Raw genomic sequence first — 57,671 nt, 5'->3', positions numbered from 1 at the left:
AATTAATCGATTAAAAAAAGTTGCTGAGGCTGAGTTTGGAATTAATGCTTTAAAAGCCAAAATTGCGATGATGACAGCTCATGACCAATCACAACAAAATGTTGCTATTGCCGATCCCTACTATGGTGAAGGTAGGGGTTTTGAGCATGTCTTAGATCAGTGTGAATCGGCTAGCCATGCTTGGGTTAACTATTTTCAGAAGCATCATATTGGGTAGAGTGTCTAAGTGTTAAATATTAAAGAGCAATTTCAACTTAAGTCATTAAATACATTAAACTTAAGTGCAATAGCTGCCTATTTTATAGATGTAAGTACAGAAGATGACTTAATTGAGGCTTTGGCATTTGCTGAAACAAAAAAGTTGCCAGTGATGGTACTCTCTGGCGGAAGTAATGTATTGCTCTCAGATTATTTGAATGCCTGTGTAATTCATATAAATATGAAAGGTATTTCGTGTATTGATGAAACAGCGGATTATAGTTTTATACAAGTTGGTGCAGGAGAAATTTGGCACGATTTTGTATTATATACTACGCAAAAACAGTGGTATGGGTTACAAAACTTAGCTTTAATTCCTGGCAAGGTAGGTGCATCACCTGTGCAAAACATAGGTGCTTATGGTGTTGAAGTTGGAGAATTTATTTCTTCTGTTTCAGTATATGATCGTCTTTGTCAGACTTTTAGCACCTTATCTCAAGAGGATTGTCAGTTTTCTTATCGGGATAGTATTTTTAAAAAACATGTTCAACGCTATATTATTACTTCGGTAACGTTTCGTTTAAATAAACATATCGATTTAAAACTTGCCTATGGCGATTTATTAAAAGCTGTTGGTGAAGAAAAGACACCTTTTAACTTACAGCAACAAGTTATTGCGATTCGTCGCTCTAAGCTACCTGATCCTAAAATGTATCCAAATGTGGGTAGCTTTTTTAAAAACCCGATCATAAGTTACGAACAATACACGCAATTGAGCCAACAATATCCTCAAATGCCTTATTATTTACAACCCAATGATCAAGTAAAAATAGCGGCAGGTTGGTTAATTGATCAGGTGGGATGGAAAGGAAAACGTTTAGGTGCTGTGGGAATGTTTGATAGACAAGCACTTGTCCTTGTAAATTATGCAGAAGCAACATTAAGAGATGTTAGAGCAACTTGCTCTGCTGTACAGCATGATGTACAACATAAATTTAATATATTACTTGAGCCTGAGCCTGTAGTATTTGGGGAAGACGGGTTAATCTGTTTGTAGATGGACGAAGAATATGGCAGAAAAACAACCTTTTATGGTAAGGTTTGTAAAAATGATCGCAGTACTTTTAGTACTCTTGACCGCGCTCATTGTTTTTATTTATACGCCATTTTATTCAAAAAGCATTTTATTCTTACTGAATCATTTTGTTCCAATTGAAGTAAATATGGTCGCTGCACAGAGTCAGCAAATTGCTGCATTGAGTGAGCATGATGATTTAGAGCCCGGTTCAAATTTATGGATTGCACGTCAGGCATATTTAAAAGTCTTACAAGAAGCCGCGCAAAGAGAAGATGCAGTTGGTTTAAATTTAATTGAAGCACGATATAAAATTTTAGAAAAACAGCTACAAAATAAAGAGGATGAAGAAGAGGCTGATGACACAGCATCTTCTGACCCGAATATAAGTGATCAGCATATTGATGAAGTAGCTTCTGAGCCAGAAGCACTTCAAGAAGTGGCACGTTTAAATGATGCAGATACACAGCTTCTTATGCAGAAATACACACAGTTTTTGACGACGTATCCTGTTAAAGTGAATGATAAAGATCCAGTCAGTCAGCAAGTTTCTCAAGATTTAAGACAAGCAAATACGGTCAGAGATGAGCAAAAAGCAGATGCATCTAAGCCCTCTGCAATTGTTGTCTTAGGAGGAGGATTAACGTTTGATCGCACAACGAAACGTATTATTGTTAATAGCTATACACGATTGCGCTTAGAGAAAACTCTAGAGATTGAGCAACAAAACAGCCTACCTATTGTGTTAAGTGGTGTAGAAGCACCATATATGCAGATCTGGTTAAAAGATCATGGTGTAGATGCGAAGCTTCTTGAAAATAGAAGCATGAATACATGTGAAAATTCAAGATTTAGCTCACTATTACTTCAGAAAAAAGGTGGCGCGCCAAAAATTATATTGGTAACAGACGAGTATCATATGCCAAGAACACGCCGTCTGTTTGCCCAAAATGGTATAGCCACTGTTCCTGTAGATGCACCTATGCCAACGCAATTGACACGTTGGAAGCCTGCGCTTACCAATTATGATCATAGTCGACGTGCAAATTACGAATTATTGGCAACCATTCGCGATGTAGTGTTTGGAACCAATGATTGTCGTGAGGTTCCTTAATGCCTGAAACACCTTTTTTAACACCAACGACACTTAAACAGTTAGATTTACCTGTACCAAGTCGTGAAACGACATCGGATCAGTTGCAACCGCTCAATTTATATAAGCCTTATATGCCTAAAGATGAGTTGCTGTCTTATCAGAAACTTTATGGCTTAGATGTGTTAGATTGTGATTACTGGCAAGGTTATATACAAACAGAACAATTTAAGTTGCATACACAAGTCTTTCAACCTCAACAAAATGATATTTGTGGTACGGTCTTTTTATTGCATGGTTATTTAGAACATAGTGGTATTTATCAACCTATTATTGAAGAAATATTATCACAAGGATTTAGTGTTTTAACTTTTGATTTACCAGGACATGGTTTGAGTAGTGGCTCACCTGCAAATATCGAAAATTTTGACCATTATCAAGATGTTCTGCATGCAATTTATCGCTATACCAAAAATGCACCACAGCTGCAAAAACCGTGGTTAGGTGTGGGTCAAAGTACAGGTGGTGCAATTTTAATGCATCATATTTTAGCCTATGCAGAGCAAAGGAAGAATCCTATTGTTGAACGGATTTTATTGTTGTCACCTTTATTGCGTCCTGCAAAATCTGCATGGTGGCATAATCCAGTTGGTTTAGGCATTATTAGACGAATTAAAAAACAGGTGCCTCGTCATTTCCGAAGAAATAATCATAACCCTGAGTTTCTTCGTTTTGTACGTTTGAAAGACCCACTACAACCTAAAATGATGGGAATGAACTGGATTCTAGCAATGTCCAAATGGATGGCTGTTATGGAAGAGAGACCATCATGTAGAATTCCTGTCTGGATGGCACAAGGCGCATTAGATCAGACTGTCGATTGGCGTTACAATATCGAATTTGTAAGGAAGAAATTTAGACTACAAACCTTGCTAATTTTAGAAGAAGGTTCACATCAACTCATTAATGAACGTGAAGATATTCGTGCGGCATTAACAGGTTTAATTCCTGCATTTTTACATGCAAAATCTAACAGTTATTATTATTAATATTTTATTGTGGCTTACCGGCGCTATGTCAGTAAGCCTGATTTTTATGCTTCATTTTCCTCAGGTTAGGTAAGCATGAGAATGGAATCATTGATCAGTGGGAAAAGATCATTTAATAAACTATGATGATTAAATCGAGCATCAAAGTTGAGTGCTTGGCCATCAGCGATGTCTTTTAAAATCACTGCTGTCTCTGATTGAATATTTAGACGCTCTCCATTGGCCCAAAACATCAATTTCTCGTCTTCTTGTGTATATAGAAGTCTTGATGCAGGTTCAAGCTGAATGGTATAGGTTGAACCAATGAGGTCTAGAAGATCTTCTAATTCAAGTTCATCTGGCTCAGGAATATTGTCTGGATATTTTGGTTCGGACATGAGTGATAAAATTGCATGATCGAAATGATCAGAGTGCATTAATGTTTCAATCAGTTGATGTTTTAAAGTTTGGAGTTCTTTGGCGGTTATTTCACCGATTGCATGGTTAGGTGAGCGCTCATTATCTTTTACAGGATTTTTAAAAAGTTGTTCATCGGCAAAATGATCACTCACTCTATCAATAATACCCGCTAAGTTTGGCATTCTGAAACCAAATGAATAGGTGAGGCATTCATTTTCAGCAACCCCATAATGAGACAAACCAGGAGGTACATACAAAAGATCTCCTGGTTCAAGAACTTCATCAAAAGTAATATCCATCTCTGAAAGAAGTTTAAGTGGTTGCCCTTCAATAAATTTCGTATTTTCATCGCAGTATTGGCCTAACTGCCAGCGACGTGCTCCAAAACCTTGAACCAAGAATACATCGTAAAAGTCAAAGTGTTTGCCTACGGATCCACCTTTAGGAGCATAGGACACCATAATGTCATCTCTACGCCACTGAGGAATAAAATGAAACTTTTTCCATAATTCAGAAAGATCCATAGAGTAATGATCTATTGCTTGAACAAGCAATGTCCAATATGGTGGTAAGTTCTTAAAGGCCTTTTTAGAAAGTGGAGATGATTGAACTTTCCACTGATCGTGAAGCGAACCAGTTTGTTGAATGAGACGAGCAGTAACATTCTCTTCTAACGCGAGAGATTTAATATCATCAGGTTCGAGTAGATCGATGACCTCAGGAACGGCTTGTCGTACAAGTAATGGTTTTTTTTGCCAGTACTCATTTAAAAATTGTTCTGCAGTAATATTGCCTAAAACGCTAAGTGGTTGGGACATGTATAGCCTTGTCATTTAAGGAATTTGAAGATTAAATTCGCGTAATATTTGAGTAAGTTGAATAAGTGGTAAGCCCATGAGAGCCGTTTGGTCACGCCCTGTCATACTTTCAAATAAAGAAATACCTAGACTCTCGCATTTGAAGCTACCAGCACAATGAAAGGGTTGGTCTTTTTCAATATAACGTTCTATTTCTACACGAGAAAGTTCTCTAAATTTGACCTCATAATGTGCGACAACTGTACAATTTTGTTTTGTAGCTAAGCATTGCACACTTAGACCTGTACTAAAGCAAAGCGTTTTTCCAGAGTGTTGTTCTAGTTGCTTGATTGCATCATCTTTATCTCTAGGCTTGCCGATGAATGTATTAGGTTCATTGGTATACCATGCGACTTGATCAGAGCCAATAATAATTGCTTCAGGGTGTTGTTTTGCAATCACCAGTGCTTTTTCCGAGGCAAGACGCATTGCTAATGTATCTGCATGGATTTCGCCGTGCGGTGTTTCATCAATGTCAGGTGCTATACTTTCATAAGGAATATGTAAGCGATCCATCAGTATTTTTCGAGTTTGACTACTCGAAGCAAGAATAATTAAACGGTTCATGCAACTGAGTATTCCATGAGTACATGTAACGGCACGTAGCTTAAAATAGATTGATGGCATGAGTGTAATTTGAGTTTAGGTGCTTGACCAAGCTCATAAGCTTCAACCCAACGTTCAACACAAATGCACCAGAAGTCACCAGGCTTTAATCCAGGAAAGTCTAGTTCTGGTAATGGTGTAATTAAATCATTACCCAGTTTTTGAGAAAAGTTAAGAAAATCTGAACTCATTTGCGCACAAACGGTGTGCTGTCCAAGATCTGTTGTAGATGTATGGCAGAAACCATTACGAAAGTAGCCCGTAATTGGGTCAAAACAGCAACTCGCGAGTGGTTCACCAAATATATTAAGGCGATTAATTTTAGGATCTGGATGAATAGACATAAATATTCTGATTTAATAAGTGAGTGTGGTAAGTAAACGAAAGCGGTTTTTCTACATCTCTTATACTAAAGAAGCTAACGCTTTTAAATATCTTCGTCTAAGATATTGTTATTGAAAATAGTGAATAACACAAGGGAGCAATAAAATGACGTTTCAACGTATGACTGATCTTGATTTACAAGGAAAGCGTGTCCTTATTCGTGAAGATTTAAATGTACCTGTAAAAAATGGGGAAATTACAAGCGATGCTCGTCTAAGAGCAGCATTGCCAACAATTAAACTTGCATTAGATAAAGGCGCCGCAGTTATCGTCTGTTCACATTTAGGTCGTCCTGTAGAGGGTGAGCCAAAATCTGAGCAATCTCTAGCACCTGTTGCAAAGTATTTATCTGATGCATTGGGTCAGACGGTTGAACTTGAAACTGATTATTTAAACGGCGTAGACGTAAAAGCAGGACAGGTCGTACTTCTTGAAAATGTGCGTTTTAATCATGGCGAGAAGAAAAATGCACCTGAGCTTGCAGAAAAATACGCAGCACTGTGTGATGTATTTGTGATGGATGCTTTTGGAACGGCTCACCGTGCTGAAGCATCGACTGAAGGAGTTGCACGTAAAGCACCGCTTGCTGTTGCGGGACCATTACTTGCAACAGAATTAGACGCGTTAGGTCGTGCCTTAAAAACACCTGCAAAACCAATGGTTGCAATTGTGGCAGGTTCAAAAGTTTCAACAAAGTTAGATGTACTTAACTCGTTGTCGACAGTGTGTGATCAATTAATTGTGGGTGGTGGTATTGCCAACACATTCTTGGCTGCTGCTGGATTTAATGTTGGAAAATCGTTATATGAAGCAGATTTAGTCGATACGGCAAAACAAATTGCTGCAAAGGTTGATGTTCCTTTACCAACCGATGTTGTGGTTGCAGATGCATCAAATATTGGCGATGACTTTATGAGTTTTGTAAGTAATAGCCATGCTGTTGTCAAAAAAGTTGCTGATGTACAAGATACTGATATGATCTTAGACGTAGGGCCTGAAACAGCCGCAACATTTGCTCAGTTGTTGCAAGAAGCAAAAACGATTCTGTGGAATGGTCCTGTTGGTGTTTTTGAAGTCGATCAGTTTGGAGAAGGCACAAAAGCATTGTCATTGGCAGTTGCTCAAAGTGATGCTTTCTCAATTGCAGGTGGTGGTGATACTTTAGCTGCGATTGATAAATACAATGTTGCTTCTCACATTAGCTATATTTCTACAGGTGGTGGTGCTTTTCTAGAATTTGTAGAGGGTAAAACATTACCAGCTGTTGCTGCACTCATTGATCGTGCTTAATGATTAAATAAAAGGAGTATTTTTTTGAAACAGTTACTTATAATCGCACTAGGATTTGTCGCATTAGGTACATTGACTGCATGTGGTAAAAATGAAAGTCATACAGAAGCACAAAACAGTGCGCCTGCATCTTCTGCTTCAACGACATCTTCGGAAACAAGTCCAGAACAGCAAGCAAAAATAGATGCGATAGATAAACCTGTATTAGATTCAAAAAATACAGATACTCCTGCAAAATCACACTAAATAAGCATTTTTTTAAGAAAACCCTGCAATTGCAGGGTTTTTTTATGGCTTGATGATTTTAAATACAGTTTTGTTGGCAATGCCCATGTAGAATACCGCACGCAAATTGGGGAGAGAGTTATGGCTTTAGTATCATTACGTCAGTTATTAGATCATGCAGCAGAGCATAGCTATGGTGTACCAGCATTTAATGTAAATAATTTAGAGCAAATGCGTGCAATCATGCTTGCTGCAGATGCAACAAATTCACCTGTTATTGTTCAAGTGTCTGCAGGTGCAAGAAAATATGCAGGGTCAGCATTTCTACGTCATTTAATTGCGGCAGCAATTGAAGAGTGGCCACATATTCCAATCGTAATGCATCAAGATCATGGTGTAAGCCCTGCGGTGTGCCAACGCTCAATTCAGTTGGGTTTTAGCTCAGTCATGATGGACGGTTCTTTAAATACAGATGGGAAAACGCCAACGAGTTACGACTACAATGTGCAGGTAACACGTCAAGTGGTTGAAATGGCACATGCATGTGGTGTTTCAGTAGAAGGGGAAATTGGCTGTCTTGGAAGTTTAGAAAAACAAGCCGCAGATCATGGCCAACTTTTAACATCTGTCGATGAAGCTAAAAGATTCGTTGCAGATACCCATGTCGATGCACTCGCAATTGCTGTTGGTACTTCACATGGCGCATATAAATTTACCCGTCCACCTACAGGCGATATTTTAGCGATTGAACGCATTAAAGAAATTCATGCTGCTTTACCAAATACGCATTTGGTTATGCATGGTTCTAGTTCTGTTCCTCAAGAGTGGTTACAGGTCATTAATGCACACGGTGGTGCAATTGGCGAAACTTATGGTGTGCCAGTTGAGCAGCTTGTTGATGCGATTAAACATGGTGTGCGTAAAATTAATATTGATACGGATCTACGTCTTGCATCTACCGGTGCAATCCGTCAATTTATTGCGGAAAATCCAGTAGAATTCGATCCTCGCAAGTATTTTTCAAAAACGATTGAGGCCATGAAAGAAGTATGTATCAGCCGTTATGAAGCATTCGGTACAGCTGGTAATGCAAGTAAAATTCGTCCAATTTCATTAGAAAAAATGGTTGAACGCTACTAATTACCTACTTTTTCAGATTAAGATAAAGTTCACATAGGTGGGCTTTATTTGTTCATGAGTATACGACATTGATTTTTATTCTATTTGCTGCATGCTGTAGTGTTGCTGTATCAATCCTTCTAAAGAAATTAGCAAGCGTTGGATATCATCCACTTTCTATGGTGGTATGGAATTATGCGAGTGCAAGTTTACTTTGTTTTTTATGGTTTAAGCCAAACTTATTGAATATACAGGTGGCACAAGTGCCATGGTGGCTCATTGGGTTATTAGGTATTATTTTACCCAGTATTTTTCTTGCACTTTCGCGTGCATTAAATGATGCAGGTATTGTTAAAACAGAAATCGCACAACGTTTATCGGCTGTTTTATCAATTATTGCAGCATATTTTATTTTTAATGAGCAATTTTCAGCAGTGAAACTTATTGGTGTCACTTTAGGTATTTTTGCTGTAAGTTTACTTGTTCTGAGTCGTGAAACAGGCCATCATCAGATCATCAATAAAAAAGGCGTACTTTCACTGTTATGTGTTTGGATTGGTTATGCACTTGTAGATGTTCTTTTGAAATATAATAGTAGTTTAGGGCAGGGTTTTGCGCAAAGTCTAAATCTTATTTTTGTAACTGCTTTTCTATTTTCCTTTATTTATTGCAGTCTAAAAGAAAATTGTAATTTATGGGGTAAAAAGAATATTTTCGCAGGCTTAGGTCTAGGCATTTTAAACTTTGCAAACATTGCTCTGTATATTAATGCACATATTGCTTTGAAAAGCTCACCTGCAATCGTTTTTGCGAGTATGAATATTGCTGTGGTTGTATTTGGTATTTTAGGTGGGATATTTTTCTTTAGAGAAAAGATAAATTCTCAAATGCTATTTAGTTTGGTGCTAGCAATAAGTGCAGTATTGGTTTTAATGAGTACCATGTGAAATTGAGATGACTTATTTGTTAAGTCATCTCCATAAGGTTTAGTTTAAAGATGCGTAAATACAAGCTCATGTGGTAAGCGTGATTTAGGTAACTTGGCATTAAAATCAGTTTCACTTCTATAACCTAATGAAACCACCACTAAGCTTTGTAAACCTTTTTCTTTTAAATCAAATGCTTGATCAAATGCATTGTTATCGAAACCTTCCATTGCCGTTGAGTCGATACCTTCAGCAGCCGCAGCTATTAAAAATTGTCCAAGGGCAATATACGTTTGGCGAATAAGCCAGTCGGGAATAGATTTTTTAATTACATATCCTTCACGTAGATTGGCCTGTGTTTCACGAGCCTCTTCATTCTTAAAGCGTCCTGCATGATCATCTGCTTTTAAAAGTGCTTCGAGATGTTCAGCAGGAATATTTGTCTTTGTGCAAAAGACAATGCTATGTGATGCTTGCAATACTTTCGTTGCATTGTAGCTATAGTTTCCAGGCATCGTTTCTGCAACACGTGCTTTTGCCTCATCTGTTTCAATTACAAAAAAATGCCACGGCTGAATGTTTACAGAAGATGGTGTGAGTCTAAGTGTTTCTAATAAGGTGTCGAGTGTTGCTTGAGGAATCTTTTTTTCTGAATTATATGCTTTTGTTGTGTATCGTGTTTGTGCAACTTTAAGTATATCCATGTGAACGCACCAAAGTAATATAAAGAGTAGGTCAAGTATAATTACTTAAATATGAATAAAAAGATCATTTTACAATTCATATACTTATTGTTTTTCACGATTAAACTGAAAATTTTTCTAAAGTAGAAAAAATGATTTAGTTATTCAAAAATCGTCATTAGACATACACATACGTGCTCTGATGAAGCATGCTAATATGTTTGCCTTAAAATTTCCGTTTAGCTGGGTATATTAATGACTGAGGAAAGATTAACTCACCTTAAACAGCTTGAGGCTGAAAGTATTCATATTATTCGAGAAGTGGCTGCGGAATTTGAAAATCCCGTGATGCTTTACTCTATCGGTAAAGACTCTGCGGTGATGTTACATTTAGCAATGAAAGCCTTTTACCCTGCCAAACTTCCATTTCCATTAATGCATGTTAATACCGGATGGAAATTTAAGGACATGATCAAGTTCCGTGATGACATGGTACAAAAACATGGGCTTGAACTGATCGAACATAAGAACCTTGAAGGAATGGCACAAAATATTAATCCATTCGATCATGGTAGCTCTAAATATACTGACATTATGAAAACGCAAGCCTTAAAGCAAGCTTTAGATAAATATCAGTTTGATGCTGCATTTGGTGGTGCGCGCCGTGATGAAGAAAAGTCGCGTGCGAAAGAGCGTGTTTACTCATTCCGTGACAATAAGCATCGTTGGGATCCTAAAAACCAACGCCCTGAATTATGGAACATTTATAATGGTAAAGTGAACAAAGGCGAGAGTATTCGTGTTTTTCCTTTATCGAATTGGACAGAGCTTGATATTTGGCAATACATTTATCTTGAGCAAATTCCAATTGTACCGCTTTATTTTTCTGCAAAACGTCCTGTCGTAGAACGTGATGGTACACTCATTATGATTGATGATGAACGTTTCCCGTTGCGTGCAGGTGAAGTGCCTGAAATGAGATCGGTACGTTTTCGTACATTAGGTTGCTATCCTTTAACAGGTGCAGTGCAATCTACAGCCAATACTTTGCCTGAAATTATTCAAGAGATGTTGTTGACCACAAGCTCAGAACGACAAGGCCGTATGATTGACCACGATGAAGCTGGGTCAATGGAAAAGAAAAAGCAAGAAGGTTATTTCTAATTTAGTGGAGTAAATACATGTCTCATCAATCCGAGCTCATTAGCCAGGATATTTTGGCATACTTAAAACAACATGAGCAAAAAGATCTTCTCCGCTTTTTAACATGCGGTAATGTTGATGATGGTAAAAGTACATTGATTGGTCGTCTACTGCATGATTCTAAAATGATCTATGAAGATCAATTAGAAGCAGTAAAGCGTGACAGTAAAAAATCGGGTACACAAGGCGAAAAAGTAGACCTTGCCTTACTTGTAGATGGCTTGCAAGCTGAACGTGAACAAGGTATTACGATTGACGTTGCATATCGTTATTTTTCAACAGATAAACGTAAGTTCATTATTGCTGATACGCCGGGGCATGAGCAATATACACGTAATATGGCTACGGGTGCTTCGACGTGTGATCTTGCAGTTATTTTGATTGATGCGCGTTATGGTGTACAGACACAAACACGCCGTCATACATTTATCTCTGCACTATTAGGTATTCGTAATATTGTTGTTGCCATTAACAAAATGGATTTAATTGAATTTTCTGAAGAAAAGTTTAATCAAATTCGTCAAGATTATGAAGAATTCATTACGCATTTAGGTAATCGCAAGCCGACCAATATTCATTTTGTACCAATTTCGGCACTTAATGGCGACAATGTTGTAAATCCTTCTGAGCATACACCTTGGTATCAAGGTCAAACGCTGATGAAAATTTTGGAAACGATTGAAATTGAGCGTGAAACTGAACATCAAGATTTTAGATTTCCAGTACAGTATGTAAATCGTCCAAATTTAGATTTCCGTGGTTTTGCAGGTACAATTGCACTTGGTCGTGTTGCTGTAAATGACGAGATTGTAGTATTACCTTCGGGTAAACGCAGTCGTGTCAAAGAAATTGTCACGTATGATGGCAATTTAGAAAATGCGGTGGTTGGTCAAGCAGTTACACTTACACTTCAAGACGAAATTGATGTGAGCCGTGGTGACTTAATTGCTCATCCAAGTGCATTACCTCAGCAATCACGTGCTGTAAAAGCAACCGTAGTTTGGATGGCTGAGCAGCCTCTCGTTGCGGGAAAATTGTATAATGTGAAAGTAGGTACTCAAAGTGTACCTGCAAAAGTGAGTGTGATTAATCATACAATTGATGTAAATACTTTAGAACAAGGGCATGTGGATGAAACACTTGCACTGAACGGTATTGCAGATGTAACGGTAGAGTTCGACCGTCCAATTGTATTTGATGACTATAAAGACAGTCGCTTTACAGGTAGTTTTATCTTTATTGATCGTTTAACCAATGTCACTGTTGGTGCAGCGATGATTGAAGATACTGCACAACTCAGTGATACAAAGCGCGCAGTAAGTGTAGACGAACGTGCTGCGAGACTTGGACAAAAACCTGCTGTGATTGCACTTTCTAAAGCTGCTTTTGAGTATAAAGCACAATTAGAGCGTGTATTGCTCACGGATGGCATAGTGTCTCTTGCTCAAGAGAGTCTCAGTCGCCATGAGATTGAACTGCTAAAATCAACAGGTATTCTTTTAATTATTGATGAGTCACAAAAAGAGCATGCTGATCTATTTATAGACCTAGATCAGATTGACGATCTGGTTGTCAAAATTAAGAGTTTTGTACAGCTATAAATATGATGTAGAGCCCAACAGATGTTGGGCTTTTTATTGGATAAAATATAACAAGGAAAACATATGCCAAATCTTACGTTACAATACAGTGGTAATCTTGATATAGATACGCAAGACTTATTATTAGAACTTCATGGAGTATTGTTCGATTCTGAACTATTTGAATATAAACATGACATTAAATCTAGAGCGATTCAATTTGATGAGTTTTTAATTGGTGATGGTCTAGAAAAGAATGCATTTATACATTTACAGGTCTGTGTTCTTAATGGTCGTACAACTGAACAATTACAGCAATTAAATGAACAACTGCTTCAAAAAATTAAAGATAACCAAAAACTCATACATACCGATGTAACCAAAGAAATTCATCTGTCTGTAGAAGTTGTGGAAATGAACAAAGAAATTTATAGAAAAGCAGTTATATCTCGTGTTGAAACTTAAGTTACTGATTTTCATTGACGCTTTTTCGTTTTATGATAGAGCGCTTTAACGATTAAAATTTGTTTAGGCACAATTTATGAAGCAGGTTATGCAGCAAATGCATTAACAATTACTGAGGTAAATGCACAAAGCAACGATGTCGAACAACTTTCAACAATTACTGTGAAAAGTGAACCATCTTCTGCATACCGTACTTCATTCGCTGATATCACTGGCTATAGTGGTCAGAAAATTAGCCAGATTCCTGCATCTATTTCTTCAATCACGAGTGCAGTGCTCACCGATCAACATGCAAAGCTCCTAACTGATGTTGTAAAAAATGATGCCAGTGTGGGGGATGGTTATGCCGCGATAGGATATTATCCAAACTTTATGGTACGTGGCTTTGCACTTGATACAGCCTCTAGCTATTTAATTAATGGCAATGTAGTTCGTGGTGAGCAAAACATTGCATTAGAAAATAAACAAAGTGTGGAAATTTTAAAAGGAATTTCTGCTTTACAAAGTGGTATGTCTACACCCGGTGGTGTCGTAAATTTTGTGACAAAACGTCCTGAAGATGTGCGTACATTAACCTTCGATATAGACCAATATGGTGACAAAACTGTTTCTACAGATTTAGGTGGATTTGTTGGGGAAAACCGTCAGTTTGGCTATCGTATTAACCTTGCTCATGAAGATATTAAACCATACGTCGATCATGCAAATGGTCAACGATATTTTGGTTCTGGAGCATTAGATTGGAATATGACTGACAAAGCAAAACTTGAGTTGAATTTAGAAGCTCAATCACAAAAACAACGCTCTGTACCGGGATATCAACTTCTTGATGCAAAGGCAGTACCACAAAATGTAAATTGGGATAAATTACTCGGTTATCAAAGTTGGAGTAATCCTGTAACCAATAAAAGCTTAAATACAGATATCACTTATCGTTATGCTTTTAATCCTCAGTGGAATATGAGTCTAACTGCATCGCATAGTCGTGTTGTAATTGATGATTATTCGGCATTCCCTTATGGTTGTTATTCAGATATATGCAAGTACACGGGTTTAGGTAATACATTCGACCAAAGTGGAAATTATGATATTTATGACTACCGTGATCCAAATGATGCGCGAGTCACAGATCAATTTAAACTCCACTTAAATGGTGAGTTTGAAACAGGATCATTTAAACATCAATTGCGTACGGAAGTTGCAGAAACCAATAAAAGTAGAAAGCGTGTGTCAGGGCTGAATCAAGTAATAGGTACAAGTAATATCTATAATGATACAACTGATTTTTCACCTGTAAGTAATGCCGTTTTAGGAAATAAATATACTGCGTTAAAAAGCCATCAACAAAGTATTTTCATTTCAGATCTTGTTAACTTGAATAATCAGTGGTCTGTATTATTAGGTACAAAATGGCTGCATTTAAATGAGCAAAGCTACAATAAAGATGAAATATTGGCTAGAGACACACATCTAAGTAAGTTTTTACCACAAGCTGCTTTAATGTATAGACCATTTGAAAATACAACGATTTATACAAGCTATGCCAAAGGCTTATCAGATGGTGGGGAAGCACCATGGTACGCAAAAAATGCAAGTGTTACGCTTGCACCAAAAAATTCTACGCAATATGAGATTGGTCTTAAACAGCAGATACAACAATTTTTGCTTACGGCCACAGTATTTGATTTAAAACAAGATAATCAATATGCAATTTCAATACCTTCAAACCCGCAAGAATTTGCTTTTGTGCAAGAAGGAAAACAGCATAACCAAGGTGTAGAGTTGGCATTAAATGGTGCTGTAACAGATCGTTTAGATATGCTCACAAGTTTAAGTTATATTCGGGCAAGACTAGATAATGTATCTGATGAAAGCTATGCAGGGCATCAGATTCAAAATAGCCCAACATGGCGATTTAGTGGCTATCTTTCTTATAAACCACCTGTGTTAAATGATCAGTTAAGACTATTAGCAGGTATGCAAGCGAGTTCAGGCAAATATGCAAATAGATCAGGCACTGTAAAAGTTGCAGGCTATAGTATTTTTAATGTGGGTGCTGCATATCGTTTACCAATAGCAGGTTATGATACAGACTTTCGCTTGAATATAAATAATGTGATGAATACCCAATACTGGCGAGATGTGGGTGGATTTATGGGTGATGACTACTTGTTCTTAGGGAATCCAAGAACGGCACAACTATCAGCCACGATTCATTTTTAAAAACGAGAAAAACGGCGTACATTTTAAATACGCCGTTTTTTATTAATGTATTTGAATATCTATATGTTGTTTAATTTTCTCAGCATTTAAAGTAAATAGCTCATCTATAAAAGCAACATTAAATTGACCTAAAGTAGGTGCGCTTTCATAAGCCAGTTTTCCAGCAATTGCAAAATGTACATGTGCTGCAATTGTTGCAATATGTATAGGGGCAACTGCACAATACGCAGCAATAAGTGCACCAAGAGCACATCCAGTTGCAGTAATTTTAGGTTGTAATGCAGACCCACCTTTTATTTCAATGACCTGATCTGTCTCTTGTGACAAAATAAAGTCAGATGCTCCAGAAATTGCAATACATGGACTGTACTTTAATAACGCCGTGGCTTTTGGGTATACATCTTTACTATCTAAAGTGCTGTCTACACCTTTCGATGGTATAGATTCTCCTGCTAGGGTTAAAATTTCTGAGGCATTGCCACGAATCACACTAGGCAAGAATGTGAGCAAGGTATCTACCATGTCGCTACGCCACTTTAAGATAGGACTATAGCCTACGGGGTCAAGTACCCAAGGAATATTTTTTTGATGAGCAGTGGCGGCTGAAATCTTCATTGCTTGCATTTGCTCTGAAGAAGGTGTACCTAAGTTAATATTTAAAGCATTTGTAATGCGTGTAAAACTTTCTGCTTCATAAGGATTGTCAATCATGGCAGGTGAGGCACCACAGGCCAAAAGTACGTTTGCTGAATAATTACTTGCCACTTTATTGGTAATACATTGCACCAATGGGGATTTTTGCTGTAATTGTTGCCATGCAAAAATCACTTGGTCTATTAAAGTGTTTACTTGCATCATGGTTTGATTTTATCCTAAAAGAAAATTATTGTGTAAAGTAGTGATCTTGGTGCTTACATTGTCTACAGCGTAAAGAGACATAATCTCCTGCATCGTATTCCACTTCTAAGTCATGAGAGCCACAATGCATACAACGCTTGTCTGAATAAAAACTCAATCTTGGAGAAATTTTTCTCCATAAGTGCCAAATCGGTTGGCTCAATATACGTTGATCATAATTTAGAAATTTAAAATATAAAATTTCTCCCATTTTATTAAAAGGTAAATGTTCAGGGCGAGGAAAGTTAGGTGTTTCCCATTTATTTTTTATAGCATTTTCTCGGTATTGTATAACTGTTTTTTTGAGCTTATGCGTATTAATAAAATTATCATTACGTGCTTGTAAAGCACCTTGTTCATGTAAGTAGGCGAGTGCAGTATGAATAAGATAAAAAATTTGTTCGACTGCTAAATGATCAAGTAATCTATAACAGAGTGTTTGAAACGATTTATGTCCTGCAATTTGTATATTCCAAGTGCGGCAGACAGCCATAGTAAATTGCATAATTTCTTGATATAGCATCAAATAAATCGCATGTTTCACTTCATTACTGTCTTGAAAGGGTACGCCTTGGCTTAAATCTTCATAAAACCAAAACCGCAGTTGTTGTGTAATACTAAATAGACTCGGCTCTGCATAGCCATCTAGACGTACATTAATATAATAGTTAGATATATCTTCATTTTTGGGATCGTGAAGTATAAAAATATTTTCTTTTTCTAATTGTTTAACAAGATGCTGTTGAAAATGAATATTTGGTGAAATAGGTCTATATTTTATTTTATCCCAGTCGATATATTCATTATGTTGTGCATCTTCACGTGCATAGTCATCTAAGAGTGCCAGTAAAAATAATTTTTTTATAAAAGATAATTGGTATAATGAAGGTGCTTCAATGTCTTTTTTACGAAATTTTCTTACCTCTTGCAGACGAGTTTCCTTAAGCATTTTTTTACGCTTCTGTGTACATGCTTCACAATGACAGCTAAAAGCACTGCTCTGAAAAACACGATGCTCGCAATGACTACACTGGTGAAAATTTATATCTATTTCAAACTGCTCAGCATCTACCCAATACATTGCAGCATGACAGAGTGGACATAATGTACTGCTATCTAACTGTTTCTTAATGATTTGAATAAACACACACCAACTCAATATTTTAAAAAGGCTTACTATTATACAAATGTTATGTATAGAAGCGAAAAACTTATGTTTTTAAATGTACCTAAAACAATTAAATGACTAATATTTATTAGAATTGGATCAGAATTTGCATTATTTTTACATATATCAGCAAAAAATGAATTTTTCATTTGAAAAATACAAATTATTGCCCAATATTAATTTTAAAGTGCTTTAAATGACAGATAACGTAGGGATAAAAGATGAATATAGCTGCAAATCCAGCAGTCGAAGCTGCAGATCAAACCGTATATTTAAAAGATTATAAGAAACCTACATTTTTAGTGGATTCAGTCCATTTAGATATTCAAGTATTTCAAGATCATACAATTGTAGACAGTATTTTAAATGTAAAGCGTCAAACAGAGGGTGACTTTGTATTGCTGGGGCGTGATCTCGAACTTAAAGAAATTAAAGTGAATGATGTCGTATTGACAAGTGATCAGTATCAACTTGATACAGAGCAACTTACACTGACGAATGTACCTGATATAGCTGTGATTACAACACGGGTTATTATTCATCCTGAAAAAAATACAATGCTTGAAGGGTTATATCAGGCAGGGAACTTATTTGTGACGCAAAACGAGCCAGAAGGTTTCCGAAAAATTACTTTTTACCCTGACCGTCCAGATGTACTTTCTGTATTTACAACGCGTGTAGAAGCAGACAAAAAATATCCTGTACTTCTTGCCAATGGTAATTTACTTGAAACTGGTGAAGTTAATGCGTCACGCCACTATGCAATCTGGGAAGACCCTACAAAGAAACCAAGCTATTTATTTGCATGCGTTATTGGTGATCTTGCTGTATTAAAAGATCGTTATGTCACATCTGAAGGTAGAGATATTGCATTAGAGATCTATGCAATTGAAAAAGATATTCCTAAATGTAAAATTGCAATGGAAGCTTTAAAGCATTCTATGCGTTGGGATGAAGAACATTATGGTCGTCCTTACGATTTAGACAATTATATGATTGTTGCTGTTAGTCAGTTTAATATGGGAGCTATGGAGAATAAAGGTTTAAATATCTTTAATACTTCATGTGTATTGGCAGATGAGGAATACACCACCGATGCTGCGATTATGCGTGTACAGTCAGTAATTGCACATGAATATTTTCATAACTGGACAGGAAACCGTATTACGTGCCGTGATTGGTTTCAATTGTGTTTAAAAGAAGGTTTGACTGTATTCCGCGATCAATCTTTTTCTGAAGATTTACAGTCGGCTGCTGTACAACGTATTGATGATGTGTCCATATTGAAGTCTCATCAATTCCCTGAAGATGCTGGTCCATTATCGCACCCACCACGGCCTGATCATTTTGTAGAAATTAATAATTTCTATACGGCAACCGTGTATGAAAAAGGTGCTGAAATTAACCGAATGATGGCGACTTTGTTGGGTAAAGAAAAGTATCGTCAAGGAACAGATGAATATTTTAAAAGACACGATGGCCAAGCTGTAACAGTAGAAGATTGGATTTCAGCTTTATCTGCAGGTTCAGGTGTAGATCTATCTGCATTCTTACGTTGGTATAACCAACCCGGTACACCAAAACTGCAGGTAACCCATAAATATGATGCAGTCAATCAAAGCTATACATTGGTATTTAAGCAATCATTAAGAAAAAATGATAAGTATCCTGAATTAAAACCACTTCCGATACCTGTAGCACTTGCATTATTCAATAAAGACTCAGGTGAGCAATTTACATTAGATGCAGACGATCTTGTAGAAAACCAAGTGAAAGATGGCGTATATTTGCTAAATAGTGAAGAAGCAACACTCACATTTAACAATGTAACGACTGAGCCAGTGGTCTCATTGCTACGTAATTTTTCATCACCTGTAAATCTAGATTTTGATTATACAGATGATGCGCTGGCTTTCCTTATCGAGCATGAAACAAATGGATTTAACCAGTGGCAAGCGACACAAACATTGCTTGAGCGTATTTTGCTAGAAGATCATGTGGCAGAACCATATATTGATGCGCTAAAAAATACATTGCCAAATATTGTTAAAAAAGATCCTTTATTGGCATCACGCTTATTGGACGTACCATCTGAAGGGTATTTAGCAAGTCGCATTGATGAAAACTATAAGCCCGAAGTCATTCAAGAGAAACGTAATGCACTTTTAAATGCTTTTGCAAAAGCTTTAGGCAGTTTCTTTAAAGAGACCTATTTAAGTTTAGACCCGAAATTACAGTCTGAGTTTTCTCAAGCAATGGGCGAGCGCGCGCTTAAAAATATTATGCTTAGCTATATGGCACGTCAAGGAGATGAAGCAGTATTTGAATTGGCAAAACAGCAATTTGATACTACTTCTAACATGTCTGAACGTTTAGGTGCATTAAAGGTATTGGTTTGGAATGATGCCCCACAAGCAAAAGAAGCTTTAGAAAAATTCTATACACGTTTTAAAGATGAGCCTTTGGCATTGGATCAATGGTTTATGTTGCAAGCAGCACATCCAAATGCAACACAAGAGACGATTCAATATCTGACTTCACATCCTGACTATGATTTGGGAACACCAAACCGTATTCGTGCGGTGAGTGGTGGGTTAAACAGTAATCCTGTCAATGCATGGAGTTATGGCGTAGCTCATTTTATTGAGCTTGCACAGTATTTAGATGAAAAGAACCCAATAGTAGGTTCACGCTTGCTTCAAGTACTTTCACGCTGGTATACACTGGCCGAGCCAAAGCGTACAGAGGTTAAAGAAGAATTAACCAAATTGAAAGAAACTGTAAAATCTAAGAATGTTGTTGAAACATTGAATAGTATGTTATCTGTATAATTTTTATAAATATGAGCACTATGCAATGTAGTATTGCATAGTGCTTTTTTTATGTTGAGTAAGGCTTATTATGAATCGTACAAAATTCTGTTTTGCATGCAGTCAATCAATCGATGCACGTGCTGAAATTTGCCCTAAGTGTGGTGTGCGTCAGACGAACCCACCTATTGTGGGTGAAAAAAATAAATTGGCGGCTGCATTACTGGCATTTTTTCTAGGTGGTTTTGGTATCCATAAATTTTATTTGGGACGTATTGGGCAAGGATTTTTATATTTAATTTTCTGTTGGACCTTCCTGCCTGCGTTTATTGCATTTATTGAAGGTATTATTTATTTGTGTTCTTCTGACGAGCAGTTTGCACGTAAGTATGGATAAATATTCACTCATATTGATGGTGTAGAAGCGAGTGAAGAATACTAGAAAAGTTAATAGCGGGTTGTGAGTGATGATCTGCTTTGTATGCTAATCCTAAACCAATTTTAGAAATTTTAGGATCGAGCGCTTGGTATTGAATACCTTTGATATTCAATTGCTGTGTCGACTCAGGTACAAGAGATACTCCAATATTTGCCGCAACTAAAGATAAGATAGAAACAATTTGTGGTGCACTTGGGCCGAACTTAGGTTCAAAGCCACTTTGTGCACATGCATGAACAGTTGCTTCAAAAAGTCCAGCACTTACTTCGTAGGGTGAAACAATAAACCGTTCATTTTTGAGGGCTTCTAGTGAGCTTAATTTTTCATCGGGAAGTAAATAATCCTGAGGTAAAACAGCAACTAGATGTTCATCAATCAGATGTTGAATGCAAAGATCATTAGGATATGTTTTTGGTGGTCGAATGACAGCGATATCGAGCTCATTGTGCAAAATTGCTTCAATGAGCAGAAGTGAGTTTGCTTCTGTCAAAACTAAGTTGATGGATGGGTATTGTTTTTGGAATCGTTGAATAGCTTTTGGAATGAGTGGATTTAAAATCGCTGTTCCTGTAAATCCTAAACGAAGCTCTCCAATTTCTCCATTCGCTGTAATTTGTGCTTGCTTAATCGCATGTTGAACTTGATGTTGTATGGGAAGTACAGATTTAAGAAATACTTTTCCTGAGGGTGTAAGAGATACTCCTTGTGATGTTCTATAAAATAGTTCAGTACCAATTTCTTCTTCTAGTTGTTTAATTTGCATGCTTAAGGGGGGTTGGCTCATATGAAGTCTTTGAGCCGCCTTAGAAAAACTTTGTTCTTCTGCAACAGTAATGAAATAGCGAATATGTCGTAAGTCCATATTTTTTATATATAGCGTATAGTAGTATTATATATTATACATATATACATTCACTTGATAGTCTAAAGAATAATGAAAAACTCGTGAATTTAGGTCATTTAAATGAAAACGCAAGCAGATGCGCAGGCTTTAGGACAAGAAGATTATTTAGGTATTAGTTTTGGTACTAAATCTTTTCAAAAGGCAGGAATTGCATTGTTTTTATTAGGCTTTGCCAGTTTTTCCCTCATCTATTGTGTACAGCCTTTATTACCTGCATTTACACAGGCATTTCATATTACACCTGGAACAAGTGCATTAGCATTGTCATTAACGACAGGTTTCTTAGCTTTTTCTATTGTGTTATCGAGTGCATTTTCGCAGGCACTTGGCCGAAAGGGTTTAATGTTCTGTTCGATGAGCCTTGCTGCGGTTTTAAATGTACTTTGTGCAATGTCTTCAAGTTGGCATTTATTACTTATTGAACGTGCCATAGAAGGGTTTATTTTAGGTGGTGTGCCAGCGGTCGCGATGGCATGGATTGCAGAAGAGATTAATCCTAAGCACTTAGCCAAAACAATGGGCCTATATATTGCGGGAACAGCATTTGGTGGAATGATGGGCAGAGTAGGCATGGGCCTATTGACTGAGTACTTTTCATGGCGTATGGCAATGGCAATTTTAGGTGTACTGTGTTTCTTATGTGCATTTGGCTTTTTAAAGTTACTGCCTGATTCAAAAAACTTTGTTGCCAAGAAGGGGGTTAATCTATCTTTCCATGTTAATGCTTGGAAGTCACATTTAAAAAACCCTCAATTATTAAGAGTCTATGGCATTGGTTTTTTACTTACTAGTATATTTGTGACGCTGTTCAACTACATTACTTTTAGATTGTCTGCCCAACCATATACGCTTAATCAGACACAGATCAGTCTTATCTTTTTGTCATATAGCTTTGGCATCATTTCTTCATCTGTTGCAGGAAGCCTTGTAGAGAAACTCGGTCGTCAAATTATTATGCGATTTGGTTTTTTAATGTTGTTTATCGGTACGTTAATGACTCTTAGCATGAATCTGTTTGCCATTATTGTTGGGGTAGCTTTTGTAACAACTGGATTCTTTATTTCTCACTCTATAGCAAGTAGTAATGTCGGGGCGAATGCAAAGTCATTTAAGGGGCATGCAACATCACTTTACTTACTGTTTTACTATTTAGGTTCTAGTATTGTGGGTTCACTCGGTGGATATGCTTGGCAATATAATGGATGGAGTGCTGTCGTTATTTTGGCTGTCGTTTTAATTGCGGCTGCAACGTTACTCACGGTAAATCAAAAAGTACGTTCATAGATTGCTCATTTAATGAAGAAATAAGAGAAAAATAGATCTCTCTTATTTCTTTTTATAGAGTAGATGTGGCTAGTTTAATTCCAAAGCCAATGAATAGTAAGCCCACAATAAGTACAGAAATACTAGTAAGACGAAGATGTTGTGAGAAATATTGTGAAAGTTTAATCCCAGAAAATATAATCAGTGTTAAGTAACTTAGACTGATGATTTCTAAAATAAGTGCTAATACCAAAAAGCTTAGAAAAGGTGATGTGCTATTGGGATCTACAAATTGAATAAAAAATGAGAGAAAGAACAAGATAGCTTTCGGATTAAGTAAACTAATTGTAAGAGCGGTTCGATAAGGAGTAATTTTTTCTATTTTTTCACTGAATATAGGTGTTTCTTTAGATACTTTTTGGTGTCGACTTTTCCATGTCTGGTATGCATGTCGAATTAACTTTATCCCTAAATAAGATAAATAAAGTGCACCGCAACCTTTAAGTGCAAGGAAAGCTAAAGGAAAAGTATGTAATGCAGAAGCTGCACCAAAAATAGTTGCCAATATAAGAATAAAGTCGCCACAAATAACCCCAAATGAGGCTTGATAAGCAGCTTTTACGCCATGTTTAGAAGCAACTGACAATACATAGAAGGAATTTGGTCCTGGTAATAGTATAATTAAAATAGTACCAAGGATAAAAGTAGATAAATTGATAATGCCGAGCACGATAACTACTCATAGAAATAAAAAAGAAAGCTAGAGCGCATTTTGCCACCCTAGCCTGAGAATAATTTAGCCTTTAATTTCAGCACTATCACCTAGAGACTGGTGTAATAAGTGGCTGAGTTGTTCTCTTGCTTTGATAAAACCATCGATACCTGATTGTAGTAATTGAAAAGCCATTAAATCTTTTTCAATTTGGGTTTTAAACTCTTCTTTAGAAATCGGTGCTTCTTTGCTAGCTTGAGGGATATTTTTATTCAACTGAGACGAAATTTGAGTTGTTTCAGACTCAAGCTCAGTTAAGATATTTGGTGAGATGGTTAGTAAATCACAACCAGCAAGTGCAGTCACCTGAGCAGTACTGCGGAAGCTTGCACCCATAATCTCTGTTTTAATACCTTGAGATTTATAATATTCAAAGATTTTCTTCACAGATAACACACCCGGATCTTTTTCGATTGGATAGCTATCTACTTTATCTGCTTTTTTGTACCAGTCTAAGATACGACCAACAAATGGAGAAATTAAAGTTACATTGGCATCTGCACAAGCACGTGCTTGATGTAAACCAAATAATAAGGTGAGGTTACAGTGAATACCTTCAGCTTCTAAAGCTTTTGCTGCTTGAATGCCTTGCCATGTCGATGCAATTTTAATTAATATTCGATCTGATGACACACCATAACTTTTATAAAGTGCGAGGAGCTCTTTTGCCTTTGCGATGGTGGCTTCAGTGTCATAAGATAAATTTGCATCTACTTCTGTTGATACTCGGCCTTCAATAATTTTTAATATTTCAACCCCTAATTTAACGGTTAAAATATCAATCGTGCGTTCTATACGTTCATCTGATGTATGGCCTTCGCTCACAGCTTGAGCATAGGCACTTTCAATCAGTGCTAAATTTTCAGGCTGAGATGCTGCTGCCGTAATCAATGATGGGTTAGTGGTTGCATCAAGGGGTTTAAATGTTCGAATGGCATTTAGATCGCCACTATCTACAACGATGGTTGTGAGTTCTTTAATTTGTTTTAAAGTAGATTCAGTCATTAGATTAACTTCTTACGTCTGTTTTTCTTATATATAACATATCTTAACCAATATTTTGTTACATCTATGACAATGTTTTTATTTATTACGTTGTTCTCTTGCATAGTTAATTAAATATTGACCAGCGATTCCCATAGAATTTTCTTTATTCCATACTAAATCGATGAAGTATCTTAAATCGTAAGTAAAATCAGTAATATTTAATACAGTTAGATTTTTTCCTTCTTTATCTTTTAAGCTATCTAAAAATACTTGTGGTAGAAATCCCCAGCCAAGTTTTTGTTCTATGAGTGTGAGGGCTAAGTGATAATGATCTGTACGCCAATAATCTTTAGAAAAAACGAGCTCTGGTTTAATGGCTTTATCACGACTAGTAACGACAATCTGTCGGTGTGTAGAGAGCTCATGTAGCGTAATTTGATGTTGTTGTGAGAGTGAGTGTTCTAAAGCGCTTACGGGAACAATTGTTTCTGAAAAAAGTTCTATAAATGCCTCACGATGATCTAAAAGTTCTCTTTCAAACAGTAAAGCAAATTGAACTTCATTTTGCATCAGCATGCCCATGGCATCTTCTTGAGGTGCAGAGAAAATATTGATTTCTAATGTAGGAAATTGCTGCTCAAGAGCATTGATGTATTTTATCCATGGTGTATGAATAAGTTCGGAAGCAATCACAATATTCAAAGCAGGTTCTAATCCTGTACCCAAGGCAAATGCATATTGTTTCCATTGGTTCATCTCAATAAGTAAATTTTCTGTTTTTTTATATAAATGATTAGCTTCTTCTGTAGGAATTGGCTCTCTACCTATGCGTTGAAAAAGCTGAACATTTAAATCGATTTCTAAATTTGCGATCGACATACTAACGGCTGATGGTACTTTCCCTAATTTTCTCGCTGCTGCTGAAAAAGATCCTGTTTCTATGACAGTCTTAAATATTAAGAGTTGTTCTTGGTTTATATTCATATTTCTATCAAAAATACTGAAAGGTTCTAACTAGAGTTATCAATATTATAAAAATAAAATAGGTCATATTCTAGTGATTGAAGGTTATTTATATGTTTATTTCAAAACGAAGGTTAATTCATGCATTGACGTATGAAGTTATCTTACTCGTAATTATTGCAGTTGCATTAAGCACTTTTTTAGATATGCCACTTGAAGTTACAGGAATTTTAGGAGTAATCATGGCTGTCACTTCGGTAATCTGGAATATAATATTTAATTATATGTTTGAAAAAGCAGAGAAGAAGTATCAACTCAAAAGAACTATTCCAGTACGTATTTTGCATGCCATTGGATTTGAGGGCGGATTAATGTTGGCCACTATTCCTATGGTCGCTTATGCACTAAAAATTACTCTTCTTGAAGCATTTGTGCTGGATTTAGCAATGACTTTATGTATTTTGGTATATACATTTATTTTTCAGTGGTGCTACGACATTATTGAGCGCCGTATGATTACAACTTAAAAAGTTAACTGATGAAGTATAGATGAAAGCCAACACAAATATGTTGGCTTGTATATTAAATATGCTTGAGCTGCATGACCAATAAAATTTCTCCCAAAATTTTCTTTTGAAATCCATTCATTCGGTGGGAATAACTCAAAAAACCAATTTTAAATAGTATAGGAATGGCAAGCCTCATCTCTTCTTCGATTTGTCCTCGTTTTCCTTCGTTGTAGCGTTATATATTGTAAAGCAACACTGCAACCGTCCCAGTTTGTACAGGTGTACCATCTTTCAAAGTTACTATTGGAAAGTTTTGGTTTTCTTGTAGAATTTTTTGATTCACTTTTGATAGTTTTTTATTGTTGACCATTATATTTATTCATAAAAAAAGGTAGTCATAAATATGACTACCTTCTCAATCTTAAAGTTGAAGTAAAATTAGATTTTACCAACTAGATCGATTGATGGAGAAAGTGTTGCATCACCTTCTTTCCATTTAGCTGGGCAAACTTCACCTGGGTGAGCATGTACGTATTGCGCTGCTTTAACTTTACGAAGAAGTTCTTGCGCGTCACGGCCAATACCACCTGCGTTGATTTCAACGATTTGGATTTTACCTTCAGGGTCTACAACGAATGTACCACGATCAGCAACGCCTTCGCCTTCGATTAAAACTTCAAAGTTTTTAGAAAGTGTCCAAGTTGGATCGCCTACCATTGGGTATTCAATTTTTTTAATTTCTTCAGAAGAATCATGCCAAGCTTTGTGTGTGAAGTGAGTATCTGTAGATACGCCATAAATTTCAACACCAAGTTTTTGGAATTCAGCGTAGTTATCTGCAAGATCACCTAACTCTGTTGGGCAAACAAATGTAAAATCTGCAGGATAGAAGAAGAATACAGACCATTTGCCTTTTAAATCTGCTTCAGAAACTTCAATAAATTGGCCGTTTTTATATGCTGTTGCTTTAAATGGTTTAACTTCAGTGTTAATTAAGCTCATTATATTCTCCGCTAGTGGATATGCATGCTTGTTTATATGGCAAATAGGATAAGAAAAAATGTCCTACTCAGGAAATAGTATTTTTTAATGCTTTTAATCGGAAAATTGAATTAAAAGCATTTTACTTATATCCGTATCTGTCATTTACTTCTTAGCATACATGGTGATCATGACAGTTTTTTTCAAGTCGAAACAGGGAAAACTTTTAATTTGTAATTCTTTCTATCAGAGTAAGATTTGCGTAAAATAGATCGCTTCAATGCTTAAATTTAGGAAAAATACTCTGTGCGAATAGATTTAAATGTAGATCAAATGGTTATGGCGCGTGATCGGCATCGTTTAAATCGGTTGAGTCAAGGTAAAACAAAAAATGCTCAGCAGTATCAAGAGTTATTTGAAAAATCGAACATACAGGTTCGAAAAAGAATAGAACGTTTACCTCAGATTAAATTAAATCAAGATTTACCTGTTACACAATATGCAGATAAGCTGATAGAAGCTATTGAGCAGCATCAAGTGATTATTGTTGCAGGTGAAACAGGTTCGGGTAAAACGACACAGCTCCCGCAAATTGCCATGCTTGCAGGGCGTGGTCTGACAGGAATGATTGGTCATACCCAACCACGCCGTTTGGCTGCAAGAAGTGTTTCACAGCGTATTGCTGAAGAAGTTGGTGAAAAACTAGGCCAGTCAATTGGTTTTAAAGTACGTTTTAATGAGCAGGGTTCGGGAGATTCTATTTGTCGTCTAATGACAGATGGAATTTTGCTTGCCGAGTTAGGGCATGATCGGTTTCTAACTAAATACGATACAATTATTATTGATGAAGCCCATGAGCGTTCATTAAATATTGATTTCGTTATGGGGTATTTAAAGCAACTACTACCTAAGCGTCCTGATTTAAAAGTAATTATTACGTCAGCAACATTGGATGTAAATCGTTTTAGTCAATATTTTAATCAGGCACCGATTTTTGAAGTAGAGGGTCGTAGTTATCCTGTTGAAGTTCGTTATAGACCTATTTCTGATTTATCTATTGGAAGCAGTGACGATGACGAGTTTGATGATTTTGAAGAAAATTTACCTCGTGCTGTGGTACAAGCAGTAGAAGAGTGCTTTAAAGATGCAGAAAAGTCAGGTCATCCTGAACATGCAGATATTTTGGTGTTTGCCAGCACTGAACGAGAAATTAGAGAGTTACAAGAAACATTACAAAAGTATGGTCCAAGGCATACAGAAATTTTGCCTTTGTACGCACGTTTGGGATTGTCTGAGCAACAAAAAATATTTAATCCAAGTGGCCGAGGACGACGTATTATTATTGCAACGAATGTTGCAGAGACGGCGCTGACTGTACCGAATATTCGCTATGTGATTGATAGTGGGTTTGCTCGAATTTCACGCTATAATTACCGCTCACGTGTGCAACGCTTACCAATTGAAGCTATCTCTCAAGCAGCAGCAAATCAGAGAAAAGGACGTTGTGGACGTATTGCACCAGGGGTATGCATTCGTTTGTACAGCGAGGAAGATTTCCTCAGTCGTCCTGAATTTACTGAACCAGAGATTAAACGAACTAACCTTGCATCAGTGATTTTGCAAATGCAGAGTTTAGGTTTAGGTAGTCTTGAAAACTTTGACTTTATCGAGCCACCTGATCATCGATTAGTGAATGATGGTCGAAAGCTATTAATTGAGCTAAGTGCACTGAACGATAAAAAAAGTGAGTTGACACGTGTTGGTCAGATGATGGCTCGCATGCCGATTGATCCGCGTCTTGCCCGAATGATTGTGGGAGGAGCCCACTTTGGTGTTCTAAAAGAAATTTTAATTATTGTAAGTGCATTGGCTGTACAAGATCCGCGTGAACGACCTGCAGATAAACAAACTCAAGCCGATCAAAAACATGCATTATTTAAAGAAGCTGATTCTGATTTTTTATTTTATCTGAAATTGTGGGATGTGATTGAATCAAACCGAGATCAGATGAGTGAAAATAAACGTCGTCAATTTGCAAAACAACATTTCTTAAGTTGGTTGCGTTTAAGAGAGTGGAAGCAAACTTACAAACAGTTGGTCGATTTAGCAGAAAGTTTAAAGCTCTCTTTTAATGATAAACCTGCAAGTTATGAGAATTTACATCGTGCTTTGCTTACGGGATTACTGTCTTTCGTTGCCAATAAAACTGATGAAAGAAACGTGTATATGGCTGTGCGTCAGCAAAAAGCACGTATTTTTCCTGCAAGTGCTCTACATAAGGCAAGTGCCTCTTGGATTATGGCTTTTGAGATGGTTGAAACGTCACAAGTCTATTTAAGAACATTGGCAAAAATTGAACCAGAGTGGATTTTATTGGGTGCACGAGATTTATTAAAGTACCATTACTTTGAACCACACTGGTCAAAGAAAACGGGGGGTGTAAATGCATATGCACAAATTACATTGTTTGGTCTTATTGTAGAACCAAAACGATTGGTGAATTTTGAAAAGATTGATCAGAAGGCCGCGCATGAAATCTTTTTAAGAGATGCGCTCACCACAGGTCATTTAGGCGTTATGCCATCTTTTTTAAAGCATAATCTGTTAAAACTAGAAGAGGTCGAGCGTGTTGAGGATAAACTTCGCCGTCGTGACTTAGTTGTTGATGAGGAAACCATTTATCAGTTTTATGCTAGCAAAATTCCTGAAGAGGTTGCGAGTAGAAGAAGTTTTGAAGACTGGCTTGCAACGGTAGAAAGTCAAGATTCTCGTTATTTATATATTGATGAAACCACGCTTTGGTTAGATGATAGGCCAACGACTCAGCAGTTTCCTGATCATCTGAGAAATGGTGAGTTAAGGTTGGCAACAGTCTATCGCTTTGATCCAAGCCATGATGAGGATGGCGCTGTAGTCAAAGTACCAGTACAGGCACTTCCACAAATTGATGAAAATATTTGGTCATGGGGGATACCAGGATGGCGTAGAACGCTCATTGAAGCTTTATTAAAAACATTGCCGAAAGAGAAGCGTCGCCATATCGTACCCATACCAACAACAGCAGAAAAACTTATTCAAGGTATTGATGAGCGTCATTTAAAAGCGCATATCTTTAAATATTTGGCTTTTGCATTACGTGGTGAACAAATTACAGAACAAGACTTTTCTTTTGAAAGGATTGATCAATATCTAATACCGTTTGTTTATGTCACAGATGCAAAAGGAAAGTTAATAGAAAAGGGTAGAGATATAGAGGAACTCAAGGCGCGTTGTCGTATTGAAACCAAACAGGCGGTCGCACAAGTTGATGGGGAATTTAAAAGTTTTCCAGATGCATTTCAATTTGAGTCGAGTAAAAAAGTAACTGGGGTAATCGTAAAGCAATACCAAGCACTTTCTCCAATCAAAGATTTTAAGTCTTTGGAGGTAAAGGATGAAAGTGGTGTTGTTATAAAGACATTTAATGATATTCATGAAGCTCAAATCCAGCATAAGCAAGGTATTATTCGTCTGCTTCATATGCAATTGGGAGATATGATTCGCCAATTGAAAAAACAAATTGGTAAACCGCTATTGTTGGCTTACTCGTCTTTAGGTCATAAAGCTCAACTTGAAAATATGTTGATTTATGCAACGCTTGATCAATGTATTGAGGTCTTACCAAAAAATTTACAAGAATTTGAAATGCTACAGCAAAAAGTTAAAAAGAATTTTTTGTTAGAAGGACAAAATACGCTTAAAATGTTCAACGACATCTATGTGACTTGGCAGTCTATACGTCGTCAGCTGTTAAGTTTAGATGAGGCAGTCTTTGGTGTAAGTATAGATGATGTAGAAGATCAACTTGCATTGATGTACTTAGAAAATTTTGCATATGAACAACCAAAGAACTTATGGCAGGAGTTTCCTCGTTATTTACAAGCACTCGAGTTGAGATTGGATCGTCTTCCAAATAACTTAAAGCGTGATTTAGATGCGATTGATCAAGTTGATCCGTGGATGGAAAAACTATTTAAGTTTAAAGGCGATGAGCGTTTATATGATTTCTATAAAATGGTAGAAGAATTTAGAATCTCTTTATTTTCACAGCCAATGAAGACGAAGATGCCAGTTTCCCCAAAAAGGTTACAAAGTGCGTGGAGTGATTTATTACTCTAGACAATAAAAAGGCCGTCATTTGACGGCCTTTTTATCATTAATCGATTTCTGGATGTTTGTCTGCTAAGCGCTGACGTTTTTTCTGTAAAGCAAGAATTTTTTGATCAACTCTTTCAATTTGCTCTTCAATTGTGCCATGAAACTCTTCTAAGAGTTCTGCAGCTTCCTCTTCACTTGTTGCAAGTGGAGCGGCACCAAATAAAGGTTTATTTGCAGTCTCTTTAAGATTGATTGCAGTGATCACACCAATCACACCAAACACCATAAGATAAAGTGATGGCACCATAAGGTTACCACTTGATTCAACAAATGCTGCTGTTAGAGTAGGTGTTAAACCTGCGATGACAATAGAAATATTAAAGGCAATTGCAAGTGCACTAAAACGAATCGCTGTAGGGAATAAGGCAGGGAGTGTAGATGCCATTACACCAATAAGCATGTTCAGAGAAAGCGCTAATATAATTAAACCAGTAAAGATTAATGATGTTTGATCAGACCCTAATAGTTTAAATGCAGGATAAGATAAGAAGATTAAAGATAAGCTACCAAGGAAAATGAACGGACGGCGTCCCCATTTGTCACTTAACCAACCAATAAGTGGCTGTACAAATAGCATACCAATCATCACGGCGATAATAATTAAGTTACCGTGTGCTTCATCATAGTGAAGATTATGTGTAAAGTAGCTTGGTAAGTAGGTTAGTACCATGTAGTAAGTTACGTTTGTACATAAAACTAGACCAATACATAAAAGCAAGCTACGTTTATGTGTCGCAAGTAATTCTTTAAATGAGAATTTCTTTTGGTTTTGGTCAGATTCACTATGCTGTTGATAAGCAGGTGTTTCTTCAAGAGCATGGCGAAGGTACATACCTACAAGACCTAAAGGTAAAGAAATAATGAAAGGAATACGCCATCCCCAATCATTAAATTTCTCTGTGCCCATCATAACAGTAAGTAATGAAACTAAGCCTGCACCCAACAGGAAGCCTGCAATTGAACCAAAGTCAAGCCAGCTTCCCATAAACCCACGTTTACGGTCTGGAGCATATTCGGCAACGAAAATAACGGCACCAGAATATTCCCCACCTACTGAAATACCTTGAAGTATTTTAATGACTAATAGTAGGATGGGTGCCCAAATACCTATGGTTTCGTAGCCTGGAAGCAAACCAATGGCACAGGTACTCAGTGTCATTAAAATGATGGTTGTAGATAGAACTTTTTGGCGTCCATATTTGTCGCCCAAACGACCGAAAATAATACCGCCAAGAGGTCTAAATAAAAATGGTACAGAAAAAGTTGCTAAGGCAGCAATAAGTTGAATACTTGGACTTGCATGTGGGAAGAATACCTTACCAAGTATGTACGCAACGTAACCGTACACCCCGAAGTCAAACCATTCGATTGCATTACCTAAAGCTGCTGCCATAATGGCCTGTTTTGATTTTGATTGATCAACAATACTAATGTCATCAATATCTACAGGCCTGTTTTTCTTTCTAAATCCACGCATGTAATTATTCCAAGTTTACGATGAAAATTGTTTATAATTGCTTTTAATTTTGAGTTTTATTCACTCTAAACATTAAGCTAAAAACAATTCAATTGAAAGATGAATATTCCTACATGACAAGAGAAAATAGGTGTGTTGAAAAGGCAAAGATACACGTATTTTTTCTTAGCACGTTAAAAAGCAGAAAAGATTCAAGTACTTATAATTTTACAAAAAATGATTTCCTATAGTGTTTTAACTTGATGTATTTTAGGTTGGGTTATTGTGTTTTTTTGTATATTTGTTTGATTTTTGTAATATTTTTTTATATAATTATAAATAAGATCTATATTGTAGTACTATTTTGGCTAATAATAGTACTCTCAATCATAAAATATCAAGAGTACTTTGGTCTAATACTTAAGCACTATTTTGAATGCTCTAAAAGTAAGAATTCCATTAAGGCTTTTTGTGCATGTAAGCGATTTTCAGCTTCATCCCATACAACAGCACTTTGATGATCTAACATCGTTTCTGAAATTTCTTCACCGCGATGTGCGGGTAGGCAATGCATAAATAGACAATCTGGATTTGCCAATTTCATGAGATCTTCATTGACTTGATAATCAGCAAAAGCTTTTTCACGAATTTTTTGCTCTTCTTCTTGCCCCATTGAAGCCCATACATCTGTAACGATAAGATCGGCATTCTTTGCAGCCTCTTCAGCAGAAGAAACCAATTCCACACAATGTTCAAAATCTTTTAAAAATTCTGGTTTTGGTTCATAACCTTGAGGTGCAGCAATTTTAAGCTTGAAACCCCACATATGAGCAGCCTCAATATATGAGTTGCACATATTGTTGCCATCACCAATCCAAGCAACCGTTTTATTCTTAATGCTGCCTCTATGTTCTACAAAAGTTTGTACATCGGCTAAGAGTTGGCAAGGGTGGTGATCATCTGTAAGAGCGTTGATGACGGGTACTTTAGATTGCGCAGCAAAACGTTCAATGATGTCATGACCAAATGTACGAATCATGACAATATCGAGCATGCTAGAAATAACACGGGCAGAGTCTTCGATCGGTTCACCGCGACCAAGTTGAGTATCTCTTGGTGAAAGAAAAATTGCACTGCCACCAAATTGGCTCATGCCTGCCTCAAAAGAAACTCGTGTACGTGTACTCGATTTCTCAAAAATCATTCCAAGTACTTTACCTTTAAATGGTTGGTATACTTGGTTTGCATGTTGTAGTTTTTTTAGCTCCTGCGCGCGTTCAATAATTTGCTCTAGCTCTGCAGAAGATAAGTCACGTAATGTTAAAAAATGACGTAGAGCCATGGCTACTCCACATATCTATAGATTCAACTATAGCTATGTTTATTGTGTGTTAAAGGAATGTCTAATCTTTGAATATATACTAAATTGTTATTAGATTTCAAAAGTTTTGTTTATATTCATGTGCTTTAAGAAATAGATTTACACAATATTCCACATATTCGTCTAATTCTTTTGCTGTTTCATTAATTGAGACACCCGTCATCATTTTCCATTTGAAATTCCATAAACAACCTAAAAAAACTTTTGCAGATGCCATGGGTTGATCACATACAATAAGTCCTTGCTGTGTTGCTTTTTCTAGGTATGTACAGGTGTCATGTAATATACGTTCAGGACCACGTGTATATAAATAATCGGCTAGGTCTGGATTATGTTTAATTCTTTCTAGCATTAATCGAAAAAATTGTGCGTTATTTGGTTTAACAAGATGTCGATGAAAATTTTTTAATAAAGTAATGAGGAAACTTCGAATATCTAATGCTTCTGGATCGGTATTCATATAGATTTCTTTTAGAAAGATATCTCTACGATGGTCACAAATGGCAGTAAATAATCCTTCTTTATTGCCGAAAAATTTGTACAAAGATGATTTAGAACCACCAGCGTGTTGTACGATATCATCTAGAGAAACAGCATCGAAGCCTTTTTCCATGAATAGATCAGTTGCAGCTTCTAAAAAAGCAGAACAGCGCTCTGCACCTCGTTTGGTTTGAGGTTGCTCATTGAAGTAGCAATCTTTGGAATCTGACATAATGGAAAAGCTATCTAACATATCATGTTGATGTTTAATTATAGCAAACTATAAGCAGAGAGATTGCACAATTCGTGACATCTATGTATGTATGATAGGTATGATTGTTTATAAGTTGAGCTTAAAATTGCGATTTGTACCCATAATACGCTCAAAAATCTGATTTTCTTCGTTAGATAGACTTGTATTCTCTTCAAGTTTGTGTGCAATAGCAATAATATTTTCCCCCTCTAAAATATTTCCTTCACTACATAATAATTGTCCAAATGCTTCGAGAGAGGAGAGATTTTGTTCGGTATGGAAAGCGTATAAATACCAATTTTTCGCTAGATCTAGACGATTTAGGCATTGTTGTACTCTTGCGAAATAGTGAGATGCAAACTGAATGTCAAAATCACATGCTTTAGAGAAACATTCTTCTGCTTTTGAATACGCCTTAGCCAATAAATAAGTTTGTCCTAAAGGAATAAGTGCATCGTAATGATTACATGAAACAGCTTGCTCTAATGTTATTAATGCATTTTCTAATTCATATTCGTGTAGATAAATGGTGCCAAGTGTAAGTAAAGAAAGGCTGTTTCCATATGAAATGGATGATTTAAAATAGTGTTTTGCGAGGGTGTAGTTATGGCGTTGATATTCAATTTGGCCAAGATGATAAAATGCTTGATCATCATTTAATTGTGCTGCTTGCATATACCAATGATAAGACAAGGTTGAATTGTTTTTATAGTGAAACAGATGTCCGAAACCTCTCATCCAACGTGTATCTTTAGAGGAAATAGTTTGGATTTTTTTAAGCTTTATTTCAGCATCCTCAAAACAGCCTCCTTGAATATTTTGACAAGCATCTTGATAGAGTTGTTGTATTTCAACTTCCTGTTGTCGAATAAGTTGTTTAAAATTTTGGAAAACACCCATAGTAGATTGTCACTGTAAATGATAATTATTATTATTTATATCAGTTTTCGGGGGTAAGTGCTAGAGCCTTTTGGCATGATTTTAAAGACTCTAGCGTACTAGGTTTTATGCAGTTATTTCCTCATCTTCATCAGATACATCCATACCGAGTTCTTTGAGTTTACGTGTTAGTGTATTTCGCCCCCATCCTAGAAGTTCTGCTGCATGTCTTTTTCTTCCTTTGGTTTGTGTAAGTGCAGCATTAATCAATGTTCTTTCAAAAATGGGTACAGCAATGTCCAGTATTTTCATTTCACCCTGAGATAGCTTATCCATTGCCCATTGGCTTAAGTGGTCTTCCCAGTTTTGATTACTTTGTATCAAGTTAACTTCGCGTACGGGTACGTCATCGGCATGTAGTTTTTGCTTTAGCTCTGTAGGTAGATCATCTGGATAAACTTCTCGACCTGTAATCATGACAGTTAGCCATCTACAGATGTTTTCTAGTTGACGCACATTTCCGGGCCAAGATAGCCTTTGCATATAAGCAATGGTTTCAGATCTTAAAATTTTAGGACTAACACCGAGTTCTTTACCTGCTTGTATGAGGAAGTGCTGTGCAAGCATTGGAATATCTTCACTACGATTTGCAAGTTTGGGAATATGAATTCGAATGACGTTAAGTCGATGATAAAGGTCTTCTCTAAATCGACCATCTTCTACCAATTTTTCTAAATCTTGATGTGTTGCTGCAACAATACGAACATCGACGCGTACTGGAATATGACCACCCACACGATAAAACTCACCATCTGCAAGGACGCGTAATAGGCGTGTTTGTGTTTCAAATGGCATATCACCAATTTCATCTAAAAATAGTGTGCCACCGTTGGCTTGTTCAAAACGACCTTGTCGCTGTGTATTTGCACCTGTAAAAGCTCCTTTTTCATGTCCAAAAAGTTCGGTTTCAATGAGATCTTTTGGAATTGCTGCCATATTTAATGCAATAAATGGCTTATTCTTTCTTGGTGAGTGGCGATGGAGTGCATGAGCAACCAATTCTTTTCCTGTACCAGATTCACCATTAATTAAAACCGTAATATGAGATTGGGAGAGTCGCCCAATGGCTCTAAATACCTCCTGCATAGCAGGAGATTCACCAATAATTTCTGTAGATTGTAAAGGTGAACTTACTTTTGTAGTTTCTTGATTTTGAATTTTTTCAAGATGAAGAATTGCACGATTAACCAGTGCAAGCGCTTCGTCTATATCGAAAGGCTTAGGTAGGTATTCAAATGCCCCAGTTTGATAGCTCGATACCGCAGATTCTAAATCTGAATGTGCCGTCATAATAATTACAGGCAGTTCAGGATGGCTATTTTTGACTTTGCTTAGAAAGGTTAAACCATCAATACCAGGCATACGAATATCTGTAAGTATGACATCGGGTAGGTTCATTAATAGTTGATCGAGTGCACTTTGAGCATCTTCAAAGCTTGTCACATCAAAACCAGCTTCTTTAAATGTTTTTTCCAACACCCAGCGCATTGCGCGATCATCGTCAATGACCCAAATTTTGTTCTGTGTCATATTATGACTCCCAAGGTAAATATAAGCTAAAGGTTGTTTTTCCAGAGGTAGATTGGCAATCAATCATGCCGTTATGTTGGTGCATAATATTTTGAGCAATACTTAGGCCCAGTCCTGTTCCATTGGCACGTTTTGTAACTAGTGGGTAGAAAACTGACTCAATAATATCTTCAGGAATTCCTGGTCCATTGTCTTCTATATCTATACGAATCGCAGAGCGGTTGAGTACGCCGTTAATGGTGACCAGTCTTTGAATACGTGTTCTAAATGTAATTGTTGGTGTAGTTTGCTGTGCTTGAAAGAATGCTTTGTTCTCTAAAATAGCTTGGACTGCGTTAATACTAATATTTAACATCACTTGTATGAGTTGGTCACGATCTGCATTAACCACAGGGAGTGAGAGGTCATAGTCACGGATGATGTGAACCTTTTTCTTGGTTTGATTGGTTACAAGAGAGCGTACACGTTCTAATGGTTCGTGAATATTGACATCAACATAACTCGGTAACTGTCTTGAACCAAGCATAGTGTCGGCAAGCGTTCTTAATCGATCGACTTCACTAATAATAATTTCTGTAAACTCATCATATTTTTTATCATTTAGTGCTCTAGCGAGGAGCTGGGTTGCACCTCGAATGCCACCTAAAGGATTCTTAATCTCATGCGCCACGCCCCGAATTAGTTGACGAGTCACTTGATGTTGTTGGATTAAGTTTTCATCTTTTGTAATTTTAAGCATCCTTTCAATTGGAGTGAGCTCAATAATTAGAAATGGAGGAATGTTTTTTGAGGGTTGCACTTGAGAAACAGAATAATCTACATGAATGTCATTAAAGTTAACATTGATAATTGCTTCTCGACGTGTATAAGACTGCCCTTGGGTAAGTGTTTTTCTGAGTGCATCGTGCGTGTTAAATATATCGTTAGGAGTCTCTAGAATCTGTAGTGCAGGCATTCCAGATGCTCTAAGCAAACTTATGTCAAATAATGCTTCACACGAAGAATTTAAATAAAAAATATTTAGGTTGTCATCGACAAGCAATACAGCTGTTGTGAGATTATCCACAAGCATTCGGTAGTCAATAACCGGTGTCTGATTCATGTCTAACAGTCCTGAGTTTTAATGGTGCATATCGAAAGTAATCGGTTTTTTTATCCCTGTTATGGAACAAACTACAGTTTTAATCTTTCATCTAAATGCAATATCTACGCCAACTTTTGAATGAATAAAGACTAATATTTTAGTGCATTAAAATGAGTAAAATTACCTTTTGGTGCAAGTTAGAATATAAATGAGTTTTGTTTAGCTTATATTGCACATTTATGGTGCGCCAGTATTTTTTATAAATTTTACTGTATTATTTTAGTGCAATTAAAAAACTGTCGTTTTTAAACCTATGCTTATCGCTTGAAACGTCATACAATACGTGCATTCTAGTAGAGTGCAGAGTTTCATGAAGTCCCCCAAAGTCGGTTTTGTTTCTTTAGGTTGTCCTAAGGCATTGGTAGATTCTGAGCGTATTTTAACCCAGTTACGTACTGAGGGTTATCAGGTAGCATCAGATTATGATGGTGCTGATTTAGTTGTTGTAAATACTTGTGGCTTTATCGAGTCGGCAGTACAAGAGTCATTAGATGCAATTGGCGAAGCCATGAGCGAAAATGGTCGAGTCATTGTCACGGGATGCTTAGGTAAGGACGAAGATAAAATTCGTCAAATGCATCCAAACGTACTTAAAGTGACAGGCGCAGCAGCTTATCAGGATGTCATGGAAGCTGTACATGAATATGTGCCTGCACCACCAAAACATAATCCTTTTATTGACCTTGTTCCTGAACAGGGTATTCGTTTAACACCGAAACACTATGCTTATTTAAAAATATCTGAAGGATGTAACCATCGTTGTACCTTCTGTATTATTCCAAGCATGCGTGGTGATTTAGTGTCTCGTCCTGTAGGTTCTGTCCTAGAGGAAGCAGCAGCATTAAAGCGTTCTGGTGTAAAAGAAGTTTTGGTTATTTCTCAAGATACATCTGCATATGGGGTAGATACCAAATATAAGCTTGATTTTTGGAACGGGCAACCACTTAAAACTAAATTCTATGACATGTGTGAGGCATTAGGCCAACTGGGTATTTGGGTAAGATTACATTATGTGTATCCATATCCACATGTTGATGCAGTCATTGACCTCATGGCAGCAGGTAAGATTCTTCCTTATTTAGATATTCCATTCCAACATGCCAGCCCACGTATTTTAAAGCTGATGAAGCGTCCTGCACACAGCGAAAATACATTAGAAAGATTAAAACTTTGGCGTGAAAAATGTCCAGAGCTTGTGATTCGTTCAACATTTGTCGTTGGCTTCCCTGGTGAAACGGAAGAAGATTTTGAAATTCTTTTAGAGTGGTTAAAAGAAGCACAACTCGACCGTGTTGGTTGTTTCACATATTCGCCTGTTGAAGGTGCAACAGCAAATGACTTGCCTGACCATGTACCTGAAGAAGTGAAACAGTTGCGCTATGAACGATTTATGGAAGTCCAGCAAGAAATTTCTGCAGCAAAACTACAAAATCGTATTGGTCAGCAAATGACAGTACTTGTAGATAGTCTAGAAGAAGACTATCCAGTTGCGGTTGCACGCTCTTATGCCGATGCACCAGAAATTGATGGCAATGTATTTGTTGAAGATATTGATAAAAACCAAATCCATGTTGGTGATTTATTAAAAGTTGAAATTACTGCAGCAGATGAATATGACTTGTTTGCAAAGTTAATCGAAGTTCAAAAGAATTAAGAAAATTGAGAAATTTGGGAGAAGCATAATGGCAGATACAAACAGCCCACGTTATTCACGTATTTTATTAAAGCTTTCAGGTGAAGCGCTTTCAGGTAACCGCGAAATGGGTATTGATGCTCAGGTACTTGATCAAATGTCTTTATCTATTGCGCATTTGGTCGGACTCGGTGTACAAGTTGGTATCGTTGTTGGCGGTGGTAACTTATATCGTGGTAGTCAGCTCCAAAAGGATGGTCTCGTTGGGCGTGTGACAGGTGACCAAATGGGTATGCTGGCGACAGTGATGAATGGTTTGGCTCTGCGTGATGCTTTGGTTCGCCGTAATATTAAAACACGGTTAATGTCTGCACTTTCGATTGGTACTGTAGTCGAGTCTTATTCAAGCCGCGATGCAATCCGTCATTTAAATAATGGTGAGGTATGTGTATTTGTTGCAGGAACAGGTAATCCATTCTTTACGACAGATACAGCTGCATGTTTACGTGGTATTGAAATTGAAGCAGATTTAATCTTAAAAGCCACTAAAGTAGATGGTGTATATAATAAAGACCCGAGCAAATATGATGATGCTGTAAAGTATGATCATTTAACTTTTGATCAGGTACTAGATGAAAAACTAGGTGTAATGGACTTAACGGCGATTTGTTTGTGTCGTGATCATGATGCGCAATTGCATGTGTTTGATATGAATAAGTCTGGTGCATTGCTTTCAGTTGTGATGGGTGAAAAAGAAGGTACTCACGTTACTAAATAATGTACGTGAGCGCTAAAGCTCTTTATACTAACGGCAAATTTAGTTTTATCTTTTATAAAGTAAGGAAGATCATATGATTAACGATCTCAAAAAAGACAGCGAACAACGCATGCAAAAATCGATTGAAGCTTTGGAACAAGGTTTCGCGAAAGTACGCACAGGTCGCGCGCACCCATCTATTTTAAATGGCGTCATGGTGTCTTATTATGGATCAGACGTTCCATTAAACCAAGTTGCTAACGTAAGTGCTGAAGATTCACGTACATTATTGGTTCAACCATTTGAGCGTCAAATGGTTTCTACAATTGATAAAGCAATTCGTGAAAGCGATTTGGGCTTAAACCCAATTACTGCAGATGCAATTCGTGTACCTTTACCAGCTTTAACAGAAGAAACACGCCGTGATATGCAAAAAATTGCACGTAATGAAGCAGAAGGTGCAAAAATTGCTATTCGTAATATACGTCGTGATGTATTAGGTGATATTAAATCATTACTTAAAGAAAAAGAAATTTCTGAAGATGATGAGCGTCGTGCAAGTGATGATATTCAAAAAATCACAGACAAATATGTTGCAGAAGTTGATAAGCGTCTAGCAGATAAAGAAGCTGAATTGTTAAAGGTTTAATGAATGACGACGCTTGAAGACATTCATTTACCTCAACATGTTGCCATCATTATGGATGGCAACAACCGTTTTGCTAAAAAGAATCACCTCCCAAAAGGAGATGGGCATCGAGAAGGCAAAACAATTTTAGATCCGATTGTTGAATATTGTCGTAAAGTTGGTGTTCAAGCACTTACAGTTTTTGCTTTTTCTAGTGAAAACTGGAAAAGACCTCAGGCTGAAGTTGATTTATTGATGCTCTTACTTGAGCAAACAATTCATGAACAAATTCCTCGAATGATTAAGTTTGAAATCGCTTTACGTTTTATTGGCGATCGCAGCTGTTTACCATTACATTTGCAAAAATTATTTGAAGAAGCAGAGCAAAAAACAGCACATTTCACCAAAATGACTTTAGCAATAGCTATTAGTTATGGTGGTCACTGGGACATTGCAGATAGTGCGAAGAGAATTGCACAAGACGTTTTAGATAAAAAAGTGAGTGTTGATCAGATCAATACTGATCTTATGGCTCAGTATATTTCTTTGGGAGATCTTCCACCTGTTGACTTATTAATTCGAACAGGCGGAGATTATCGTATATCTAATTTTCTGCTCTGGCAGTTGGCATATGCTGAATTGTATTTTACAAAAGTATTGTGGCCTGAGTTCAGTGTTCAAGATTTACAAGAAGCATTTTCTGTATTTTCTGAAAGAGAGCGCCGATTTGGTAAAACCTCTGAACAAATCCAACAAGATAAAATTGAGAATTAATTCATATGTTTGAGCGGATAAAAACCGCATTGGTCTTGGTTGCAGTTGTTTTGAGTTGTATGTTTGCAACCTCATCCCATTATCCGATGCTTGCCTTAATGTTAGTTGCAGCTGGAGTTGGTGGGTATGAGTGGGGGAAACTCATGCCTAGGCAAGTGCAAACCCATCATCTAAATTTTACTTATATTTACGCATTTTGCATGGTAATTATTGCAAGTATTACGCTCTATTTTAGAGATATTGCATTTTTACTTTGGTGTGTTTCTATTTGCATTTGGTTGTTAAGTATTTACTGTGTGAAAAACTATCCCAAGTTTGATGGTTGGTACAATAAGGGATTAAATACAGTAGGTATTGTACTTATCTGTTCTGCTGTAACCTCAATTTATTATGTCTGGATTAATTCACCTTGGTGGTTAATGTATCTGTTCCTGCTTGTGTGGGGTGCAGACAGTGGGGCTTATTTTGTAGGTCGAAAGTTAGGCCGTCGCAAAATGGTGCCTAATGTTAGTCCGAATAAATCTATCGAAGGGCTTATCGGTGGACTGTGTACTTCTGTTCTCATTGTGATGGTCGTACAGCTACATTATTTACATCTTTCATTAAGAGATCACCTTCTATTTCTCTCATTATCTATTGTCACAGTACTTGGTTCTGTTTTGGGAGATTTATTTGAATCTATGATTAAACGTCGTGTAGGCGTTAAAGATTCAGGAAGTATCTTACCTGGTCATGGTGGTGTGTTAGATCGTATAGACTCTCTTTTAGCAGCAGCTCCAATTTTTGCTGCAGGCGTATATCTCCTTAAATTAATTGGCGTTGATTTATGAAGCAGTCAGTTTGTATCTTAGGAGCTACAGGCTCTATAGGGCAAAGTACTTTAAAAGTTTTAGAAAAGCATCCAGAAAAATATAATGTATTTGCAGTGACAGCCCATAGTCGACTTAATGCATTGGTTGAGATTTGTATTAAATTTAAACCGCAAGTTGTTGTTGTGCCAGAGTGTAAGAAAGACGAAGCTGATCAATTATTTAAATTATATAATATTGATAAAATAGAAATACTTACGGGTGACCAAGGGCTCATAACAGTTGCTTCACATAAAGATGTAGACATCGTAATGGCCGCGATTGTTGGTGCCGCTGGTCTATTGCCAACATTGGCAGCAGTTAAAACTGGTAAGCGGGTTTTACTTGCAAATAAAGAATCATTGGTCATGTCTGGTGATTTAATGATGCAAGAGGCAAAACAAAATAATGCATTACTATTGCCTGTAGATTCTGAACACAATGCAATATTTCAATGTCTTCCAGAACAATATATGCAAGTCCAAAGAAGTGGAGTTCCTGAACTGGGTGTATCTAGAGTTCTGCTCACTGCCTCAGGTGGTCCTTTCTTGAATATTCCAATTGATCGACTAGAACATGTTACACCAAGCCAAGCTTGCAAACACCCTAATTGGTCAATGGGACAAAAAATTTCTGTAGATTCTGCGACCTTAATGAATAAAGGTTTAGAGTTGATAGAAGCATGTCATCTATTTGCAATTTCAGAGCGGTTTGTTACAGTGGTTGTTCATCCACAAAGTATTATCCATTCTATGGTTCAATACATTGATGGCTCTACAATTGCACAGATGGGTAATCCTGATATGTGTACGCCGATTGCCCACGCTTTAGCATGGCCTGAAAGAATAAATGCAGGAGTTGCACCATTAGATTTATTTGTGAATCATCATCTTGATTTTCAAGAACCTGATTTAGAAAAATTTCCAGCATTAAATTTATGTAGAGAAGCAATGAAAGCTGGGGGAACAGCACCTGCAATATTGAATGCAGCAAATGAAATTGCAGTTGAGAGTTTCTTAAAAGAAAAAATCAGCTTTACACATATTCCATATATTGTAGAAGCAACTTTAAACTGTATAGAGAATACAAAAGCGGATGCTTTAGATGTTATTTTAGAGGCTGATCAAGCAGCACGTAAAATAGCAACCTCATATGTTATAAAAATGGGAAAATAATTAGTGAATGTGCTTTTTATTGTTTTAGCAGCAATTCTACTTTTAGGGCCACTCATTGCAATTCATGAATTTGGTCATTATTGGGTTGCTAGACGTTTAGGTGTTAAAGTCTTGGTATACTCAATTGGTTTTGGGCCGACTTTACTTAAATGGGTTTCAAAAAAGTCAGGTATAGAATATAAAATTTCAGCACTCCCATTGGGTGGCTATGTCAAAATGTTAGATGAAAGAGAAGGTCAAGTTTCATCTGAAGATTTGCCATATGCTTTTAATAGACAATCTCCATGGAAAAGAATTGCTATTGTTGCTGCTGGTCCTTTAATTAATTTATTATTCGCAGTGATATTGTTTTGGTTATTATTCCTACCAACACAAGAGCAGTTGAGCACAAAAATAGGAAAAGTACTCCCTAATACATCGGCATCTCAAGTGGGTTTGCAAGTTGGTGATAAAATAACAGCAATTGATGGTAAGCCTGTAACAACATGGGAGGCCTTAAATTTTGCATTGGTCAGTCGCGCAGGAGAAACAGGAAGTATTGAGGTACAAGCAGAACATAATGGCACTTTAAAGCTTTATCATTTACCTATTGAAAATTTTATTAAAAATCAAACTCAATCTTCTATTGAACAACTAGGATTTTTACCATATAGGCCTAAAGTTGAACCCATTATCTCTAAACTAAGTGAAGATGGTGCGGCAATTCGGCAAGGTGTACAGGTAGGTGATCATATTTTATCAATTAATGGTATTAAAACACCAGATTGGTTCGATGTTGTAGATATTGTACAAAAATCTCCTGAAAAACTTCTAAATATTCAAATTCTACGTCAAGGAAAAGTACACAATTTAGAAGTCATGCCTCAAGGTAAAAAAGATGATATGGGTAATATGGTCGGAATGCTTGGGGTTCAAAGTAATATAGGAAAGATCACTATTCCTAATGACTATAAACAGACGATAAAATATACACCTGTGGAAGCATTTACGAAAGCAGTAAATAAAACAGCAGAAATATCTGGCATGATGCTTAATTCTGTTGTGAAAATGATTCGTGGTTTAATTGGCCTAGAAAACTTGTCTGGACCAATAACAATTGCTAAGGTGGCAGGTCAGAGTGCTGAAATGGGTTGGCAAACTTTCATTTCATTCATGGCACTTATGAGCGTAAGTCTAGGTATTCTAAATTTGCTACCTATACCAATGCTTGATGGCGGACATCTGGTTTATTATTTTATTGAAGCAATTAGAGGAAAACCTGTTTCAGAACAAGTACAGTTAATCGGTCTTAAAATCGGTATGGTGTTGCTTGGTAGCATGATGATTCTAGCTTTATTTAATGATTTTATGCGCTTATAACAGGGTTAACAAATATTCAACTTAGTGGAAAAAAATAGGCATGCGTCACACACATCTTTTTATGCCTCTGGCACTGATTAGTGCAATGGCAGCAGTACAACAGGCTTATGCAGCAGATGAATTTATCGCACGTGATATAAAATTTGATGGATTAGTGCGTTTAGTACCTGCCAATGTAGCTAGTATGTTACCCATTAAAAGCGGTGATCGTGTTAATGATGTAACGCTAAATAGCGCAATACATACATTATATGACACGGGACTTTTTGATGATATTAAAGCAAATCAGCAACCTGATGGAACTTTATTGTTTCAAGTTGTTGAACGTCCGATCATTGCTAAAGTTGAGTTTAAAGGAAATAAACTTATTCCTAAAGAAGCTCTGCAAGATGGCTTAAAAAAGATGGGACTTTCTGAAGGCGAAGTATTAAAACCTTCTTTATTGCAAAATATCGAAACTGAATTAGAACAACAATATATTCAGCAAGGTCGTTACGACGCAAAAGTTACAATTGACAAAACAGCTAGACCTAATAATCGTGTTGACCTCACTTTAAATTTTGAAGAAGGTAAAGCTGCTCGTGTTGTTGAAGTAAATGTTGTGGGTAATAAAGTTTTCAATGATGACGAAATTAAACAAGCGTTTGCATTGAAAGAAGGAAGCTGGTATTCGATTATTACCAACAATGATCGCTTCGCAAAAGAACGTATGGCTGCAAGTTTAGATGCTTTACGTGCATTATATTTAAATAATGGTTATGTTAATTTTGAAGTGAACTCTTCAGACTTGAATATTAATGATGATAAACGCAAAGTTTTTGTGAATGTCTCTTTAACTGAAGGCCAGCAGTTCAAAGTAGGTACAACCAAATTCTTAGGCGACACACTATTTAAACCTGAAGAGCTAAGAACTTTACAGGTCTATAAACAAGGTGAAGTCTATTCTCAAGAAAAAATTGATGCAGTAAAGAACTTACTTTTAAGAAAGTATGGTAATGCTGGTTATTATTTTGCACAAGTGAATTTAGTACCGCAGATTGATAACGAGAATAAAGTTGTTAATGTCGTTTATTATATTAACCCAGGTCAGCAAGTAACTATTCGTCGTATTAACTTTATGGGGAATACGAAAACAGCAGATAATGTATTACGTCGTGAAATGCGTCAAATGGAAGGTGCTCTAGCAAGTAATGAAAAAATTGATTTATCTAAAATTCGTTTGCAAAGAACTGGTTATTTCAAGACTGTAGATATTAAACCTGTTCGAATTCCAGGTGTTCCTGATCAAGTCGATTTAGATGTAAACGTAGAAGAGCAGCATTCAGGTACCAGTACACTTGCTATTGGCTATTCGCAAAGCGGTGGTATTACGTATCAAGCAGGTATTAGTCAATCTAACTTCTTAGGTACAGGTAATAGCGTTGGTTTAGATTTTACGAAATCTTCTTATTCAACATATTATAATTTATCAGTGACTGATCCATATTTTACAATTGATGGTGTAAGTGCTGGTTATAATCTTTATTACCGTGAAACGAAACCTTATGAAGATTATCACGTAAGTGATTACTATTCTAAAGCACTTGGTGCGAGTGCGAGCCTCTCTTATCCTATTGATGAAAACCAAAGTATTAGTGGGTCTTTAGGAATTGAAAACAATAAGATCACGACTGATATCTATGGTTCAATTGCTTATGGTGGTTATTTACAAGCACACGATGGCAAAATCAAAAATACAACGACTACAACTGCGGGTACTTATAACCAGTATGAAGGTACATACTTAAATTATTTAGCGAATTTAGGTTGGTCTTTTAATACTCTCGATCGCCCAATGTTCCCTCGCTCTGGTCAGCTACATGCAGTAAACTTAGAAGTTTCATTGCCTGGTGGCGATGCAGAATATCAAAAGCTTACCTATAGTGGTCAAGTCTTTTTCCCTATAGGTAAAGGTTTTGGCGCACGTGCCTATGGCAAAGTGGGTTATGGCCATGATTTACCATTCTGGAAAAACTTCTATGCAGGTGGTTGGGGTTCTGTGCGTGGCTATGAAGATAATACGCTCGGCCCACGTTACCCAGGCGAATACTATAGCGGTACACAAACGACAGACTACAATAAAGACCCAGTGGGTGGGAATGCACTGGTTCAATTTGGCTCTGAGTTAATTCTACCTGTACCATCGAAGGGCGACTGGGCTCAAAATGTACGTCCAACACTTTTTGTTGAAGGTGGACAAACATTTGATACTGAGTGTAAAAATATTCCAGATTTTTATGATGGAACGACTAAGGTAAGCGGTCGTCAATATTGTAAAGATAACTATGGATTTGATTTAAGTAATTTACGCTACAGTGCTGGTGTTGGGTTGACTTGGAACACAATGATTGGTCCATTATCAATTAGTTATGCGTATCCATTGAACAAAAAAGATGGCGACAATACGCAAAATGTACAATTCCAAATTGGCCGTACTTTCTAAAAGTACTGCCTTTTTAATAAATTAACTTTAGAAGGACTCGAAAATGAAAAAATTAGCAACAGCAATTTTATTTGCAAGCACAACTGTGGCAACTTTAGCAAATGCAGCGGGTTATGGCGTGGTAGATATGCAACGTGTTGTTGATAGCAGCAGCTACCTAAAGCAGCAAAATGCTACATTACAACAATCTGTAAAGCCAAGTGCAGCACGTGCGGAACAATTGAATAAAGAAATTCAAGAGTTGCAAGAAAAAGCAGCAAATGCAAAGCCTGCTGAAGTGCAACAATTGAAAACTCAATATGAATCGAAAGTGAATGAAATTAATACACTAGAGCAAAGTATTCAACAAAAAGTACAATCGACTTCACAAAGTACAAGTCAAACATTTACAACACGTGTTCAGCAAGCAGCAGAGCAGTTACGTAAAGAAGGCAACTTAGATGTTGTACTTAATAAAACAGCTGCACTTGCATACGACAACAATAGTGATTTAACTGATAAAATGATTCAAAAGGTTAATGCAATTAGATAATCAATGAATCAAAAGCACTATAAATTAGAACAGTTAGCTCACTTTATTCAAGGTGAGCTGATTGGTAATCCTGAATTAGATATACACGGACTTGCAAGCTTAGCGTTTGCAACTGATAAAAACATTTCTTTTGTAAATGGCGAGAAGTATTTAGAGCAAGCGAAATGTTCTAAGGCGGGTGTACTCATTGTTACTGAAGAATTGAAAGATCATTTGTCTTCAAATTTTTCCAATTTTTTGGTAGTTAAAGATCCATATCTTGCTTTTGCAACATTAACGCATGTTTTTGAGCCTAAAAGAGAACAGTTCTGTATAGAAAGTACTGCACAAATTCATCCTTCAGCAATTATCTCTGATAGTGCCTATATTGGTCACTATGTTGTGATCAATGAAAATTGTGTTGTTGGAGATGGGACAGTAATTGAGTCACATAGCAAGATAGATACAGGTGTTGAAATAGGTCAGCATTGCTTTATCGACTCACATGTGACAATTACAGGGTTTTCCAAGATAGGAAATAATGTAAGAATCCATGCAAATACAGTGATCGGTGGAGAAGGCTTTGGTTTTGCACCTTACCAGGGTCAATGGCATCGAATTGCCCAGCTTGGATCTGTTATTATTGGAAATAATGTACGTATTGGCTCAAACTGTAGTATCGATCGTGGTGCATTAGACGATACCGTTCTATCAAATGGCGTTATTATTGATAATCTTGTGCAAATTGCTCATAACGTGCATATTGGTGAGAATACAGCTATTGCTGCAAAAACTGGAATAGCTGGAAGTACAGTGATTGGCAAAAACTGCATTCTAGCAGGTGCATGTGGCGTGGCTGGTCATATAAAAATTGCTGATAATGTGACATTAACAGGAATGTCAATGGTCACAAAAAGTATTTTTGAAGCTGGAACATATTCTTCTGGCACAGGGTTATTTGAAAGTGGTCAATGGCGAAGAACAATTGTCCGCTTAAGACAATTAGCAGATGTGCCATTGACGAAAGTCATCAAACGCCTAGATCATATACAGACTCAAGTAGAGTCAATTGAATCAAATTTAAAGATGCGTAAGTAATATGGTCACAGAATCTCAAAAAACAAGTCAAAACAAACCTGAATTGCCAATGAGCATTCAGCAAATCCGAGAGTATTTACCACATCGTTATCCATTTTTATTGGTCGATCGTGTTGTAGAAATTTCTGATAATAGCATTGTTGGCTATAAAAACGTTTCTATTAATGAAGAGTTTTTACAAGGACATTTTCCAGAATATCCAATTATGCCAGGCGTCCTAATTATTGAGGCTTTGGCACAAATTTCTGGTATTTTAGGCTTTGTTATGAATGATGTAAAACCTACACCAGGTTCATTGTTCTTATTTGCAGGTGCCGAAAAAATTCGTTTTAAAAAACAGGTTGTTGCAGGCGATCAATTGGTTCTAAAATCAGAGCTTGTTATGCAAAAACGTGGTATTTATAAGTATAGCTGTACAGCATCTGTTGATGGCGTTGTGGCAACAACAGCTGAAATTATTATCTCTCATCAGAAAATATAGAGCAGGCATGAGCAATACTGAATATATTCATCCCACTGCAATCATTGACCCATCTGCTGTCATTGCATCAGATGTAAAAATAGGACCATATTGTGTTATTGGTCCTCATGTCACTATTGGTTCGGGTACAAAGCTTCATTCACACGTTGTTGTCGGCGGATATACTCGTATTGGTTCCCATAATGAAATTTTTCAATTTGCAAGTGTTGGTGAAGTTTGTCAGGACTTGAAATACAAAGGTGAAGAAACTTGGTTGGAAATCGGTGACTATAATATTATCCGAGAACACTCAAGCTTACATCGTGGGACAATACAGGATCATAGCCTTACAAAAATAGGTAGCCATAATTTACTGATGGTAAATACTCATATTGCGCACGATTGTCAAGTTGGCGATCATAATGTATTTGCAAATAATGTGGGTGTCGCAGGTCATGTTCATATTGGTCATCATGTTGTTATTGGTGGAAATTCTGGTATTCACCAATTTTGTAAAATAGATTCTTATAGTATGGTTGGTGGTGCATCACTCATATTAAAAGATGTCCCAGCATATATGATGGTTTCAGGGAATCCAGCTCATGCCTTTGGCCTAAATGTTGAAGGGATGAAGCGTAGAAACTGGTCGAAGGAAACAATAGGTGGCTTAAGAAGCTGCTTTAAATTGATTTATAAAGATGGTTTAACGACAAAAGAAGCGATAGATCGAATTCGTAACGATATACTGCCTAATGTACAAGAAGCTCAACTGCTTTTAGATTCTCTTGAACAATCAAAACGAGGTATTGTACGTTAATTTGCGTTTAATACATCTGAAAAGGGCTAAACATACATATGTTTAGCCCTTTTTATTTTAAGACTTGAAGTAAGTTGCTTCTTTAGATTTTGGATATTTAGATAAAATTTGTTGCTTATAGAGTTTTGCTGAAACCGTATTGTGATCTACTTCTTTAGCTATGCTATAGAGTTGATAGAGTGCTCGAGAGGATTTTTCAGATTGAGGGTATTGTTTAGCAACTATCTCATAGTTTTGTTTTGCTACACTGTAATTAGCTGGTTCAATTGCAAGATTAAACTCGGCTAACCAAAAGTGTGCATTGGCAATATATACGCTTTTCGGATAGCTTTTTATGAAGCTCTCCATAGGGGAAATAGCTTGTTTTGCACCACCTTGTTTATAAGCAGTTAATGCCAGTGTATAAGCATCTTTCTCACTATCTACTTTTTTAGATTGAGTTGTATCTTCTTTTTTATCTTTAGATGGCATTGTTGTGCCATTATCTGGTGCTGGTGCTGGTGCTGGTGCTGGTGCTGGTGCTGGTGCTGGTGTACTACTATCAGAACTTGCTGGTTCAGAAGCTGTAGAGTTTTCATCTGAGTCTGCTTTCTGTTCTAAAATTTGCAATCTTTGATCTAAATTAGAGTAATGATTTTCTAAATCTTTTTTTAATTGCTGTATGGTGTGTTCATCTTCTTCTAAAGCACCTCTTAGGCGTCTTACTTCTTCCTCGAGTCTTTCATTTTGTTGCATAAGTTGCCAGTTTAAATTTGCTGGCGTAACTGTACTATCAGGTGTTGTAGTTGTTGACGGAGTCGATGCCGTTGATGAAGCATTCTGACTTAAACTGACGCTTTCAATTGGTGCTGCATATGCTAAAGATACACAAATAAAAGGAAGAAGTACGTAACGATATTTAAAAAAATTCATATTAGAACCCAAGAAAGAGTTAGATATATTTATCAATTTTAAGGTGGTTAATGCAATAAGTATTTACAAACTTTCAGCATTTTAAATGATTTGGATTAAAAGTGATCGTTTAAGTGGTTTTTGAGTTAATATTGATTTATTAGTAATCAAAACATTAAAGGTAGACTTGCATCTTATATAAAATTCTCTATACTTGTTCTCGTGATGGTGATCCTACTGGTTATCTCGCAATTGTACTCTGTGAACCCCGCCAGGACCGGAAGGTAGCAACGGTAGCAGATCTATGATGTGCCGAGTTTTTGCTAGTAGGGTTGCCTCCATTTTTTTATGGAATATAATCATCTTCTTTTATATCAATTACTTTAAAAATAATATCTAGATCGTAGCCACGGTACTGTAGAAATCGAATTTGTTTAGCTCTTTTTTTTGCATCTTTCTCAATATCTGTACCAAATTTTCTGACCTTTAACTGATATGCCTCTGCTGTCCAGTCAATCTCTTGTAACTGCTCTTCAATATAAGAACTATTTACAGACTTTTGAAGAAGTTTTTGCTTAATTCTTTGAGGCCCTTTACCTTGAAATCTTTGGCTTCTTAGAGTTTGTTCAGCTACTCTTTGGTCACTTTGATAACCATATTCAGTGAGTTGTTCAACAACTTCGTTTACCTCATCAGGATCAATCGCGTATTGTAATAGCTTTTCTATTAGTTCAGATTTTGAATACTCTTTACGACAGAGTAAAGCGTAGGCATATGATTTTAGACGACTGCCTGTTAATGTTTTTTCCGAATTTTTTTTACGATATAGCATGATAAATATGTTTTAAACATGCCCCTTGCTTAAATCTATAAGCAAGGGGGAGGACTAAATTAAAGGTCTACATCATTATCAGCTGAAGATGATTTTTCTTCTACAGGCTGTGCTGTTGTAAGTAGTTGAGAACGGATTAGTTTTTCAACTTCCTCTACAATTGCTTGATTTTCCTCTAAGTAGCGTATGACATTATTCTTACCTTGGCCAATTTTACTACCTTGATATGAATACCATGCACCAGCTTTTTGAATAATATCTTGCTGTACTGCTAGGTCAATCACTTCGCCTAAATGGTTAACCCCTTTACCATAAAGGATTTGAAATAATGCTTCTCTAAATGGAGGAGCCATTTTGTTCTTGACAACCTTAATTTTTGTCTCAGAACCAATGATTTCATCACCTTCTTTGACTTGACCTGCGCGACGAATATCTAATCGAACAGAAGCATAGAATTTCAGTGCGTTACCACCTGTAGTGGTTTCAGGGCTACCAAACATAACACCAATTTTCATACGAATTTGGTTAATGAAAATAACCATACAATTCGAACGTTTTGCATTACCTGTAATTTTACGTAATGCTTGGCTCATGAGTCGTGCTTGTAGACCCATATGAGAGTCACCCATTTCGCCTTCAATTTCTGCTCTTGGTGTTAAAGCGGCAACAGAGTCGACAACGATCAAATCTACAGCGCCTGAGCGCACGAGCATATCTGCAATCTCTAATGCTTGCTCACCATGATCGGGTTGAGATACGAGTAGGTTATCGATATCTACACCAAGTTTACGTGCATACTGTGGATCAAGTGCATGTTCAGCATCGATAAATGCACATGTGCCGCCAGCTTTCTGACATTCTGCAATCGCCTGAAGTGTCATCGTAGTTTTACCAGATGATTCAGGACCATAAATTTCAACAATACGTCCTTTAGGTAAACCTCCAATACCAAGCGCAATATCCAGTTGCAATGAGCCTGTCGAGATTGCTTCAACAGCTTGTACAGTATTATCACCTAAACGCATTACTGTATTTTTACCAAATTGTTTTTCAATTTGGCCTAAAGCAACGTTCAGTGCCTTACTTTTATTCTCATCCATCTTACAACCTCTAAATAAGATTCACCATGAAGTGGCATGTGGGATCTCCACATTGCTTTCACATTTACTGTATTATACTGACAGATTTTAAGGCTTTTCACTAGATGAAGTAATGAATTGGACGACATAGTGTGTCGCTCTAGTAACTATCTGTATGATAGCTCCAGTCTTCAAATTGCTCAGTATTATGTTCTTTAAATTTATTGATTTGCCTACGATCTTTCTTACTAGGTTTGTGTTCTGGTTTTGCCAAGTTATCGAGTTTACGCTGTGAAGCAAGCAATTCTCTACGTGAAATACTGGTCGGTGTTTCTTCATATAGTTGTTGAGCAATACTGGCAGGGCCTCTGGTAGATGATAAGCCAGTAATGACGACTGTTTTTTTATCTTTTCCCTGTTGAATGGTAAGTTCCATTCCAATTCTAATTTCTTTAGAAACTTTGACGCGCTCAGATGCATGATGAACTTTTCCACCTTCAATAGCAGCTTTTGCAATTGAACGTGTTTTAAAGAAACGAGCAGCCCATAGCCATTTATCAACACGCATTTGCTCTGTGGTTACTACGGAAACTTCTTTTTTACTCATATACTTCCTTGGATAGAAATCGGTTACCGGCTGGCTAAAGTGGTATTCTTCCATTTTAGAATAACAAAAAAAATAAAATATATGGAATTTATACTTGAATACACGTTATAAACGGTTTATTAAATTTTGAAAATGGATTTTAAGGTCTATGTTTGTTGCTACTGATTCACCAAAACAAGAAGAAATTTTATCTGTGGTTAAAATACTAGGAGAAGCAGGAGACTTAATAGCTAAATTCTATACTCAATACTGTAATAATGAGGATATAGAAATAAATATTAAAGAGGACGATTCGCCTGTAACAGCAGCAGATTTTATCTCGCATCAGCATATTATGCAGGCTTTAAATGGACTGACACCTAATATTCCTGTTCTTTCAGAAGAAGGTGATTATCATTTAAGAAGTGAGTGGGATGAATTTTGGTTATTGGATCCTTTAGATGGTACAAAGGAATTCTTGTCTAAAAGAGATGAGTTTACTATTAATTTAAGTCGTGTTGTGGCTGGCAAAACAGTATTCTCAGCAATTATTGCACCGGTTTTCCGTACAATTTATATTGCTTCACCACAAAATAAAGTTTTGAAATATGATTATGATACCCAACAATGGTTAATGTTTTTTAAACCTGATGAGATCAGTGAAAGTATTGTTAAAGTCGCAGTGAGTCAAGGAAAGAAAAAGAATATTAATTCACGTGTTGGCAAATATCAAAGGTATTTTGATGAAATAGCTCAGCATATTCCAGTTGAAATTGTTCAATGTGGTAGTGCATATAAATTTTGCTTGATGATTGAAGGAAAAATAGATATTTATCCTAGATTTCATCCTACGTTTGAGTGGGACACTAGTGCAGGTCAATACTTGTTAGAATCAATCGGTGGTGGATTATTTACGATAGATCAACGTCCTTTTACTTATAATCAGCGTGATCGACTTTTAAATGCTGAGTTTATTGCCTTACGAAGTTTAAGCTATAAACAAATGGCTTTTGCTGCGTTATAGGGTACAAAAAAAGCCCCAAGGTAGGGGCTTTTTCATTGATGCAACTTAGTTAGCAGCTAAAGCTTTAACTTGTGCATTTAAGCGGCTCTTATGACGAGCTGCTTTATTTTTGTGGATAATGCCTTTGTCAGCCATACGGTCGATTACAGGAACTGCTTTTTTATAAGCATCTGTAGCAACAGCGTGGTCACCAGCAGCAATAGCACTTAAAGTACGTTTGATGTACGTACGAACCATAGAACGTAAGCTTGCGTTGTGTTTGCGCGCTTTAAGGTTTTGACGCGCACGTTTTTTAGCCTGAGCAGAGTTTGCCACTCTTGCACTCCTTGAATTAGATTGGTCTGGGCGGGCTGCATAATACGGAATAAAATTCTATATTGTTTAACCAGCCCGTAAACAAGTGCGATATTGTGATGAAACATCGCAATGAAGTCAACCCTTAGTAAGGGGTTGCTAAGTTTTTAGAGGATGAGAGAATTATAAAATACTCGTCTAAAAAAACAACGCTATATTGTAATTATTTATAGAAATTCCTGTTAGATGATTAATTTTTAGTATGAAACGATCAAATAGGTCGTATAAAAGGTTGAACAAGCTTCATTCGCAGATCATATGTAAGTGAATAATTACCAAAAAATGTAAATTTAAGACGAATGAGAAAAACTATAGTAAGATAAAAGCTGATGAAATACAGATTAAATCTTGATTCCATGTCTATTTTTAAAACAGAAATTGCACAACTAAATTTAAATCAATTTAAACAATATGAAAAGCGTTGGCTGGGTGGGCTACTGGGTTCGTCAAGTGCGTTACTATTTAAGGAAATCGTTGCAGATCAGCCTAGCCAATTGTTTGTTGTGATTGCAAAGAATAATCAGCATCTTGCACAGCTAGAAAGTGAGCTTGCATTTTATGGACAGAAGGCGATTACATTCCCAGATTGGGAAATTTTACCCTATGATCGTTTGTCGCCTCATCAAGACATTATTTCTGAGCGTTTAGCAATTTTATCAAACATGCCATCAAATGGTATTTTGTTAATGACGGCAGCAACTTTTGTACAGCGTATAGCACCGCCATCTTGGGTTCTTGGCGAACATTTCGATATACAAGTTGGTCAAACACTCGATTTAGAGCAACAAAAAAGGGTATTAATTCAGGCTGGATATCATCTTGTAGATACTGTTTATGATCATGGAGAGTTCGCTGTCCGTGGCAGTATTATGGACATTTACGCATCTGGACAAACTGCACCTATTCGAATTGATTTATTTGATAATGAGGTCGAGACACTTAAATTTTTCGATCCTGAAACTCAACGTACAACGCAGGAGTTAGAGAAATTCCAAATTTTGCCTGCAAAAGAGTTTCCGTTAAAAGATGCACGCTCTATTTTTAGAGATCGTTATGCAGAAGAGTTTCCAAGAGCAAATCCCAAGAAAAACCCAATTTATAAAGATGTTTTAGAAGGTATAGTATCTTCAGGTATAGAGTTTTATTTACCCTTGTTTTTTGATAAGAAGGTAATGAATGAACAAGGGTATATTTCATCGTACTTACCAAGTAATGCTATTGTCATTACAAATAACTCAATTGATCAGGAATTAGGGCAGTTTTGGACAGACGTATATCGTCGTTATGAAGATCGTCGCCATGATATTGATCAGCCAATATTGCCACCCGAAGATTTATTTTTGCAACCCATTCAGGCGTTAGAAAAATTAAATCAATTCCGTCGAGTGTTTACTTCAGAAACATCATATCCTGTAAAAGCTGGTGTTATTAATTTTCAAACCAGTGAGCCTAGAAAACTTCCTGTAGACATTAAACAATCTGAGCCATTCTCTGCTTTGCAGCAATTTATTAATACAACGTCATCTCGAGTACTTTTAGTTGCTGAAAGTGCAGGTCGTCGTGAATCGTTAAAAGATGCATTAAAATATGCATTTGGGTTAATAAAAAGTGTTTCCTCGTTTGCCGATTTTCTCAAAGATAATTCAAAAATATCAATTACACATGCGCCTTTAGATAGAGGTCTGGAATTAGAAAATAATCTCGTGGTTATTTCTGAGAATCAACTTTATGAACATCGTATTGTTCAGCAACGTCGTAAAAGACAGCAAGAAGTTTCTGAAGAATTTCTCGTAAAGAGTCTGACAGAGCTGACAATAGGTTCTCCGATTGTTCATATGGATCATGGTGTGGGACGTTATGCGGGATTAATTTCTTTAGAAATAGATGGTCAGGAGCATGAATTTCTACAACTTAA

53 protein-coding genes, 1 other RNA gene and 1 pseudogene (2 of these 55 cut by a window edge) are annotated in these 57,671 nt (G+C 36.7%); 32 read left to right on the top strand and 23 right to left on the bottom strand.

Going from position 1 to position 57,671, the window contains the following annotated elements:
- The 4 genes in view from I2F23_RS01450 to I2F23_RS01435 are tightly spaced (at most 13 nt apart) and all read left to right on the top strand, a layout consistent with a single transcriptional unit that may run on beyond the window.
- Positions 1-217: the end of a low molecular weight protein-tyrosine-phosphatase gene (locus I2F23_RS01450; RefSeq protein WP_195770815.1), read on the top strand. 293 nt of this gene lie to the left of the window's left edge; only the last 217 of its 510 coding nucleotides appear in the window; its start codon lies off the left edge, out of view; the stop codon is at positions 215-217.
- 9 nt (positions 218-226) lie between these two features.
- A complete protein-coding gene (gene murB / locus I2F23_RS01445; RefSeq protein WP_195770814.1) occupies positions 227-1,255 on the top strand; it encodes a UDP-N-acetylmuramate dehydrogenase in 1,029 nt (342 codons plus the stop codon).
- A gap of 13 nt (positions 1,256-1,268) precedes the next feature.
- The gene (locus I2F23_RS01440) at positions 1,269-2,387 is read left to right on the top strand and encodes a YdcF family protein (RefSeq protein ID WP_195770813.1); all 1,119 of its coding nucleotides are present in this window, start codon (positions 1,269-1,271) and stop codon (positions 2,385-2,387) included.
- The gene (locus I2F23_RS01435) at positions 2,387-3,415 is read left to right on the top strand and encodes an alpha/beta hydrolase (protein ID WP_195770812.1); all 1,029 of its coding nucleotides are present in this window, start codon (positions 2,387-2,389) and stop codon (positions 3,413-3,415) included. Before I2F23_RS01440 ends, I2F23_RS01435 begins: the two co-directional genes overlap by 1 nt.
- Before the next feature lie 65 nt (positions 3,416-3,480).
- On the opposite strand, the gene I2F23_RS01430 is transcribed toward I2F23_RS01435, so the two are convergent.
- From I2F23_RS01430 to I2F23_RS01420, 3 genes are read right to left on the bottom strand one after another with little or no spacing between them, the layout of a single operon-like run.
- Entirely contained in the window at positions 3,481-4,632 is a 1,152-nt protein-coding gene (locus I2F23_RS01430; protein ID WP_195770811.1) for a cupin domain-containing protein, read from the bottom strand.
- Between the two features lie 15 nt (positions 4,633-4,647).
- Complete coding sequence (locus tag I2F23_RS01425; protein WP_195770810.1) at positions 4,648-5,238, bottom strand: Maf family protein; 591 nt, start codon at positions 5,236-5,238, stop codon at positions 4,648-4,650.
- Positions 5,235-5,621 carry a DUF2237 family protein gene (locus tag I2F23_RS01420; RefSeq protein WP_195770809.1) on the bottom strand — a complete coding sequence of 129 codons (387 nt, stop codon included), beginning with the start codon at positions 5,619-5,621 and terminating at the stop codon, positions 5,235-5,237. The genes I2F23_RS01425 and I2F23_RS01420 overlap by 4 nt, the downstream gene beginning before the upstream one ends.
- 145 nt (positions 5,622-5,766) lie before the next feature.
- Here I2F23_RS01420 and I2F23_RS01415 point away from each other — a divergent pair, with 145 nt between their 5' ends.
- From I2F23_RS01415 to I2F23_RS01400, 4 genes are all read left to right on the top strand, one after another.
- Positions 5,767-6,951, top strand: a complete 1,185-nt coding sequence (locus tag I2F23_RS01415; protein ID WP_195770808.1) for a phosphoglycerate kinase — start codon at positions 5,767-5,769, stop codon at positions 6,949-6,951.
- A gap of 24 nt (positions 6,952-6,975) precedes the next feature.
- On the top strand, positions 6,976-7,197 hold the full coding sequence (locus I2F23_RS01410; RefSeq protein WP_195770807.1) for a hypothetical protein: 222 nt from the start codon (positions 6,976-6,978) through the stop codon (positions 7,195-7,197).
- A 120-nt stretch (positions 7,198-7,317) separates the two neighbouring features.
- Positions 7,318-8,316, top strand: coding sequence for a class II fructose-bisphosphate aldolase (gene fba / locus I2F23_RS01405; RefSeq protein WP_195770806.1), 999 nt, complete (start codon positions 7,318-7,320; stop codon positions 8,314-8,316).
- A 68-nt stretch (positions 8,317-8,384) separates the two neighbouring features.
- Positions 8,385-9,242 (top strand): DMT family transporter, encoded by an 858-nt coding sequence (locus tag I2F23_RS01400; RefSeq protein ID WP_195770805.1) that lies wholly within the window; start codon positions 8,385-8,387, stop codon positions 9,240-9,242.
- A 44-nt stretch (positions 9,243-9,286) separates the two neighbouring features.
- Here I2F23_RS01400 and nfsB read toward each other — a convergent pair whose 3' ends face one another.
- A complete protein-coding gene (gene nfsB, locus I2F23_RS01395) occupies positions 9,287-9,925 on the bottom strand; it encodes an oxygen-insensitive NAD(P)H nitroreductase (RefSeq protein ID WP_195770804.1) in 639 nt (212 codons plus the stop codon).
- Between the two features lie 234 nt (positions 9,926-10,159).
- Between nfsB and cysD the strand changes: the two genes are divergently transcribed.
- The 4 genes from cysD to I2F23_RS01375 all read left to right on the top strand — a co-directional run bounded on the left by cysD (position 10,160) and on the right by I2F23_RS01375 (position 15,375).
- Positions 10,160-11,068 carry a sulfate adenylyltransferase subunit CysD gene (gene cysD, locus I2F23_RS01390; protein ID WP_195770803.1) on the top strand — a complete coding sequence of 303 codons (909 nt, stop codon included), beginning with the start codon at positions 10,160-10,162 and terminating at the stop codon, positions 11,066-11,068.
- A 17-nt stretch (positions 11,069-11,085) separates the two neighbouring features.
- Positions 11,086-12,708: a sulfate adenylyltransferase subunit CysN gene (cysN, locus tag I2F23_RS01385; protein ID WP_195770802.1), complete on the top strand. Its 1,623-nt coding sequence runs from the start codon at positions 11,086-11,088 to the stop codon at positions 12,706-12,708.
- Between the two features lie 63 nt (positions 12,709-12,771).
- Complete coding sequence (locus I2F23_RS01380) at positions 12,772-13,152, top strand: 5-carboxymethyl-2-hydroxymuconate Delta-isomerase (protein WP_195770801.1); 381 nt, start codon at positions 12,772-12,774, stop codon at positions 13,150-13,152.
- Between the two features lie 51 nt (positions 13,153-13,203).
- Positions 13,204-15,375, top strand: a complete 2,172-nt coding sequence (locus I2F23_RS01375) for a TonB-dependent siderophore receptor (RefSeq protein WP_407647987.1) — start codon at positions 13,204-13,206, stop codon at positions 15,373-15,375.
- Between the two features lie 42 nt (positions 15,376-15,417).
- Here I2F23_RS01375 and thiM read toward each other — a convergent pair whose 3' ends face one another.
- A complete protein-coding gene (gene thiM, locus I2F23_RS01370; protein ID WP_195770800.1) occupies positions 15,418-16,233 on the bottom strand; it encodes a hydroxyethylthiazole kinase in 816 nt (271 codons plus the stop codon).
- 25 nt (positions 16,234-16,258) lie between these two features.
- Positions 16,259-17,419 (bottom strand): hypothetical protein, encoded by a 1,161-nt coding sequence (locus I2F23_RS01365; protein WP_195770799.1) that lies wholly within the window; start codon positions 17,417-17,419, stop codon positions 16,259-16,261.
- 242 nt (positions 17,420-17,661) lie between these two features.
- Here I2F23_RS01365 and pepN point away from each other — a divergent pair, with 242 nt between their 5' ends.
- Both pepN and I2F23_RS01355 read left to right on the top strand, forming a co-directional pair.
- On the top strand, positions 17,662-20,271 hold the full coding sequence (gene pepN, locus I2F23_RS01360) for an aminopeptidase N (protein WP_195770798.1): 2,610 nt from the start codon (positions 17,662-17,664) through the stop codon (positions 20,269-20,271).
- A gap of 70 nt (positions 20,272-20,341) precedes the next feature.
- The gene (locus I2F23_RS01355) at positions 20,342-20,647 is read left to right on the top strand and encodes a TM2 domain-containing protein (RefSeq protein WP_195770797.1); all 306 of its coding nucleotides are present in this window, start codon (positions 20,342-20,344) and stop codon (positions 20,645-20,647) included.
- A 4-nt stretch (positions 20,648-20,651) separates the two neighbouring features.
- Here the strand turns inward: I2F23_RS01355 and I2F23_RS01350 are convergent, their stop codons facing one another.
- Entirely contained in the window at positions 20,652-21,551 is a 900-nt protein-coding gene (locus I2F23_RS01350) for a LysR family transcriptional regulator (protein WP_195770796.1), read from the bottom strand.
- Positions 21,552-21,653: 102 nt separating this feature from the next.
- On the opposite strand from I2F23_RS01350, the gene I2F23_RS01345 reads away from it, so the two are divergent.
- Positions 21,654-22,877 carry an MFS transporter gene (locus I2F23_RS01345; RefSeq protein WP_195770795.1) on the top strand — a complete coding sequence of 408 codons (1,224 nt, stop codon included), beginning with the start codon at positions 21,654-21,656 and terminating at the stop codon, positions 22,875-22,877.
- A 52-nt stretch (positions 22,878-22,929) separates the two neighbouring features.
- On the opposite strand, the gene leuE is transcribed toward I2F23_RS01345, so the two are convergent.
- The 3 genes from leuE to I2F23_RS01330 form a co-directional block, all read right to left on the bottom strand.
- Positions 22,930-23,586 (bottom strand): leucine efflux protein LeuE, encoded by a 657-nt coding sequence (gene leuE, locus I2F23_RS01340; protein WP_195770794.1) that lies wholly within the window; start codon positions 23,584-23,586, stop codon positions 22,930-22,932.
- Positions 23,587-23,652: 66 nt separating this feature from the next.
- Complete coding sequence (gene tal, locus I2F23_RS01335; RefSeq protein ID WP_195770793.1) at positions 23,653-24,633, bottom strand: transaldolase; 981 nt, start codon at positions 24,631-24,633, stop codon at positions 23,653-23,655.
- Positions 24,634-24,711: 78 nt separating this feature from the next.
- Positions 24,712-25,599, bottom strand: a complete 888-nt coding sequence (locus I2F23_RS01330; RefSeq protein ID WP_195770792.1) for a LysR family transcriptional regulator — start codon at positions 25,597-25,599, stop codon at positions 24,712-24,714.
- Positions 25,600-25,691: 92 nt separating this feature from the next.
- Here I2F23_RS01330 and aceI point away from each other — a divergent pair, with 92 nt between their 5' ends.
- A complete protein-coding gene (aceI, locus tag I2F23_RS01325) occupies positions 25,692-26,105 on the top strand; it encodes a chlorhexidine efflux PACE transporter AceI (protein WP_195770791.1) in 414 nt (137 codons plus the stop codon).
- Here the strand turns inward: aceI and I2F23_RS13865 are convergent.
- Both I2F23_RS13865 and ahpC read right to left on the bottom strand, forming a co-directional pair.
- A pseudogene (locus tag I2F23_RS13865) lies at positions 26,102-26,466 on the bottom strand (DUF7709 family protein). The gene aceI and the pseudogene I2F23_RS13865 sit on opposite strands and share 4 nt — an antisense overlap.
- Before the next feature lie 59 nt (positions 26,467-26,525).
- Complete coding sequence (gene ahpC / locus I2F23_RS01320; protein WP_195770790.1) at positions 26,526-27,089, bottom strand: alkyl hydroperoxide reductase subunit C; 564 nt, start codon at positions 27,087-27,089, stop codon at positions 26,526-26,528.
- A gap of 285 nt (positions 27,090-27,374) precedes the next feature.
- Between ahpC and hrpA the strand changes: the two genes are divergently transcribed.
- On the top strand, positions 27,375-31,226 hold the full coding sequence (gene hrpA, locus I2F23_RS01315) for an ATP-dependent RNA helicase HrpA (protein ID WP_195770789.1): 3,852 nt from the start codon (positions 27,375-27,377) through the stop codon (positions 31,224-31,226).
- A 37-nt stretch (positions 31,227-31,263) separates the two neighbouring features.
- Here hrpA and proP read toward each other — a convergent pair whose 3' ends face one another.
- The 6 genes from proP to glnL all read right to left on the bottom strand — a co-directional run bounded on the left by proP (position 31,264) and on the right by glnL (position 38,406).
- Positions 31,264-32,742 carry a glycine betaine/L-proline transporter ProP gene (gene proP, locus I2F23_RS01310; protein ID WP_195770788.1) on the bottom strand — a complete coding sequence of 493 codons (1,479 nt, stop codon included), beginning with the start codon at positions 32,740-32,742 and terminating at the stop codon, positions 31,264-31,266.
- Between the two features lie 406 nt (positions 32,743-33,148).
- Positions 33,149-34,063 carry an ornithine carbamoyltransferase gene (gene argF / locus I2F23_RS01305; protein WP_195770787.1) on the bottom strand — a complete coding sequence of 305 codons (915 nt, stop codon included), beginning with the start codon at positions 34,061-34,063 and terminating at the stop codon, positions 33,149-33,151.
- Between the two features lie 97 nt (positions 34,064-34,160).
- Entirely contained in the window at positions 34,161-34,814 is a 654-nt protein-coding gene (locus tag I2F23_RS01300; protein WP_195770786.1) for a TetR/AcrR family transcriptional regulator, read from the bottom strand.
- 108 nt (positions 34,815-34,922) lie between these two features.
- Positions 34,923-35,735: an SEL1-like repeat protein gene (locus I2F23_RS01295; RefSeq protein WP_195770785.1), complete on the bottom strand. Its 813-nt coding sequence runs from the start codon at positions 35,733-35,735 to the stop codon at positions 34,923-34,925.
- Positions 35,736-35,840: 105 nt separating this feature from the next.
- On the bottom strand, positions 35,841-37,262 hold the full coding sequence (glnG, locus tag I2F23_RS01290; protein WP_407647986.1) for a nitrogen regulation protein NR(I): 1,422 nt from the start codon (positions 37,260-37,262) through the stop codon (positions 35,841-35,843).
- Positions 37,263-37,305: 43 nt separating this feature from the next.
- Positions 37,306-38,406, bottom strand: a complete 1,101-nt coding sequence (gene glnL / locus I2F23_RS01285) for a nitrogen regulation protein NR(II) (RefSeq protein WP_195770783.1) — start codon at positions 38,404-38,406, stop codon at positions 37,306-37,308.
- A gap of 352 nt (positions 38,407-38,758) precedes the next feature.
- Between glnL and rimO the strand changes: the two genes are divergently transcribed.
- The 12 genes from rimO (at position 38,759) to lpxA (ending at position 50,990) form a co-directional block, all read left to right on the top strand.
- Positions 38,759-40,102 carry a 30S ribosomal protein S12 methylthiotransferase RimO gene (gene rimO, locus I2F23_RS01280; RefSeq protein WP_195770782.1) on the top strand — a complete coding sequence of 448 codons (1,344 nt, stop codon included), beginning with the start codon at positions 38,759-38,761 and terminating at the stop codon, positions 40,100-40,102.
- 28 nt (positions 40,103-40,130) lie between these two features.
- Positions 40,131-40,859 (top strand): UMP kinase, encoded by a 729-nt coding sequence (gene pyrH, locus I2F23_RS01275; protein WP_195770781.1) that lies wholly within the window; start codon positions 40,131-40,133, stop codon positions 40,857-40,859.
- A gap of 73 nt (positions 40,860-40,932) precedes the next feature.
- Positions 40,933-41,487, top strand: a complete 555-nt coding sequence (gene frr / locus I2F23_RS01270; RefSeq protein WP_195770780.1) for a ribosome recycling factor — start codon at positions 40,933-40,935, stop codon at positions 41,485-41,487.
- Positions 41,488-41,490: 3 nt separating this feature from the next.
- On the top strand, positions 41,491-42,240 hold the full coding sequence (gene uppS / locus I2F23_RS01265) for a polyprenyl diphosphate synthase (protein ID WP_195770779.1): 750 nt from the start codon (positions 41,491-41,493) through the stop codon (positions 42,238-42,240).
- A gap of 5 nt (positions 42,241-42,245) precedes the next feature.
- Complete coding sequence (locus I2F23_RS01260; RefSeq protein WP_195770778.1) at positions 42,246-43,070, top strand: phosphatidate cytidylyltransferase; 825 nt, start codon at positions 42,246-42,248, stop codon at positions 43,068-43,070.
- Complete coding sequence (gene ispC, locus I2F23_RS01255) at positions 43,067-44,263, top strand: 1-deoxy-D-xylulose-5-phosphate reductoisomerase (protein WP_195770777.1); 1,197 nt, start codon at positions 43,067-43,069, stop codon at positions 44,261-44,263. The genes I2F23_RS01260 and ispC overlap by 4 nt, the downstream gene beginning before the upstream one ends.
- A gap of 3 nt (positions 44,264-44,266) precedes the next feature.
- Positions 44,267-45,622: an RIP metalloprotease RseP gene (gene rseP / locus I2F23_RS01250; protein ID WP_195770776.1), complete on the top strand. Its 1,356-nt coding sequence runs from the start codon at positions 44,267-44,269 to the stop codon at positions 45,620-45,622.
- Positions 45,623-45,662: 40 nt separating this feature from the next.
- Complete coding sequence (gene bamA / locus I2F23_RS01245) at positions 45,663-48,104, top strand: outer membrane protein assembly factor BamA (RefSeq protein ID WP_195770775.1); 2,442 nt, start codon at positions 45,663-45,665, stop codon at positions 48,102-48,104.
- Between the two features lie 43 nt (positions 48,105-48,147).
- A complete protein-coding gene (locus tag I2F23_RS01240) occupies positions 48,148-48,636 on the top strand; it encodes an OmpH family outer membrane protein (RefSeq protein ID WP_195770774.1) in 489 nt (162 codons plus the stop codon).
- 3 nt (positions 48,637-48,639) lie between these two features.
- On the top strand, positions 48,640-49,713 hold the full coding sequence (gene lpxD, locus I2F23_RS01235) for a UDP-3-O-(3-hydroxymyristoyl)glucosamine N-acyltransferase (RefSeq protein WP_195770773.1): 1,074 nt from the start codon (positions 48,640-48,642) through the stop codon (positions 49,711-49,713).
- Position 49,714: 1 nt separating this feature from the next.
- Positions 49,715-50,194: a 3-hydroxyacyl-ACP dehydratase FabZ gene (fabZ, locus tag I2F23_RS01230; protein ID WP_195770772.1), complete on the top strand. Its 480-nt coding sequence runs from the start codon at positions 49,715-49,717 to the stop codon at positions 50,192-50,194.
- A 7-nt stretch (positions 50,195-50,201) separates the two neighbouring features.
- Positions 50,202-50,990, top strand: coding sequence for an acyl-ACP--UDP-N-acetylglucosamine O-acyltransferase (lpxA, locus tag I2F23_RS01225; RefSeq protein ID WP_195770771.1), 789 nt, complete (start codon positions 50,202-50,204; stop codon positions 50,988-50,990).
- 57 nt (positions 50,991-51,047) lie between these two features.
- Here the strand turns inward: lpxA and I2F23_RS01220 are convergent, their stop codons facing one another.
- Complete coding sequence (locus I2F23_RS01220; RefSeq protein ID WP_195770770.1) at positions 51,048-51,902, bottom strand: YbgF trimerization domain-containing protein; 855 nt, start codon at positions 51,900-51,902, stop codon at positions 51,048-51,050.
- 214 nt (positions 51,903-52,116) lie between these two features.
- Between I2F23_RS01220 and ffs the strand changes: the two genes are divergently transcribed.
- Positions 52,117-52,213, top strand: an RNA gene (ffs, locus tag I2F23_RS01215) — signal recognition particle sRNA small type.
- Positions 52,214-52,227: 14 nt separating this feature from the next.
- Here ffs and I2F23_RS01210 read toward each other — a convergent pair.
- From I2F23_RS01210 to I2F23_RS01200, 3 genes are all read right to left on the bottom strand, one after another.
- A complete protein-coding gene (locus tag I2F23_RS01210) occupies positions 52,228-52,713 on the bottom strand; it encodes a regulatory protein RecX (protein ID WP_195770769.1) in 486 nt (161 codons plus the stop codon).
- Positions 52,714-52,772: 59 nt separating this feature from the next.
- Positions 52,773-53,813, bottom strand: a complete 1,041-nt coding sequence (gene recA / locus I2F23_RS01205; RefSeq protein WP_195770768.1) for a recombinase RecA — start codon at positions 53,811-53,813, stop codon at positions 52,773-52,775.
- A 139-nt stretch (positions 53,814-53,952) separates the two neighbouring features.
- Positions 53,953-54,399: an RNA-binding S4 domain-containing protein gene (locus tag I2F23_RS01200; protein WP_407647982.1), complete on the bottom strand. Its 447-nt coding sequence runs from the start codon at positions 54,397-54,399 to the stop codon at positions 53,953-53,955.
- 148 nt (positions 54,400-54,547) lie between these two features.
- Between I2F23_RS01200 and I2F23_RS01195 the strand changes: the two genes are divergently transcribed.
- On the top strand, positions 54,548-55,402 hold the full coding sequence (locus I2F23_RS01195) for a 3'(2'),5'-bisphosphate nucleotidase CysQ family protein (protein ID WP_195770767.1): 855 nt from the start codon (positions 54,548-54,550) through the stop codon (positions 55,400-55,402).
- Between the two features lie 45 nt (positions 55,403-55,447).
- On the opposite strand, the gene rpsT is transcribed toward I2F23_RS01195, so the two are convergent.
- A complete protein-coding gene (gene rpsT / locus I2F23_RS01190) occupies positions 55,448-55,717 on the bottom strand; it encodes a 30S ribosomal protein S20 (protein WP_195770766.1) in 270 nt (89 codons plus the stop codon).
- A 401-nt stretch (positions 55,718-56,118) separates the two neighbouring features.
- Here rpsT and mfd point away from each other — a divergent pair, with 401 nt between their 5' ends.
- On the top strand, positions 56,119-57,671 hold the start of the coding sequence (gene mfd, locus I2F23_RS01185) for a transcription-repair coupling factor (protein WP_195770872.1). The gene runs 1,912 nt beyond the window's last position; 1,553 of the gene's 3,465 nt are visible here — the first part of the coding sequence; the start codon lies at positions 56,119-56,121; its stop codon lies off the right edge, out of view.

Origin of the sequence: Acinetobacter pollinis, assembly GCF_015627175.1 — a bacterium.
In the GTDB taxonomy this organism is placed as follows: domain Bacteria; phylum Pseudomonadota; class Gammaproteobacteria; order Pseudomonadales; family Moraxellaceae; genus Acinetobacter; species Acinetobacter pollinis.
Note: the sequence above shows the minus strand (reverse complement) of the source record. Positions and strands in the feature narration are given on the sequence as shown.

Coding starts and splice junctions, on each gene's coding strand:
- cysD (WP_195770803.1), top strand. CDS start 10,160: ATGACTGAGGAAAGATTAACTCACCTTAAACAGCTTGAGGCTGAAAGT.
- recA (WP_195770768.1), bottom strand. CDS start 53,813: ATGGATGAGAATAAAAGTAAGGCACTGAACGTTGCTTTAGGCCAAATT.
- I2F23_RS01440 (WP_195770813.1), top strand. CDS start 1,269: ATGGCAGAAAAACAACCTTTTATGGTAAGGTTTGTAAAAATGATCGCA.
- I2F23_RS01220 (WP_195770770.1), bottom strand. CDS start 51,902: ATGAATTTTTTTAAATATCGTTACGTACTTCTTCCTTTTATTTGTGTA.
- I2F23_RS01300 (WP_195770786.1), bottom strand. CDS start 34,814: ATGTCAGATTCCAAAGATTGCTACTTCAATGAGCAACCTCAAACCAAA.
- I2F23_RS01380 (WP_195770801.1), top strand. CDS start 12,772: ATGCCAAATCTTACGTTACAATACAGTGGTAATCTTGATATAGATACG.
- I2F23_RS01295 (WP_195770785.1), bottom strand. CDS start 35,735: ATGGGTGTTTTCCAAAATTTTAAACAACTTATTCGACAACAGGAAGTT.
- pepN (WP_195770798.1), top strand. CDS start 17,662: ATGAATATAGCTGCAAATCCAGCAGTCGAAGCTGCAGATCAAACCGTA.
- I2F23_RS01420 (WP_195770809.1), bottom strand. CDS start 5,621: ATGTCTATTCATCCAGATCCTAAAATTAATCGCCTTAATATATTTGGT.
- I2F23_RS01345 (WP_195770795.1), top strand. CDS start 21,654: ATGAAAACGCAAGCAGATGCGCAGGCTTTAGGACAAGAAGATTATTTA.
- pyrH (WP_195770781.1), top strand. CDS start 40,131: ATGGCAGATACAAACAGCCCACGTTATTCACGTATTTTATTAAAGCTT.
- lpxD (WP_195770773.1), top strand. CDS start 48,640: ATGAATCAAAAGCACTATAAATTAGAACAGTTAGCTCACTTTATTCAA.
- aceI (WP_195770791.1), top strand. CDS start 25,692: ATGTTTATTTCAAAACGAAGGTTAATTCATGCATTGACGTATGAAGTT.
- proP (WP_195770788.1), bottom strand. CDS start 32,742: ATGCGTGGATTTAGAAAGAAAAACAGGCCTGTAGATATTGATGACATT.
- I2F23_RS01195 (WP_195770767.1), top strand. CDS start 54,548: ATGTTTGTTGCTACTGATTCACCAAAACAAGAAGAAATTTTATCTGTG.
- I2F23_RS01435 (WP_195770812.1), top strand. CDS start 2,387: ATGCCTGAAACACCTTTTTTAACACCAACGACACTTAAACAGTTAGAT.
- ahpC (WP_195770790.1), bottom strand. CDS start 27,089: ATGAGCTTAATTAACACTGAAGTTAAACCATTTAAAGCAACAGCATAT.
- I2F23_RS01355 (WP_195770797.1), top strand. CDS start 20,342: ATGAATCGTACAAAATTCTGTTTTGCATGCAGTCAATCAATCGATGCA.
- I2F23_RS01200 (WP_407647982.1), bottom strand. CDS start 54,399: ATGAGTAAAAAAGAAGTTTCCGTAGTAACCACAGAGCAAATGCGTGTT.
- thiM (WP_195770800.1), bottom strand. CDS start 16,233: ATGATGCAAGTAAACACTTTAATAGACCAAGTGATTTTTGCATGGCAA.
- I2F23_RS01260 (WP_195770778.1), top strand. CDS start 42,246: ATGTTTGAGCGGATAAAAACCGCATTGGTCTTGGTTGCAGTTGTTTTG.
- I2F23_RS01240 (WP_195770774.1), top strand. CDS start 48,148: ATGAAAAAATTAGCAACAGCAATTTTATTTGCAAGCACAACTGTGGCA.
- fabZ (WP_195770772.1), top strand. CDS start 49,715: ATGGTCACAGAATCTCAAAAAACAAGTCAAAACAAACCTGAATTGCCA.
- glnL (WP_195770783.1), bottom strand. CDS start 38,406: ATGAATCAGACACCGGTTATTGACTACCGAATGCTTGTGGATAATCTC.
- I2F23_RS01430 (WP_195770811.1), bottom strand. CDS start 4,632: ATGTCCCAACCACTTAGCGTTTTAGGCAATATTACTGCAGAACAATTT.
- tal (WP_195770793.1), bottom strand. CDS start 24,633: ATGACTGAATCTACTTTAAAACAAATTAAAGAACTCACAACCATCGTT.
- I2F23_RS01425 (WP_195770810.1), bottom strand. CDS start 5,238: ATGAACCGTTTAATTATTCTTGCTTCGAGTAGTCAAACTCGAAAAATA.
- bamA (WP_195770775.1), top strand. CDS start 45,663: ATGCGTCACACACATCTTTTTATGCCTCTGGCACTGATTAGTGCAATG.
- glnG (WP_407647986.1), bottom strand. CDS start 37,262: ATGCGCTGGGTGTTGGAAAAAACATTTAAAGAAGCTGGTTTTGATGTG.
- rimO (WP_195770782.1), top strand. CDS start 38,759: ATGAAGTCCCCCAAAGTCGGTTTTGTTTCTTTAGGTTGTCCTAAGGCA.
- I2F23_RS01350 (WP_195770796.1), bottom strand. CDS start 21,551: ATGGACTTACGACATATTCGCTATTTCATTACTGTTGCAGAAGAACAA.
- cysN (WP_195770802.1), top strand. CDS start 11,086: ATGTCTCATCAATCCGAGCTCATTAGCCAGGATATTTTGGCATACTTA.
- frr (WP_195770780.1), top strand. CDS start 40,933: ATGATTAACGATCTCAAAAAAGACAGCGAACAACGCATGCAAAAATCG.
- ispC (WP_195770777.1), top strand. CDS start 43,067: ATGAAGCAGTCAGTTTGTATCTTAGGAGCTACAGGCTCTATAGGGCAA.
- I2F23_RS01415 (WP_195770808.1), top strand. CDS start 5,767: ATGACGTTTCAACGTATGACTGATCTTGATTTACAAGGAAAGCGTGTC.
- lpxA (WP_195770771.1), top strand. CDS start 50,202: ATGAGCAATACTGAATATATTCATCCCACTGCAATCATTGACCCATCT.
- I2F23_RS01330 (WP_195770792.1), bottom strand. CDS start 25,599: ATGAATATAAACCAAGAACAACTCTTAATATTTAAGACTGTCATAGAA.
- argF (WP_195770787.1), bottom strand. CDS start 34,063: ATGGCTCTACGTCATTTTTTAACATTACGTGACTTATCTTCTGCAGAG.
- I2F23_RS01210 (WP_195770769.1), bottom strand. CDS start 52,713: ATGCTATATCGTAAAAAAAATTCGGAAAAAACATTAACAGGCAGTCGT.
- nfsB (WP_195770804.1), bottom strand. CDS start 9,925: ATGGATATACTTAAAGTTGCACAAACACGATACACAACAAAAGCATAT.
- uppS (WP_195770779.1), top strand. CDS start 41,491: ATGACGACGCTTGAAGACATTCATTTACCTCAACATGTTGCCATCATT.
- fba (WP_195770806.1), top strand. CDS start 7,318: ATGGCTTTAGTATCATTACGTCAGTTATTAGATCATGCAGCAGAGCAT.